Raw genomic sequence first — 43,525 nt, 5'->3', positions numbered from 1 at the left:
CGGGATGGCCGGCGTGCTCGGGATGGCCGGCATGCTCGGGATGGCCGGCATGCTCGGGATGGCCGGCATGCTCGGGATGGCCGGCATGCTCGGGGCGGCGGGGGTGGCCGGCGTGGCCGAGGTGCTCAGGATGGCGGGCGTGTTCGGGGCGGCGCGGGCGCAGCGGGGCCACCAGCGCCTCGCCGGCGGCGGCCGCGGCCGTGTGCCGGGCGGAATGGTGGGCGGAATGGTGGGCGTACTCGCGGGCCATCACCCGGATCCAGTGCCGGAATCGAGCCCGTTCGCAGCGGGCCGGGCGGCGCATCCGGGGGTAGGCGACGCTGCCCACCTCGGTTACCCGCAGGCCCCGGGCCTCGGGACGCACCGCCAGCAGCGGGCCTATCTCGGGACCGTCGCCCCAGGCGGCCGCGTACCGGCCGGACGGGTCGGGCAGGTCGAGGCGGTCCAGGGCGTCGCGCCAGAACGCGGCGTAGCCGAAACCGGGGTCGGTGCGGCGGCTGCCGAACAGCGTGTTCACCAGCCAGATCAGGGCCAGGTCGAACCAGCGGCGGAACCGGCCGCCGGTCAGGTCGCGGCCGCCGTCGCGGTAGCGGGAGCCCAGGGCCACGTCGGCGCCGCCGGTCAGGGCCGCTATGTACCGCGGGATCTCGCCGGGGTCGGTGGAGCCGTCGCCGTTCAGCGTCACCACCACGTCGCCGCTGCTCGCGGCCAGGCCGCTGGCCAGGGCGTTGCCCGCACCGGGGCGGCCGGAGCGGATCACCCGGGCGTCGGGGCGGGTGGCGGCTACGGCGGCGGCCGTGTCGCCCGCGGCGCCGTCGGTGACCACGATGACCTCGTCGACGGCGGGCAGGCCGCGCAGCATCAGGGGCAGGCCGCCGGGATCGCGGCAGGGGATCACCACGCTCACCGACGGTGATGGACGGCGGGGGCGGCTCGTCGCTGGGTTGAGCGGCGAAGGAGGCATGGCGGTGCTCCTTACGGTGACTGCTGATCTTCGAAGCTACCGGTCGGCAACCAAATGGCAACTCAGCGGAACGGGGGAGCGAGATCCTCTGGGCGGACCGAACCGGACTCGGAGGCTTAGTCACGCGCGGCTACCGTCCGTACATGTAAAGGGGCCGGGGGTAGGGTTTGCCTGTGAAACTTGGCTTGCACATCGCAAACTTCACCTGGCCCGAGGGGGCGCCGCGACTCGGTGCCGTGCTCGCCGACGTCGCCGCCACGGCCGACGAGGTGGGCTTCGAGCGGATCAGCGTGATGGACCACGTGTGGCAGATCGGGGTGATGGGCCCGCCGGAGCACGAGATGCTCGAGGCGTACACGGCTCTGGGCTTCCTCGCCGCCCACACCAAGACCGCCAAGCTGCTGACCCTGGTCACCGGCGTGACCTACCGCGACCCCGGCCTGCTGGCCAAGGCGATCACCACCCTCGACGTGCTCTCCGGCGGCCGGGCGATCATGGGCATCGGCGCTGCCTGGAACGAGGAGGAGTCGCGCGGCCTCGGCCTGCTGTTCCCGTCCACCAAGGAACGGTTCGAGCGGCTCGAGGAGGCGCTGCTCATCCTGCGGCAGATGTTCGCGGGCGACGAGACGGCGTTTGAGGGCAAGCACTACCGGCTCGGCCGGCTGCTCAACTCGCCGCTGCCGCTGAGCCGGCCGCATCCGCCGATCCTGATCGGCGGCGGCGGGGAGAAAAAGACGCTGCTGCTGGTCGCGAAATACGCCGACGAGTGCAACCTGTTCCCCACCCCCGAGGTGCAGCACAAGCTGGACGTGCTGAAGCGGCACTGCGACACGGTCGGCCGCAATTACGACGAGATTCGCAAGACGGTGCTGTACCGCTTCGATCTGGCCGAGAAGTCGCCGAAGGAGATCATCGAGGACCTGGGCCGGCTGTCGGCCCTCGGGTTCGACGTGGCGCACGGCGGGCTGACGAAGGCGTACGACACCTCGCAGTTCGAGATCTTCCAGAAGGAGATCCTGCCCGCCGCCGAGGCCCTGTGAGCACGATCGAGGCGGTGGTCTTCGACCTGGACGGCGTCATCATCGACACCGAGGAGGTCTGGGAGGACGTCCGCCGCGGTTACGTCGCCGAGTTCGGCCGCGAGTTCCTGCCGGACAGCCAGGACCGGATGATGGGCATGAGCACCGGCGAGTGGTCGGCGCACCTGGCCGTCGACGTGGGCGTGCCGCGCACCCCGGAGCAGGTCGCGGCCGACGTGCTCGACCGGATGGCCGAGCGGTACCGCAGCGCGCTGCCGCTCATCCCGGGCTCGGTCGAGACCGTGCGCCGGCTCGGCGAGCGGTACACGCTGGCGCTGGCCAGTTCGTCGGCGCGGGTGCTGATCGACCAGGTGCTGGCCACCGCGGGACTGACCGGTGAGTTCCAGGTGACCCTCTCCACCGAGGAGGTCCCGCGCGGCAAGCCGTACCCGGATGTCTATCTGGCCGCGACCGACAAACTCGGGCTCTCCCCGGCGGTGTGCGCCGCGATCGAGGATTCGAGCAACGGCCTGCGGTCGGCGGGCGCGGCCGGCCTCGCGGTGATCGCGGTGCCGCACGGTGTATACCCACCCGCACCGGACGCGCTCGAGATGGCAAGCCTTGTGGTGTCGGATTTACGCGAGCTCACCGTGGAAGCGATCGATAGGCTTCGCTGATGGGGGAGTTTCGCTCGGCCGCGAGCACCGGACTGCACTACGAGCTGCGCGGAAACGGGCCGCTTCTGGTCTGCCAGCCCGGCGGGCCGGGGCGGCCCGCGTCGTACCTGGACGATCTGGGCGGCGTCGCCCGCACCCTGGTGCTCCTCGATCCGCGGGGCAGCGGTGGTTCGGCGCCGGCCGCCGGGCACTCCTTCGCCGAGCTGGCCGACGACCTCGAGGAGCTGCGCCGGCACCTCGGGGTGGAGCGGCTCGACCTGCTGGGTCACTCGGCCGGCTGCTGGCCAGTGCTCGCGTACGCGGCCCGGCACCCGGACCGGGTGGCGCATCTGGTGCTGCTGACGCCGTCCCGCCGGCCGATCCCGCGCGGCGGTGACGAGCCGACCCAGGACGAGCTGGTGAAGCGCTGGTTCTCCGCCGAGCCGTGGTATCCGAAGGCGAAAGCGGCCTGGGACGCGGACGACATGGTGGGTTTCAGTCCGCTGGTCTACGCGGCCGACACCCCGGCCGTCCGCGCGCACGCGGCCCGCGACGAGCGCAGCGTCGACTATCCCGGCTTCTGGTCGTCCGTGCTCGACCCGGCCGACCTGGCCGCGGTCTCGGTGCCGGTCAGCATCGTGGCGGCCGACCGGGATGTGGTGACCGGCCTGGTCGCCCCGCACATCCTGGCGTCCTGGCTGCCGACCGCCGCGGTCACCTGGCTGCCGGACGCCGGCCACTTCCCGTGGGTGACCCATCCGGTGATCACCCGCGACGCCATCGATCTGGCGCTCAGCGAACCACTGGTGTGAATGTTCCTCGCAACGGGTAGACGGTGGCCGACTTCCCCCTGGAGGTGACCATGCGGGTGCTCGCGGCGAGCGAACTGCGGCTCGATCTCGACGTCTTCGACTACCTGATCCTCGCGCTCTACTTCATCACCGTCCTGGGCATCGGCTTCGCGGCCCGTGCCGCGATCAAGACCAGTGCCGACTTCTTCCTGTCCGGCCGGTCGATGCCGGCCTGGGTCACCGGTCTCGCGTTCGTCTCGGCCAACCTGGGCGCTCTCGAGATCCTCGGGATGGCTGCGAACGGGGCCCAGTACGGCCTCATGACGCTGCACTACTACTGGATCGGCGCGGTGCCGGCCATGGTCTTCCTCGGCATCGTGATGATGCCGTTCTACTACGGCTCCAAGGTGCGAAGCGTCCCCGAGTTCCTGCGCCGCCGGTTCAACAACAGCACCCACCTGTTCAACGCGCTCAGCTTCGCGGTGGCCCAGGTGCTGATCGCCGGCGTCAACCTCTACGCCCTGGCGCTGATCCTGCAGACGCTGCTCGGCTGGCCGTTGTGGATCTCGATCTGTCTCGGCGCCGTCATCGTGCTGGTCTACATCACGGTGGGCGGCCTGTCCTCGGCGATCTACAACGAGGTGCTCCAGTTCTTCGTGATCCTGGCCGGCCTCATCCCGATCACGGTGATCGGCCTGGTCAAGGTCGGCGGCATCGACGGCCTGTTCGACAAGGTGCGGCAGACCCCGCTCGGCGAGCCCGGCCTGCACACCTGGCAGGACACCGCGACCACCGACAACCCGCTGGGCGCCTCGTGGATCGGCATCCTGTTCGGCCTTGGCTTCGTGCTGTCGTTCGGCTACTGGACGACGAACTTCGCCGAGGTGCAGCGGGCGCTGTCGGCCAAGGACATGAGCGCGGCCCGGCGCACCCCGATCATCGCGGCGTTCCCCAAGCTGCTGATCCCGGCGGTCACCGTGATCCCCGGCCTGATCGCCATCGTCACGGTGAAGGGGCTGGGCACCGGCGGCGGCAACCTGGAATACAACTACGCGATTCCGGCGCTGATGCGCGACCTGCTGCCCAACGGCGTGCTCGGGGTGGCGGTGACCGGCCTGCTGGCCTCGTTCATGGCGGGCATGGCGGCCAACGTCTCCGGGTTCAACACCGTTTTCACGTACGACCTCTGGCAGGCCTACGTTCGCAAGGACCGCAGCGACGAGTACTACCTCCGAGTGGGCCGGATCGCCACCGTCGGCGGCGTGCTGGTCGGCATCGGCGCCGCGTTCATCGCGGCCGGCTACGACAACATCATGAACTACATCCAGGCGCTGTTCTCGCTGTTCAACGCCCCGCTGTTCGCCACCTTCATCGTGGGCATGTTCTGGAAGCGGATGACCGCCTGGGCCGGCTTCTGGTCGCTGCTGCTCGGCTTCCTGGCCTCGCTCACGATCTACCTGCTCCATCTGGCCGACGTCCTAAAGTTCAAGACCGACCTGGACGAGAGCTTCTGGGGTGCCGGCGTCGCGTTCGTGGTGGCCGTGGTGGTGGCGATCATCGTGACCCAGTTCACTCCGTCGAAGCCGGAAGAGGAACTCCGCGGCCTGGTCTACGGCCTGGCGGGGCCGACCGCCTCGGGTGAGGTGATCATGTCCGGCGACAAGGTCTGGTGGCGCAACCCGCTGCTGCTCGGCGGGATCGCCGTCGCGCTGGCACTCCTGCTCTACATCCCGGTCTGGTGAGGAGACAACCATGACGAACGAGGAACAGAGGGCGGCCCGGCTCTTCGACGTGCGCCGGGTGATCGGCGGCCTGTTCGTGATCTACGGCGTGATCGTCGGGCTGATCGGCCTGTTCGACTCGCCCGGCGAGCTGGACAAGGCGCAGGGCGTCCGGATCAACCTCTGGATGGGTCTCGCCATGCTGGTGTTCGGCCTGCTGATGCTGCTGTGGCTGCGGCTGAACCCGCCGTCCGGACCGGCCCGGCCCGATGAGGAGGGACCGACCGGACCGGCCGCCCCGGACGAGGACCGGACCGCATGATGGCCGGGGAGGTGCGCCACCGGTGCGATCCGGTTGCACACCTCCCCGAAACCTTCGACTGAGCCGTCTGACCTTCCGATACACGGGGCATGGAACCAGTCGCTTCGATCAGCCTCGCCAGGTACGGAGGGAGCCGCCCCGCCGGCTGGCAGGCACAAGTCAGAATCGATTACGTCGTCAACAAGGTCGCGCAGAGCCATCGGGGTCAGGCCGAGGATCAGGTCGAGAAGGCCATTCACGAGCAACTCCGGGCGGTCGGGGTGGTCCCCAACAACCGCCAGATCAAGCAGTACGCGACCGCGATCTCGGCCCTGTCGCAGCTGCCGCGGCACGGTTGAAACTCGTGGCCCGGTCCAGCGGCGGACCGGGCCACGAAACTTTTGACACCTATCCAGCCGGCGGGAACCGCAGGATCCGGTCGTCGCCGTCGCGCACGTCGCCGCGGCCGTCCCGGTTCGAGGTGGTGACCCACAGCGCGCCGTCCGGCGCCACCTCGACCGTGCGCAGCCGGCCGTACTTCCCGGTGAACTCGGCCTTGGGCTCGCCACCGCCGAGCGGCACCGTCCACAGCCGCTCGCCGCGCAGGCCGGCCACGTAGAGGGTGTCGCCCGCGATCGCCGCCCCGGACGGCGACGCCTCGTCGGTGCCCCACTGCACGATCGGGTCCACGTACCGCGGGGCGCCGCCCTTGCCCTCGGCCGCCGGCCAGCCGTAGTTCTTGCCGGGCTCGATCACGTTGACCTCGTCCCAGGTGTTCTGGCCGAACTCGGTGGCGTACATCGTGCCGTCCTGCGCCCAGGCCAGCCCCTGCACGTTGCGGTGACCCACCGACCAGATCGGCGAGCCCCCGGTCGGGTTGCCGGGCGCCGCCGCGCCGTCCCGGGTGATCCGCAGAATCTTGCCGTTCACGTTTTTCGGGTCCTGCGAGATGTCCCGCTCGGCGGCGTCGCCGGTGCCGACGTAGAGGAAACCGTCGGGGCCGAACACGATCCGGCCGCCGTTGTGGTTGCCGGCCTTGTCGATGCCGTCGAAGATCACCTTGGGGTTGCGCTCGCCGAGCTTGAACCGCACGATCCGGTTGTCGTCCGACGCGGTGTAGTAGGCGTAGACGTACTCGTTCGACGCGTACTCCGGGTCGACCGCGAGGCCCAGCAGGCCGCCCTCGCCGCCCGGGTCGACGCCCGGCACCTCGAGCACCTCGCGCGGGTTGCCGCCGCCCACCGGGATCTGCAGGATGCGGGCCCGGTCGCGCTCGGCCACCAGCGCGCTCCCGTCCGGCAGGAAGGCCAGTCCCCACGGCACGTCGAGGCCGGTCGCGACGGTCTGCGGCGCCGAGAGGTCGGGCTCGGCGGCGGGCTTCGCGGGGCCGGAGGCGCTGGCGGCGGGCGAGGGCAGCGTCGGCACCGGGGTGGCACCCTGCGGCTCGGCGCCACCCGAGTCGGACGAGCAGGCGGTCAGCAGCGCGGCGCCGGCGGCGGCAACCAGCAGGCGGAGTCGGGAACCGGGGGACGTCATGCGATCAACGGTGCCACGCCCCGGCGAACTTCAACCATTCGCCTGACTGGCGATCATGGTTCGTCCGAAGATGGGGCCGCGCGGTGCGGCTGCCGTGCAGGGCGGAGAGACATCGCGGTGCGAGCTTTGGCGCGACCCTTGCGGACCGCGGTGGTCACGGTCTCTTTCCTGCTCGCGTACGCGGTGACGGCCGCGCACGCAGGCACCGGCGAGACCCCGGCCATCGCGTGGGCGCCGTGCCCGGAGGACAAGGTCGTGCAGTGCGGGACCATGACGGTGCCGGCCGACTGGGCCGACCCGTTCGGCCCCACCACGACGCTCACCGTCGCCCGCCGCCCGGCCACCGACCCGGACCGGCGGATCGGCGCCTTACTGGTCAACCCGGGCGGCCCGGGCGGGTCCGCGGTGGACTTCACGTTCGGCGCCGGCACGTTCTTCGGCGCCGAACTGCGCAAGCGCTTCGACATCGTCGGGATGGACCCGCGCGGGGTGGGCCGCAGTTCGCCGGTGCTCTGCTCGCGCGACCTGGTGGACGCCAAGCCGAACCCGCTGATCGCGTCGGAGCAGGCGTACATCGACATGATCGCCTACAACCGGCGGCTGGCGGCGGACTGCGCCCGGCGCACCGGGCCGGTCTTCGGGCACGTCGACACCGCCAGCGTGGTGCGCGACATGGACGCGGTGCGGAAGGCGCTCGGCGAGGAGAAGATCAGCTTCTACGGCGCCTCGTACGGGTCGCTGATGGGCCAGCAGTACGCCGAGATGTTCCCGGACCGGCTGCGCGCCCTGGTCCTGGACGGCGTGATGGATCACAGCGCCAACCTGGCCAGCTTCCTGATCCACGAGACCGACGCGGCGCAGGACTCGTTCCGCGAGTTCGTGGCCTGGTGCGCCCGGGACACCAAGTGCGTGCTGCGCGGCCGGGACATCACCGCGCTGTGGGCCACCCTGATGACCCGGGCCCGGGCCGGCACCCTGGAGCACCCGTACGACCGGCCGGCCAAGCTGACCCCGGCCGACCTGATCGGGGCCGCGTTCGCCGCGTTCTACGACCCGCAGTGGTACTCGTTCGCCTACTACCTGCGCGACGCGGCCGGCATCGCCCCGGCCGGCCGCAGTGCGCCACCGATCCCGGTGGACATCATCGACCACAGCTTCCCCGCGGTGATCTGCGCCGACTGGTACCTGCCCATCGTGGGCTTCGCCGACCTGCGCCGGCGGCTGCGCATCCTGGCCGCCCGGGCGCCGCAGATGCTGGTCTCGCCGCTCGCCCTGAACGCGCTGACCGGCTGCCTCGGCTGGCCGGCCGCCCCGGCCAACCCGCAGCGCCCCACGGTGCCGCCGCCCGGCCTGCCGCCGGTGGTGCTGATCGGCGCGGAGCACGACCCGGCCACCGCGTACGTCTGGGCCCAGCAGGTCGCCAAGCGGTTCGGCGCGGGCGGCGCGCTGATCACCTACCAGGGCTGGGGCCACGTGGTCTATAACCAGAGCCCGTGCGTCGCCGCGCTGGCCGACAAGTACCTGATCACGCTGATCCCGCCGGCCGCCGGCAGCAGTTGCCCGGCGATCGAACCGGAGCCGTTCGGCGTGGGCTGAGGCCTGCGTCACTCTGGGGCCCGCGTCACTCTGGCGCTTCCGGACGGATGGAGTATCGTTAGCCAGGCTAACTACCGGTACCGGGGAGGCGCCGTTGAGCCGCCGCGCGCCCAAGGCGTCCATCGATCCGGACGCCGGCAAGGGCTGGCTGCGCCGCGCGCTGCCGCTCGTCAAGGCCCACCGCGGGCTGCTGATCACGTCGCTGGCGCTGTCCTTCGTCGGGCTCATCGTCCAGGTGCAGATTCCCAACCTGGTCCGGCTCGGCATCGACGAGGCCATCGTGGAACGGTCAGCCCAGCTCTCCCCGTACGTCTGGGGAATTGTGGGGTTGGCTCTTCTCCAGGGGTTGATCAATTACCTGGCCCGGCTCTACCTGCTGCGGACCGCGTACGAACTCGAGTACGACCTGCGCAACATCCTCTACACCCACATGATGCGGATGCCGTTCGCCTTCTACGACCGGGTGCAGTCGGGCGAGTTGATGTCCCGCTCCGGTTCGGACATCCGGGCCGTGCAGATGTACCTGTCGTTCGGGCCGTCGATCCTGGTGCAGTGCCTGATCGCGGTGGTCGCGTTCGGGCTGATGCTCTCGATCAACGTGCCGCTGGCGATCGTGGCCATGGTGACCATGCCGGTGATCGGGGTGCTCGGGGTGAGCATGCGCAAGGCGATCTTCCCGGTCTCCTGGCTGATCCAGGCCCGGCTGGCCCGTCTGGCCACCGTCGTGGACGAGAACATTCAGGGGGTACGCATCGTCAAGGCGTTCGCGGCCGAGGGGCGTCAGCTGCGGACGCTGGCCGAGAGCGCCGACCGGATCCGCTGGGCCTACCGCCAGGACGCGCGCATCCGCAGCCGGTGGAACCCGGTGCTGGACAACCTGCCCCGGCTCGGCCTCGCGCTGGTGCTGCTGATCGGCGGGATCATGGTGATCGAGGGCAACACCACGGTGGGCACGATCGTCGCGTTCAACTCGTACGTACTCATGCTCCAGCCGCCGTTCCGCCTGCTCGGCATGATGATCATGATGGGCCAGCGGGCGTCGGCGTCGGCGCGCCGGATCTACGAGATCCTGGACACCCCGAGCGACGTGGTGGACGGCCCGGACCCGCAGGTGCCGCCGGCGCGCGGCGATCTCGAGTTTGTGAACGTCGGTTTCGCGTACCCGAATGGGACCCTGGCTCTTGATCGTCTGAACCTGACCGTGCGGGCCGGCGAAACCGTGGCGGTGGTGGGCGGGACCGGCTCCGGCAAGTCGACGCTGGGCCGGCTCGCGGCCCGGTTCTACGACGTCACCTCGGGGCGGGTGACGGTCGACGGGGTGGACGTGCGCGACTTCCGGCTGTCCGCGCTGCGCGAGCGGGTGGGCATCGTGCCGGACGAGCCGTTCCTGTTCTCGCTGTCGATCCACGACAACATCGCCTACGGGCGGCCGGACGCGTCGCGGGACGAGGTGCAGGCGGCCGCCGTGGCCGCGGGCGCCGACGACTTCGTGCGCGAGCTCCCGGAGGGTTACGACTCCGTGGTGGGCGAGCGCGGCTACACGCTCTCCGGCGGACAGCGGCAGCGCATCGCGATCGCCCGGGCGCTGCTGGTCAACCCGCCGATCCTGGTGCTCGACGACGCCACCAGCGCGGTCGACGTGACGGTCGAGCAGCGCATCCACGAGTCGCTGCGGGAGCAGATGCGCGGCCGCACCACGCTGATCGTGGCGCACCGGCTGTCCACCATCAGCCTGGCCGACCGGGTGGTGCTGATGGCCGGCGGCCGGGTGATCGCCGACGGCACGCATGCGTCGCTGCTGGCCGGCGAGCCGCGCTACGCCGAGGTGCTCGCCTCGCAGGAGGTGACCACAGCATGAGAGGCGGCACAGCATGAGCCTCTACGGCGGTGGGTTCGGCGGGTTCCGGGCCGGTGGGCACTCGGTGGTCGGGGCCGCCGGCAAGGGACACGCGCAGCCGTTCGCCGAACTCGCCGACGGCATCGCCCGGCTGGAGGCCCTGGAGCCGGATCACGGCGATCCGGAGGCGCCGTTCGAGCCGGTCGCCGACACCGGCGGCCGGGTGTCGTTGCGCCGGCTGCTGGCCGGCCGGCCCGGGCTGCTGGCCGCCGCCACGGCCGCGATCCTGGTCGAGACGCTGCTGCTGCAGGCCGGTCCCTATCTCGTGCAGGTCGGCATCGACCACGGCATCGCCGGCCGGGACCTGAGCGTGCTGGTCTGGACCACCGCCGGTTTCGTGGCCGCCGTGCTGCTCACCGGCCTGGCCACCGCGGTGCGGATGCGCAAGAGCGGCATGCTGGCCGCCTCCGCCACCCGTGACCTGCGGATCCGCATCTTCGCCCACCTCCAGCGCCAGTCCCTCGACTACTACACCCGGGAGAAGGCCGGGGTCACCATGACCCGGATGACGTCCGACGTGGAGGCACTGCAAAATCTGCTCCAGGACGGCTTCGCCCAGTTCCTCATCCAGGGGCTGACCATGGTGGTGGTCACCGGCGTCCTGTTCCACTACGACGCGGACCTGGCGATCATCACGTTGGTCCTGGTGGTGCCGCCGCTCGCGCTCGCGTCATTGTGGTTCCGGTACGCGGCGGACCGCGGCTACAGCCGGCAGCGGGACACCATCGCGGCCATGTTCGCCGACCTGTCCGAAAGCCTCAACGGGGTACGCGTCGTGACCGCGCACAACCGGCAGGAGCGCAACGTGGTGGCGCACCGCTCGGTGGTCGGCGCCTACCGGGACGCCAACGACTGGACCGGGCGGATCAACGCGATCTACGGGCCCGGCACGTCGGTGATCGGGCTGATCGCCATGGCGGTGGTGCTGCTGATCGGCGGCCGGATGGTGCTGCGCGGCGAACTCACCATCGGCGAGCTGACCGCGTTCGTGCTCTACGTCAACGCGTTCTTCCAGCCGGTGCAGCAGCTGGTCCAGCTCTACACGCAGTACCAGCAGGGCAAGGCGGCGATCGCCAAGATCCGCGGGCTGCTGTCCACCGGGCCCACGGTGCGCGAGTCGCCGGCCGCGGTCGTCCTGCCGCCCGTCTCGGGCCTGATCGAATTCGACGACGTAACTTTTGAATATCTGCCGTCTCGTCCGGTTCTGTCCGGGCTTTCCCTCCGGATTGAGCCGGGGGAGACGGTGGCCTGCGTCGGCCCCACCGGCGCGGGAAAGTCGACACTCGCCAAGCTGGTGACCCGCTTCTACGACCCGTCTTCCGGAGGTATCCGCATCGACGGGTATGACCTGCGGGAGGTGACCCTCGCGTCGCTGCGCCGGCAGATCGGGGTGGTGCCGCAGGAGCCGTTCCTGTTCGCCGGTTCGCTGCGGGACAACATCGCGTTCGCCCGGCCGGAGGCCACCGACGAGGAGGTGTGGGCCGCGGTCGACGCGGTCGGCCTGCGCGAACTCGTCGAGCGGTCGCCCGAGGGCCTGTCCACGCCGCTGCACGAGCGCGGCCAGTCGGTCTCGTCCGGCGAGCGGCAGCTGCTGGCGCTCGCCCGGGCGTTCCTGGCCGAGCCCCGGGTGGTGGTGCTCGACGAGGCGACCTCGAACCTCGACCTGCGCTCCGAGCTGCGGGTCGAGGCCGCGCTCGACGTGCTGCTGGCCGGCCGGACCGCGATTCTGGTGGCGCACCGGCTCTCCACCGCGATGCGCGCCGACCGCATCATCGTGGTCGACGACCTGGGCATCGTCGAGTCCGGCTCGCACGCCGAGCTGATCCGGTCCGGCGGCCGGTACGCGGCCATGTTCGAGCAGTGGACCGCATCTTCTGGTAGGCAGTGTTAGACCCCTACATTGGAGGATCGATGCGGATTCTGCCGGTGCTCGCAGCAGCTTCCCTGACCACAGTCTTCCTCGCGGCGCCGGCCACGGCCGCGCCACCGGCGCTGGGCCCGACCGCCACCGGATACGGCGGTGCGGTCTCGACGGTCGACCCGACCGCGACCGCCGTCGGCATCGACGTCCTGCGCCGCGGCGGCAACGCGGTGGACGCGGCCATCGCCGCGGCCGCCACCCTGGGCGTGACCGAGCCGTTCTCGGCCGGCATCGGCGGCGGCGGCTTCTTCGTCTACTACGACGCGAAGCGGCGCTCCGTCTCGACCATCGACGGCCGGGAGACCGGCCCGGCGACGATGCGGGAAGATCACTTCGTCGACCCGGCCGACGGCCTGCCGTACGACTTCCCCGAGGCCCGCGTCTCCGGCCTGTCCGTCGGCACCCCCGGCACGCTGGCCACCTGGCAGTCCGCGGCCCGCAAGTGGGGCACCCGGTCGCTGGCGTCGCTGCTCCAGCCGGCCGCCCGGGTCGCCGACCGCGGCTTCCCGGTGGACGCCACGTTCCGCCAGCAGGTCGCCGACAACGCGGCCGCGTTCGGCCAGTTCGACGCGACCGCCGAGCTCTACCTGCCGGGCGGCGCCCCGCCCGCGGTCGGCTCGGTGCAGCGCAACCCCGACCTCGCCGACACCTACCGGCTGATCGCCCGCCAGGGCATCGACGTCTTCTACCGGGGCCTGGTCGGCCGCGACATCGTGCGGACCGTGCAGCATCCGCCGGTCTCCGACACCCCGGTCGGCACCTGGACCTTCCCGATCCGGCCCGGCACGCTGACCACGGCCGACCTGGCCGGCTACGAGTTGCGGCACCCGGCGCCGACGAAATCGCAGTTCCGCGACCTGACCGTCTACGGCATGTCCACCCCGTCCAGCGGCGGCGTCGCGGTCGGCGAGGCGCTCAACATCCTCGAGCGGGCCCGGGTCGACGGCCGGGACGTGACGAAGGCGCTGCACTACTACCTCGAGGCGTCCGCGCTGGCCTTCGCCGACCGGAACCGCTACGTCGGCGCGTACACGTCTCCCTCGGTCCTGAAGAAGTTGATCTCGGACTCCTGGGCCGCCCAGCGCGAGTGCCAGATCTCCCCGACCCGGGCGCTGACCAAGCCGGTGCCGCCCGGTGACATCACCGCGACCGGCTGCACCCCGGCGCCGGTGGGCGGACCGGTCGAGCAGGGCGTCAGCACCACCAACCTGACCGTGGCCGACCGCTGGGGCAACGTGGTGGAGTACACCTTCACCATCGAGCAGACCGGCGGCAACGCGATGGTCGTGCCGGGTCGCGGCTTCCTGCTCAACAACGAGCTGACCGACTTCAACTTCACCGGTACGCAGGGCACCGCGCCCGACCCCAACCTGCCCGGCCCGAACAAGCGGCCGCGCAGTTCGATGTCGCCCACGATCGTGCTGAAGGACGGCAAGCCGTTCCTGGCCCTCGGCTCGCCGGGCGGCGCCACCATCATCACTACCGTGCTCCAGGTGCTGCTCAACCGGGTGGTGCTGGGCATGAGCCTGCCCGACGCGATGGCCGCGCCGCGGGCCTCGCAGCGCAACTCGGCCGGCATCCAGGCCGAGGCCGCGTTCCGCACCACCTACGGGCCGCAGCTGACCCCGCTGGGCCATGCCTTCACCACCGTCGACGCACCCGAGTTGGGCGCGGCCACCGCCATCGAGTTCACCGGCCGCGGCGGCATGATCGCCTCGGCCGAACCGGTCCGGCGCGGCGGTGGTGCGGCCGCCGTGGTCCACCCGCGCTGACCCGCCTCAGGTTGCGGGGATAGCCGTTCGCGGCTGTCCCCGCAATTTCTTTTGGGGATTTCCTTAGGTGCAGAACGGTTGCGGACGATCCTCTCGGTGTAAGCGGCAGCACGCGTCGGGGGGCGTTGCGTTATGTACGGTATGAACCTTTTTGGAAGCCTTACGGTGGCCGGTGCCCTGCTGGGGACTTTTCTTCAGCCCGCGGTGGCGCAGGCTGCGACTCCCACCACCCGCAGTCTGGTCGCGTACATGCGCGGCGGCGACATCTACGTGAGCAAGGGCGCCACCGAGCAGCGGCTCACCACCGGTGGCACCAACACCCGGCCGCGCTGGTCGCCGGACGGTAAGCGGATCGCGTACCTGGCCGGCGCCCAGCTGTGGACCATGCTGGCGGACGGCAGCGGCAAGCGCCGGCTCACCACCCGCGCCGCGGCCGGGCCGTCCTGGTCGCCGGACGGCAAGTGGCTCGCATTCGCCTCGCTCTCGTGCAGCGGCGGCCCGGGCGTCTACCGGATCTCGGCGACCGCGCCGAAGCCGGCCGCCGAGGTGCTGTTCCCGCGCGACTGCCGGGGCGAGGACCTGCCGGACGAGCCGGCGCTCCCGGCGCCGCGGACCGGATCGCTGACCGAGCGGCTGCGCACCGACGACGCGGTGGCCTGGTCGCCGGACGGCAAGCGGATCGCGTTCCGCGGCGGCGACTGCGAGTCGATCTACGACGCCTGCCTGTCGGTCGGCACGGTGGCCGGCGGCGGCGAGCAGACCGTGGCCGCGTACGGCGGTGGCAGCTACCAGACCCGCGGCTTCGCGGTGGTGCCCGGCTGGCGGGCGGACGGCGCCAAGCTGACCTGGACCGCCTACCAGGAAGGCGAGACCAAGGCCGACAACCAGCCGGTGCACCTGGTCGAGTACGACCCGGCGACGCGGGCCAAGCGGACCGTCGGCGGCGTGCTGGACCGCGAGATGGCCTACCTCGACACCGCCCGCGGGGTGGCGACCGCGCAGTACCGCGGCGGCTCCTGGGTGATGATCGTCGGCCTGGCCGACGGTTCCCGGGTGCCGTTCCGGTCCGGTTCGCAGCCGAGCGTGCAGCCCGTCCGCTAAGCCGGTCCGCTAAGCGATGGCCGGAAACCTTCCGAATAGAGAATCAGACCGCCTGATGGGGGATTTGCGATGACCGTCTCCGGCCTGGGTTCCGCGCGCACGCCGCACCCGCCTGTCACCACGCCCGCCCGGCCGCCGCGGCCCGAGCGGCTGGCCGAGCGCTCTCCCTTCGACCAGCTCACCGGCGCCGACCGGGAGCTGATCTTCAGGGCCACCGGCCAGCGGATCGCACCCGGTTTCGACCCGGCCCGGGAGACGCCGACCGCCTTCGCCGCCGCGCTCGCCGCCGAGCGGGCCGGCGGCCGGCTGGCGCCCGGGCAGCCGGTCACCGCGGTCTACCTCAAGGACCTGCACCACCGGTACCAGCGGGTGGCCGGGCCCAACCCGGTCACCCCGTACCTGGACAAGGCACTGGCCTACCTCAACGCCAGCGGCAACCGCCGGATCGACGTCACCGCCTGACTGGCTATCGTGGGGAGGTCATGACGCACCCCCCGATTCGTACCTTCCACCCCCGCCGCGGGCGGATGAGCGGCCGGCATACGGACGCATACACCGAACTCTGGCCGCGCCTCGGGTTCACCGTGATCGACGGCGACCGCACACCGCTCGATGTGGGCACGCTGTTCGGGCGTACGGCTCCCGTGGTTGTGGAAATTGGGTTTGGCATGGGCGACACCACCGCGGCGATGGCGGCGGCCGACCCGGACCGCGACTACCTGGGCGTCGAGGTGCACACCCCGGGCATCGGCAACCTGCTCGCGCTGGTGGGGGAGCAGGGCCTGGACAACGTACGGGTGGCCCGCGGCGACGCCATGCAGCTGGTGCACCGGATCGCCCCGGGCGCGCTGGACGCCGTACACGTCTTCTTCCCGGACCCGTGGCCGAAGGCCCGGCACCACAAACGCCGGCTGATCCGCCCGGACAACGTGGCCCTGCTGCGCGACCGGCTGCGCCCCGGCGGCCTGCTGCACTGCGCCACCGACTGGCCGGACTACGCCGAGGCGATGGCCGCGACGCTGGACGCCGACCCCGGACTGGAGCGCTGCGGCGACGACCGGGCGGGCCGTCCCGAGACCAAGTTCGAGCGCCGCGGCACGGCCGCCGGACGGCCCATCGCCGACCTGCGCTACCTGGCTGTTCGCCGGTTTTAACCGTATTGCACGCCTTAGGCTGGAGGCCGGAGGTACGGATGCGGCGAGAGGACCCCGGCCTGAATGCCGGACGGGCGTGGGGCGCCGCGACGGCGACAATCGCGGGCGGCGAGTGGCGTCCCGGCGTGCTCGAGGAGGGTCTGCTGCACAACCACCCGGAGATGCGTCGTGGCGTGCTGACCAGCGGCGCCGCCGACCAGCTGGCCGCGCTGGCGGCCCGGGCCGCGAACGCGCCGGTCGGTCTCATCCACTTCGTGCAGGGTGGCCGGCTGCGGCTCTACGGCGGCTGGGGCCTGGCCGGGTCCTGGGACGCGGTGGCCGACGCGCCGGTCGAGCAGTCGCTGGCCGGGGTGGTGCTGCGCACCGACGGCCCGCTGCTGATCAGCGACCTGAGCACCGACGAGCGGGTGCCGCCGGGCGCGGTGCTGCCCGCCGGCACCGGCGCCTACCTGGGTCATCCCGTACGCGACCAGCACGGTGACGTGCTCGGCATCTGCTGCGCCTGCGACGACGAACCCCGCGAGTGGACCGCCGACGAGGTGGCCGCGGTCGCCGAGGCGGCGCAGGTGTGCACCCTGCTGATCACCGAGCAACTGGCCCGGTACGAGATCGACCAGCAGCGCCGGTTCCTCGACGCGGTGCTGGACAGCCTGCACGACGGGGTGGCCGCCTGCGACGCGGACGGCCGGGTCGTGTTCGTCAACGAGCGGATGCGCAAGCTCTGGGGCGACGGCCTCGCCGACGGCGTGCTGCCGGACGGCCTGGCCGACGCGGCCGGCAACCCGCTCGGGCGCGAGGACCTCGGCCTGTTCCGGGCGCTGCGCGGCGAGCACCTGCGCGACGACGAGGTGGTGCTGCGTACGCCGCACGGGCGCACCCGGCACTACCTGGTCGACGCGCACCCGATCGCCGGGCCGGACGGCGAGACGGTCGGCGCGGTCCAGGCCGTCCAGGACGTCACCCGGCGCAAACGGGTCGAGCGGTTCCGCACCTGCGAACTGGCGGTGACCACGGCGCTGGCCGAGGCCACCAGCATCGAGGCGGCCGGTCCGCTGGTGCTCGAGGCGGTGGTCAGCACGCTGGACTGGGCGCACGCCGAACTGTGGCTGGTCGACGACGCGGCCGGGGTGGTCCGCTCGGCGGCACAGTGGAGCGCGCCCGGGTGGCAGGCCGACATCGACGTGCCGGTGGACCTGCCGTACGGACAGGGCCTGGCCGGCCGCGCGTGGCAGGTCGGCAAGCCACTGTGGATCCGGGACGTGGGCCGGCCGCAGAGCCTGATCTCGGAGGAGACGGCGAAGTCGTCGCGACTGCACGCCGCGCTGGCCGTGCCGGTCCGGGAGGGCTTCGAGACGCTCGGCGTGCTGACCGTGTTCGCCGACTCGGTCGAGGGGCCGGAGGACGAACTGCTGGCGCTGATCTCGGGGATCGCGGCGCACATCGGACAGTTCGTGGAGCGGCGCCTGGTCGACGACCTCCAGCGGCAACTCACCCGCAGCAAGAACGAGTATCTGGCGCTCATCGGGCACGAGCTGCGCACCCCGCTCACGTCGATCAGCGCGTACACCGAACTGCTGCGCGAGGCGGACGACAAGACCCTGGTGACCGAGGGTCCCCGGCTGCTCGAGGTGATCGAGCGGAACACCAACCAGCTGCGGCACATCATCAACGAGCTGATGGAACTGTCCGCGCTGGACGCCGGCCACGCCGACGTCCAGCTGGCCCCGATGGACCTGGCCGAGGTGGTACGCGACTCGCTGGCCAAGGCCCGGGCCGCGGTGGTCGACGCGCCGCTCCAGATCTCCGACGAACTGCCCGGCGAACTGGTGCTGCCCGGCGACCGCAAGCGGCTGCGCCAGGTGGTCGACAACCTGCTCGGCAACGCGGTCAAATACAGCCCCGACGGCGGGCAGATCCGGGTGACGCTCAAGGTCGCCGGCCGGGCCGCCGAGCTGGCCGTGTCGGACACCGGGCTGGGGGTGCCGACCGACGAGCGGGAAAAGATGTTCACCGGCCTGTACCGCACCAGCCGGGCCCGGGACAAGGCGATCCCCGGCACCGGACTGGGCCTCACGCTGAGCCGCGCGGTGGTGGGCCGGCACCACGGCAGCATCGAACTGGTCGAGCACGGCGGCGCCGGTACCACCGTCCTGGTGCGCCTGCCCATGGACACGCGTTGACAGGTCGTTGACAGTTGTAACCCTGGTCAACCAGGCCCGGCAGGGTGAGGATGACCTGCATGACCCGGTGGACTCCTGACCCGACGTTCTATCCCTCACCGCGCGACGCGGCGGGCGCACCGGCTGAACAGCTGGCGTACGTGGCCGCCTTCGACCGTGCCGCGGAACAACCCGACGCCATCGCGGTGATCGACACCGATCCCGCCTCCGACACCTACGGCCGCGTGGTCGGCTGGACCGACTTGCCGAACACCGGCGACGAGCTGCACCACTTCGGGTGGAACGCGTGCAGTAGCGCGCTGTGCCCGACCGCGCCCCATCCGCACGTCGAGCGCCGCTACCTGATCGTGCCCGGCCTGCGCTCCTCGCGGATCTACGTGCTGGACACCAAGGACGACCCGCGCAACCCGCGGGTCGTCAAGGAGATACCGGCCGAGGAACTCGCGGCCAAGGCCAACTACTCCCGGCCGCACACGATCCACTGCGGCCCCGACGGCATCTACGTCTCGGCCCTGGGCGCCGGCAGCGGGGGCAGCGGCCCCGGCGGCATCGCGGTGCTCGACCACACCACGTTCGACGTGCGCGGCCAGTGGGAGGCCGACCGCGGCGACCAGTTCCTGGCGTACGACTTCTGGTGGCACCTCACCCGGGACGTGCTGGTCAGCTCCGAGTGGGGCACCCCCGAGATGATCGAGGACGGGATCAACCCCGAACTCCTGCTCGGCCGCAAGTACGGCCACCGGGTGCACTTCTGGGACCTGGCGAAACGCACCCTGGTCCAGTCCGTGGACCTGGGCGACCAATACCAGATGCCGCTCGAGCTGCGCCCCGCCCACGACCCCACCAAGGAGTACGGCTTCGTCGGCGTGGTGATCAGCGTGGAGGACCTGTCCGCGTCGGTCTGGCTGTGGCACCGCGAGGCCGGCGAGTTCACGATCAGCAAGGTCATCGACATCCCCGCCGAGCCGGCCGACCCGGCCGACCTGCCGCCGGCCCTCAAGCCGTTCGGCGCGGTGCCGCCCCTGGTGTCCGACATCGACCTGTCGGTCGACGACAAATACCTGTACGTGTCCTGCTGGGGGACCGGCGAGCTGAAGCAGTACGACGTGAGCGACCCGTTCCAGCCGGTGGCCACGGGCTCGATCCGGCTGGGCGGCATCGTCGGCCGCGCGGCGCACCCGTCGTTCCCCGACGAGCGGCTGGCGGGCGGCCCCCAGATGGTCGAGGTGTCCCGAGACGGCAAGCGGGTGTACGTCACAAACTCGCTGTACGGCTCGTGGGACGACCAGTTCTACCCCGACGGCGTCGGCGCCTGGCTGGCCAAGATAGACGTCGACGCGGAGAACGGCGGCATGGACCTGGACCCGCGCTTCTTCCCGCACGGCGACGAGTTCCGCGGCCGCCGTGTCCACCAGACCCGACTGCAGGGCGGCGACGCCAGCTCCGACTCGTACTGCTTCCCGTGACCGTTGGCTCCTGGGCCGCGCTGATCGCGCTGGGCGCGTTCCACGGCCTGAACCCGGCGATGGGCTGGCTGTTCGCGGTGGCCCGCGGCATGCAGGAACGCTCCCGGCGCACGCTGCTAACCTCCCTGCCCCCGATCGCGGCCGGCCACCTGGCTTCGGTCGCGATCGTGGCGGCGGTGGTCTCCGCGACGCAGTCGGTGGTGGCGGCGAACGTGGTCGGCATCGCCGGCGGGGTGCTGCTGGTGGGGTTCGGTCTGTGGCGGTTGCTGTCCGAGCGGCATTTCCGGTGGGCAGGCATGCGCCTGTCGAGCATGCAACTGGCCGGCTGGTCGTTCCTGATGTCCTCGGCGCACGGGGCGGGCCTGATGCTGCTGCCGGTCCTGGCCACGGCGCCGATGCCCACCCACGGCAACCACGCCCTGCCCGCGGCCGGTTCGGCGCTGCCCGGGCTGGCCGCGGCCGGCGTCCACACGGTGGCGATGCTGGCCGCGATGGCGTTGTGTGCCCTGCTGGTCTACGAATTCGTCGGCGTCAACATCCTGCGCCGAGCGTGGTTCAACATGGACAAACTCTGGGCCGGCGTCCTGGTGGCGGCCGGCGCCTTGACGATCGCCATGACGGCCTGACCCCCGCGCCACCCAGGCCCCGCGCCGCCCCGGCCCCGCACCGGGGTCTGACGAAGTCGCTCCATCGACGACAGTGCGAGTCCGCCACGCGATCGGTGGTTTGACACCAGCAAGCCCCGGATCCACGCAGAGTTCGGTGGTGTTGGTGCCAAAGGGTCGCCGCCGATGTTGGCAGTTCCGCTACCGGTTCCGGTGGTGGGGGAGTCAAGATCCGGCGTTGGCCACCCTGGCGATGCCGATTGCGCTGCGCCCGACTTTTGCCAATCCGCTTCTGCCCGCCAGGGCCGGTGATCGACACCGGGTGGCGCCGACGTCGGCCACTCCAAGGGCTGTTGTCCGGCCCTTGCGCTGGCCGGCCCCGTCCCACTTTCAGAGATCTTGTGGACTGCGTGTTCCGGTGAAACGGTGATTCGACAAGATCCATCGACCCGTCCGCTAAATGCCCGATATGCGGCCTTCGTGCGACGGTCCAATGCCAGGTCAGGGAATGATCGTCCACTTGTCAGGATGGTGGCCACGGTGCGGCAGCCGATGATGACGCCAGGGTGCCTCGCTGACTCCGAAACCACGGGCCGGTTCCCGCCGGGCAATGCTGCTCAGGTCTCCTCGACGCCGAGTTCGTGCAGGGCGTCCAGCGGATCCACGCCAGCGGCGACCAGCAGCAGGATGTCGGCGTGGCACGGTTCGTCGGGCGGGCACCAGCAGGCCAGGTCGCGGCCCACCAGGTCGCGGCGGACCGCTGACATCAGGTCGGGGTCGGCTGCCAGGTCGCGGGTGAAGGCGGCCACCGAACTCGCGCGGTCGTGGCCGGCCTGGCAGGTGCGGCAGCCGCGGAGCGGGTGGCGGTTCTGGAACGGGCTGCCCTGCAGGTAGGGCGCCGGCCGCCCGACGTAGACCAGGTCGCCGGGAAGGTATTTGCCGCCGAAGCGGCCGCCGGGGACCTGGACGCGTCGCGGGGTCATGCGCCTATTGTGCGGCCGCGTTGGTGGCTCGGCGGTCGGCGGCCGTCCGGGTGGCGCGGCGCAGGGAGGCCGGGGTGCCGGCGGCGGCGAGACCGAAGGTGGGCATGTTGCCGTAGAGCGCCTCGAACGTCCCCTCGCGGACCACGAAAGTTTCGTGCCAGATGCCCACGTCGCCGCTGTTGCCGATGCGCTGGTTCCAGCGCTTCCAGGCCGGGCGATGGGTCAAATTCGGGTCTTTGGCGAACGCCTCCAGCTGCTCGACGCTGCGCCAGTACTGCACGATCATCGGGCCGCCGGGGCCGATCCACGAGGTGAAGTGCAGCAGGCCCAGGTCGGGCTGTTTGCTCAGTTCGCGCAGCATCGGCCCCATCGCGGCCGCCACCGGCAGCCATTTGTGCAGCTTCCACCACTTGTTGACGCGCATGCCGATCAGGAAGACCACGAAGTCCCCTTCCAGCTCGGCGGTGAAGTAGCCCGGAACGACCTTCGCCATCGGAACCCTCCTACGGTTTGGATAGCGGTGCTATCCGCTTCAGATAGTTACACTATCCATCGGAAGGGCGGTGATCGCAAGGTGCGAGTGGGAGAACTGAGCCGGCGCAGCGGGGTGCCGATCCCGACGATCAAGTACTACCTGCGCGAGGGCCTGCTGGCGCCGGGTGTCGCGACCGCCGCAAACCAGGCCGACTACACCGAGGAGCACGTACGCCGCCTGAAGCTGATCCGCGCCCTGATCGACGTGGGCCGGGTGTCGGTGGCCGGCGCGCGCGAGGTGATCGACGCCCTGTCCGCGGACGGCAGGGACCCGCTCGACCTGCTCGGCGAAGCCCAGTACGCGATCGCCCCCCGCCACCGCCCCGGCCGCGAGTCTCCCGAGTGGCCGGCCGCCCGCGAGCGCGTCGTTGCCCTGGTCGAGGCCCGAGGCTGGCTGGTGCACCCCGACTCCGACGTGATCGACCTGGTCGCCGACGCTCTCTCCGCCGGCGACCGCCTGGGTGTCGCCGAGTTCTTTCACAACCTTGAGGGGTACGCGGACGCAGCCGTGCAGGTGGCGGCCATGGAGGTGCGCTCGGTCCTGGCCCGCCCCGACCCCGCCGCCCAGATGGAGCTGGTGGTGCTGGGCACGGTCCTGGGCGAAGCCCTGTTCAGCGCCCTGCGCATGCTGGCCCACCAACACGAGAGCGCCCGTCAGTTGGGCTTCTCGCCGCCCACCCCAGCCGATCATGGCGTGAACCCGGCACCCTGACCCGCCGCTGGTGCGGCCCGACCACGGCAGCTACCCGGCGGTCCGGCCCGCCGGGGCGGCGGTGCAGGCCGCTGGGCAGCGGATCTGCCTGCCGGACGGTGGTGCAGGGTGCCGGACGGTGGTGCAGGGTGCCGGGCGGTGGTGCAGGGTGCCGGGCGGCGGTGCAGGGTGCCGGGCGGTGGTGCAAGGGGTAGGCGCGGCCGCCCCGGGGTGACGCGGGCGGCGGACCGGGGCGGCCGCGGGTCAGGTGGCGATCGCGGTCAGGTGGCGATCACGGTCAGGCGGTTGCGGTGGTGGCCCACATCGCGGTGAAGGCGGCTGCCTCGCCCGCGAGCCAGGCCTCGATGTCGGCGGGTTTGACGGACGGATCTATCTGGTGTGTGGTGCCCCGGCGCAGGTCGACCAGGACCGGGGTGGCGTTGGGCAGGATCTGGTCGATGTGGGCGGCCATCAGGTGGAGCGTGGCGGTGACGGCCTCGGGGGTCGGCGGGGCCTCGTCGAAGTGCAACCGCACGGCTTCGCGACGGCCATCCTCGTACCGCAGTCCGAAGTGGGGGTTGATCTTCAAGGCGAGCGGGCCCACGGTGACCAGCGCGTCGTGGGTCTGGGCGAGGCTGAGCTGGTCGGGATCGCCGAGGGAGGCCAGGTAGGTCAGGGCGCCGGCGCTGACGGCGTCGTAAAGCGGCTTCCAGCGATCCTTGACCAGATCGGTCACCGAGGCCAGGTAGCTCCCGCCGGTGCGGAAGGCGATGTCGGCCTTCAGTGCCTTGACCAGCTGGCCATGGGGGTTGAAACCGGACCGGCGCTCACGGGCGCGGCGCAGGCCACCGACGAACGTCGCCTTGGCCGGGCCGGTGCGGGTCACGTAGCGGGTGAAGCCGAGCATGGTCGCATACGGCGGGATCACGGGCACGGGCGAGTTGGAAACCGGCACAGTGGACAAAACAGGCGCGTTCACGTTGATCTCCTCGCAGGTCACGGGCCTTTTTAGTACACACATTCTAATCGACGGGTACGACATTCCCCAACCTCGGAGGCTCACTCGCCAGTGTCCCGTCCGCGCGAACCTTGCGAGTGTCCGGGTTACCTTGCGAGTGATCTTGCGAGCCGTCCGGGTTACCTTGCGAGTTCACTCTTACGTGCCGAGTTGGTAGCGCATGATCGGCGTCGATGAAGCGGAAGATGCCGTGGCATGACTGTCGATTCGTCGATGGATGTGGAAGCGGTGCGGCCGGTCGCCCGGAACCGGCCGCGTACGTCTGGTCGGCCGTACCGGGTGCACGTGCGGTTGACGAGCGAAGAGTGGAACGACATCAGGGCGGCTGCCGCGCGTGCCGGGTTGAAACCGACCGCGTACGCCGGGGTCGCAGCGGTCTCGGCGGCCAGGGCCGTCGTGGCCGATAGCAGTGCTGGTGCGACGCGGGCGGAGCTGGCGGCGGTTCAGCGTGAGGTGTTCGCCGCCCGGTCGGCCCTGATCCAAGCGGTGCAGGTGCCGCCCGGCGGGCAGGACCTGGGCTTGGGCGGTGCCGGCGTGGTGCTGGTCGGGCGCCTTGACGCGATCGCTGAGCGGCTGCACGCGCTGTTGAAACGGGCATCATCGTGATCCCCCGCGTGCGGCCTCGCAGCGCGAACGTCGGTGACGCGCTGCGTTACCTGTTCGGGCCTGGTGACGACGGCGAGCACCACGATCAACGGCTGGTCGGGGCGTGGGAGGCAGCAACGGTACGAGGTATATGTGACCTCCAGCCGCAGAAAAGCAACGGCGTGTGGTCGGTCGCGCAGCTGGCTGGCCTGCTGGAGCAGCCCGTCCTTGCCGGCAACAATCCGCCGCGCAAGCCGGTGTGGCATTGCTCGCTGCACAACCACGCCGAGGATCCGGTGTTGACGGATGCGCAGTGGGGGCAGGTCGCGGCCGACTTCCTGGACGGTGTCGGGCTGGCTCCGGTGGGGGATCCGGCTGCTGTCCGCTGGGTCGCAGTCCGCCACGCCGCCGACCACGTGCACTTGGTGGTGACCCTGGTACGCCAGGACGGCCGGAACCGCTGGATACGCTACGACTTTCGCCGCAGCCAGACAGCGGCCCGCGCGATCGAGAGCCGGCTTGGCCTGCGGGCGGGTGGCCCCGCACGAACTCCTGCTGGGACCGGGCATGGCTGAGCCGGGCGGGTTGCGGTTGCTTCCCGGCGGCGCAGTAGGCGGCCCCGAGGGCGGGTTCGAGGTGGGCTATATCGCCGAGGACGGCACCGATCGCCGGATCGCATTGCGCGATGCTGGACAGACCCGGTTCGAGTGGAGCCGGCCAGCGCGACGGTTTCCCCAGTACAAGGGGCAGAAGCACATGCCGGGGCGTTGGTGGACCGCGACGATGGGCTGCCATGTCGGCTACGAGTCGTGGCTGGAACGCGATCACCTGATGCTGCTGGATTTCGATCCGGCCGTGGTCGCGGTGGCGTCCCAGCCGTTCTGGCTCTTCTGGACCAACGATCAGGGCAAGGTCCGGTCGCACGCACCGGACTACTTCGCTCGGCTCGCCGCCGGCGGCGCTGTCGTGGTCGACTGCCGGCCGGCCGAGCGGATCATGCCGCGAGACGCGGCAGCGTTCGCTGCCACCCGTCTGGCCTGTGAGCAACTCGGCTGGGGATACCGCGTGTCTGGGGCGCCGGAGCCGACCAGCACCCGCAATATCCGCTGGCTTTCCGGCTACCGGCATCCGCGACACGACCTTCCGGCCGTCGCAGCCGTGTTGCGTCAGGTGTTCAACCAGCCCGGCGGCCTGATGGCCGGGGCAGAGGCAGCAGGTGACCCGATCTCGGTGCTTCCGGTGCTGTTCCACCTGCTCTGGCGACATGAATTACGTGCTGACCTGTCCATGCCGCTGCACCCAGACACGGTCGTGATGACCGAGGAGGTGACCGGCTGATGGCGGGCTGGCCGGTACTGCGCCCGGGAGACCGGGTGAGTTTCGACAATGACGAGCACCAGGTGGTGGGCCTGTCCGGCACGGCGGTCCGGTTGCGGTCCGGCTCCGGCGCCGAACAACTCGTGCTGGCGGGACACTTGATCGCCTCGCCGGACTTCGCGGTCCTCGACGCGGCGCCCGCACCCTTGATCGACCAGTTCGGGCTGTTGGACGCGTTGCCCGAGGACGTGCTCGCCGCCGCAAAGCGGTGGGAACATCACGTCGTGGAGGTCGAGACCGGCCTGCCAACAGGGGCACCAGAAGGCACAACACCGAAGCCCGAATACGACCCGGCCCTGACCACGCTCAACGAGCGGGACGCGACGAAGGCCGCTGAGCTGGGCATCAGCGTCCGCAACATCCAGGGCCGGCGAGCCCGCTACGCCACGCAAGGGCTGTGGGGCCTGGTCGACCAGCGCGCGGCGCGAGCGTTCGACGGAACCGGCCGCGCCGACGCCCGGCTGGTCGAGGCGGCTCGGGAGATCATCGCCGAGCAGACGGACGCGTCGACCGGCACCCGGTCGCGGTTGATCCGCCGGGTGGTCAAGCGGGTCGAGCAGATCCACGGGCCCGGAGTCGTGCCGCTGCCGGGACGGACCGCGTTCTACGAGCTGGTGGACCGGCTGTCGCAGGGCAAGCACACCTTCGGCTCCGCGGTGACGCGCCGGCAGATGGCCAACCGGCCGTCCGGCGTGTTCACGCCGACGTTCGCGTCCCGGCCGGGTGAGCAGGTCCAGATCGACTCCACCCCGATCGACGTGATGGTGATCCTCGACGACGGCCTCCCAGTCCGCGCGGATATGACGATCGCCGTCGATGTCGCCACGCGCACGATCTGCGCCGGGGTGCTGCGCCCGGTCGGCACTAAGGCCGTCGACGCCGCGTTGCTGCTGGCCAAGATGCTCGTCCCGGAGCCGATGCGGCCGGGGTGGGCCGATGCGCTGCGGCTGTCCGCGTCGCGGATGCCTTATGCACGGCTGGTCGACATCGACACCCGGATGCGGGAGGCCGCGGCCCGGCCGGTCATCGTCCCGGACCAGATCGTCATCGACCACGGCCGGGTCTTCGTGTCGGAGACCTTCATTCGGGCCTGCGACCGGCTCGGCATCTCGGTGCAAGCTTGCCGGCCGGGAACCCCGACGGACAAGGGTGTCGTCGAGGCCACCAACGCCTCAGTAAAGACCTTGTTCGCGCAGCACGTCGCCGGTTACACCGGCGGGAACCCGACCATGCGCGGCCGTGACGTGACCGGGGAGTGGACCATCGGCGAGTTGCAGGACCTGCTCGACGAGTGGCTGATCTGCTGGCAGCACCGACCGCACGACGATTTGCGGGATCCGTATCAGCCCCGGCGGGTGCTGACGCCGAATGAGAAGTACGCCGCGCTGGTCGCCGCGGCCGGCTATCTGCCGCTGACCCTGTCCGGCGAGGACTATCTGGAGCTACTGCCGGTGGAGTGGCGGCGGATCACCGACGCGGGCATCACGATCAACAACCGCACCTACAACGACGCCGCGCTCGGCCCCTACCGGAATGATCGCTCCGGGATCGTTGCCAAAGGCAACCGCTGGGAGGTGCACGTCGATCCCTACGACGTCTCCCAGGTCCACCTGCGCACTCGGGACGGCTGGATCACCGTCCCGTGGATCTACCTGCCGATGGTGTCCGCGCCGTTCGCCGACTTCACCTGGCGCCACGCCCGCCGTCTGGCCGGCGCCGGAGCGACCGAGGCCGAAATCGCCCGAGTCCTCGACGAACTGCTCACCCGCGCCGAACACGGGCCGGACAAGGCCGGCGCCCGGATCACCGCCCGCACACGGGCCAGCCAGGCCGCCCACCGGCCGCCGCTGCCCGAGCCCGACCCCGGTCCGGTCGCCGAGGAGGTCACCGAGCCGGACGCCGAAGTCATCCCCTTCGGGATCTTCGACGCCGACGCCGAGGCAGAAAGGTGGATATGAACGCCGTTCCCAACGATGCGATCACGCCGGACGACCCGCCGACGACCAAGGAAGGCTGGCGCCGGTTCGTCGACTACCAGCCCGAACCACCCACCATGCTCACCGCCAAGCAACTCCTCGCGCTTGATCAGCGGCAGCGGGCCGCGCACGACGAAGCCCGCCGCGATTACCACGCCGAACTGCCGCTGGTGCATACACCGACCATCCGGCAACTGCTCGGCACCGGCCGGCTGCTGGTCCAGCTCAACCGGCGGCAGGTCTCCGCCAGGCGCGGCCTGATCCTTTCCGGAGCTTCGGGCACCGGCAAGACCACCGCGCTAATGCAGCTCGGCCGCACCCACGAACGCGCCGTCCGCCGACGGCACCCCGGCAGCCAGCACCGGCTCCCGGTCGCCTACGTCACCGTCCCGCCGGCCGCGACCGCGAAGATGCTCGCCGTCGAGTTCGCCCGCTTCTACGGCCTGGATTTCTCCGCCCGGGCCAACATGCCCGACATCGTCAACGCGGTCTGCGCGACCGCCGCCAACACGGCCGTCGAGCTGGTGCTGGTGGACGAGATTCACAACCTGAATCTGGCCACCCGGGCTGGTGCTGAGGTGTCTGACCAGCTGAAATATTTCGCGGAGCGGTTGCCGGCCACGTTTGTCTACTCGGGCATCGACGTCGAAGGCGAAGGGTTGTTCGCCGGGGTCCGCGGCCGGCAGATCGCCGGCCGGTTCACTGTGATCGTGTCCACCCCGTTCGCCTACGGCACCATCGAGCAGCGCACCGCCTGGCGGTCCCTGATCGCCACCCTCGAAGCCACGCTACGCCTGCACCAGCACGTCTCCGGCTCCCTGGGCGCGCTGGACGAATATCTCTACCGCCGCAGCAGCGGCATGATCGGCAGCCTGTCCCAGCTCATCCGCGGCGCGGCGATCCTGGCCATCGAGGACGGCACCGAACAGATCACCCGCGACCTGCTCGACCTGGTCCCCGTCGACTTCGCCGCCGAGAGAGCCGCCCGGCCAACCGCATCTCGCCAACGCAAACGCCCGACCGCCAAAACCGCCGCCGCGACGGCCTGATGCACGCTCGCTTGCCGATCGTGGTCGCGCCCGCCCACCACGAAACCGCCACCTCCTACATCGCGAGGCTCGCCAACCTGCATGGCATCCCATTCTCCGAGCTCTGGCGACAGGTCAGCCGCCCCCGCCAACCGGCCAGCACCACCATGGTGATCGCCGCCGACCGGCTCGCCGCCGTCACCGGCATCCCGCACACCCGGCTGGCTCGCGCCCTTATCGAGATCCGCCACCCCGAACCCGACTGGCTCGCCTTCCGCCACGAACCCCAACACGGATGCCCCCGCTGCACCGGACGCCACCCCGGCGGCACCGTCCGGCAGCTCTTTCCGCATCACCGCTACGTCTGCACCCGCCATCGCATCTGGATCGGTCCACCCGACCTGACCGACCAGCCCTACCCGATCCTCGACCAGCTACCCGAGATCGTCGCCGCGCAACGCGCCCACCTGCGCCTGCTGAACCGCCTCGGCCCCGCCGCCACCTACGACGCCGTCCTCACCGGTTTCCTCATCTGCGGCCACCGCTGGGACCAACAACCCGACCCGATCACGGACCTCGACGCCCGGCACGCCTGGCGGATCCGAGTCGACGCGCTCATCCCACCCGGCACCGAACAGACCACGTTCAGCACCTCACGACTGTTCGCCGCGACCTACCCCGAAGCCGTCAAGATCGCCGCGCTCGTCGGCTCACTGCACTGGCGCCGACAAGCCGCCGGCGACCCCGACGGGCAACGCCGCTTCGCCGCCGAAATCGGCCGCCGTCTCGGCCAACCCGACTACCGGCCCAAAGTCACCAAGGACTCGATCGCCCACTGGATCGACGACGACTGCTGGCGACCACCCACCCTGCCGCCAACCACCTACCGCACCCTGCCCGGCTTCGGCAACCCGACCATCACCAAACCCAACCAGCACAGCCTCGACCGCCACCACCGCAGCGCACGCTGGTTCGCCCGCAACCGCCGCGGCGGACGCGTCATCCTCTACCACCGCCACGTCGGCTCCGTCCTCGCCCGCGACTGGTCACGCAAAATGGAAGAGTTTGTCGGCACCGTCGAAGCCAGCGCCGAAACCCGCACCTTCAACGACATCGACAGGCAGGAAATGACCCTGGATGCAGCCGTCTACGTCAGACCGACGGCCAGGAAATCCGACTACCTCGACGCCGCCGCGAAAAATTCCGCCGGTCGGGACACCTTTCTCAGGAAGCTGATCGAGACGCATCCGTCGATCAGGACGGATCCAGCCATTACCTGATTGATGCCACGATCGACAGTGACCTGCTGCTACTTCGATCCCAGCGGACTGCAAGATGAGACGATCGTCGATCGGCTGCGGTTGCCTGTTGAGCTGGGGCATCGGAACACTTGTGCGAACCACGCCGAAACATCGACGCAAGATGTCGGTACGTTCCGTTACGATGTCCACTGCAAACAGAAGGACCCCGGGCGCCTCGCGCGCGGGCGACGGCATCCGGGGTCAACTCCTTGATGTGGTGTCAGGACCATACCCCGAACTCACGCCTTGGCGTCAGCTACTCCGCTAAGGTGTGATCTTTGCCTGCCCAGCTCCAGCGCTCGTGGGTCTCTCCCTATGGATGGAGATCCATTGAAGTTCATCAAGGCAAAGGTGACCTACTATCGCTCGATCGCGGACTCCGAGGAGTTCCGTGTCGAGGAGGACGTCACATGCCTGGTTGGCAAGAACGAGTCCGGCAAGACCAACATCCTGCAGGCCCTTTTCCGCCTGAAGCCGATCGAGAAGAAGCCGCTCGACAAGGTCGTCGATTTCCCGGCGAACATGGGCCGCAAGCGCCGGGAGCTGGGTGACTCCCGCATCCCGGTCGTCGAGGCGACGTTCCGCTACGACGACAACGAGGTCAAGCAGATCGAGGACGACCTCGGCCGCGGGGCGCTGGCCAGCCGAGAGTTCGTTCTCAGCATCCCCTACAAGGGAGACCGCTACTACACCCACCAGGTCAACGAGGTGGCGATTGCCAACCACCTCCGTTCGGGGTTTGACCTGCCGGTCTCCGTCGGCGGTGGAGTCGCCAAGGCCAAGACGCTCGCGCAGCTGTTGACCGCAGTCGAGGAGCTCGAGGAGCCGACCTCGGGCGCAACAGCGGCGGCAGAACGCATCCGCGGATGGCGCGACCGGAACGTCAGGCTTTACTTGATCGACGAGTATGCGGCACCGCTCATGCCGCACTTCGTCTACTTCGGTGACTACGACATCATGCCCGGCAAGGTGTCGATCCCCGACCTCATCGCCCGCGAGAAGAACGACACCCTCCAGCGCGGCGAGAAGGCGCTGATCAGCCTCCTCGACCTGGCAGGCGTCAGCCTGGAAGAGTTCAACGTCGCTGACAACCACGAGCGACTTATCCGTGAGCTGGAGAACGCCAGCAACGCCATCACCGAGGAGGTTTTCGAGTACTGGTCGCAGAACACCGACCTGGAGGTCGACCTCAAGGTCCTGCAGCCCGAGGTCGGCGCGCTCGCCCCGCTGAACGTCGGCCCGATCCTGCAGGTCCGCGTCCGCAACCGACGGCACGGCGTCACGGTCCCGTTCGACGACCGCTCGCGAGGCTTCGTCTGGTTCTTCAGCTTCCTCGCCTATTTCAACAAGGTCGAGGAGAACACCGACGGCGACCTCATCCTGCTGCTCGACGAGCCGGGCCTGTCCCTGCACGGCCGCGCACAGGAAGACCTCCTCACGCTCATCGACGAACGGCTGGCCACAAAGCACCAGGTCATCTACACGACGCACTCGCCGTTCATGGTCTCGCCCAAGCACTTCGAGCGGGTCCGCACGGTCATCGACCACCTCGACGGCGGCACCAAGGTCTCCGAGGAGATCTTCAAGGCCGACACCGACACGGCCTTCCCGCTGCTGGCCGCCATGGGCATCGAAATGACCCAGACCTTGTTCGTCGCCGACGACACCCTGCTCGTCGAAGGCCCCAGCGACATGATCTACCTGGACATCTTCAACGACGCGGCCGAAGCCGCCCGCCGGACCGGCCTCGACCAGCGCTGGGTAGTCACTCCTATCGGCGGAGCCGGCAAGCTCTCAACGTTCGCCGCCTTGCTCGGCGCCAACAAGATCAACGTCGCGGTCCTGGTCGACTCCAGCACCAAGGACGTCCAGGCCGTCCAGCAGCTTCGCGCCAACGACCAGCTCGCCAAGAACGGCCTGATCGAGATCAAGGAGTTCACCGGCACCGCGGACGCCGACATCGAGGACCTCTTCGACCGCGACTTCTACATCGAGCTCGTCAACCGCGCTTACGCCAGCGAGCTGCCCACGCCGATCACCGCCGCCGACCTCAACGCACGGGATCCGCGCATCGTCCGCCAGATCGAGGCTTACTTCCAGAAGAAGAAGATCGCCGGCGGCAAGTTCAACCACTACAAGCCCGCCCGCACCTACCTGCGCGAACAAGCGTCCCTGCCCGATCTCGACGCCGCCACCCTCGACCGCATCGAGAAGCTCTTCCAGCGGCTCAACGGCCTGATCCGCAAGACCAAGAAGAAGTAGCACGATGGCGATCCGGCGTCGACTGCTGACCCAGCGTCGGCGCCGGACACGGCCAAACCAAGCGGCTGCAGTTCCGGACTCGCCGTCCGGTCTCGCGCCCGATGTCGGTCGTTCGCCCACTGGATCCGCTTCTGACCGATATAGAGGTAGGAGCGGCGTTCAAACAGTTGAAGCCGCATGTCGAAGGGCAGCACGATGTCGATCATCGGAAGCATGGACGACCAGTTCCACGTCGAGACGACACGCAACAAGGATGAGACCGCTGTCGTCCTGGAGTGCTGGGAGCGCGTTGACGTCAACCGCTGGTCGACCGGCCGGGAAGACAAGATCAAGCTGGCGATTTTGAGCGACCAAGACGCGCATGACAAGGTCGTCCTCGCGGCGGCGGAGCATCTGATCTCAGCAGCGCGGCACCGCGCCGAAGCACGGTCGAACGGCGCATAGTCCCCGACCTGGCGTCGGAAATTCGCAGAGTAGGTCCGGACGGCAGGGGCCGAAGCCACTCGGATCTACTTTGCGAGCCGCTGGTCGGCGCCTTGATCATTCGCAGGCTTCATCCGGACGCGACAGCCAGTTCCGCGCCGGAAGGCGCGGCTCCCACCGGTGGCGACACCACCCAGGTCGTCACCTTCCGGCGCACCGCGGCCGGAACAGGCGCGGGCGACCGGACCACATTCGTCCCGCCCCGGCCCGAAGTCATCACCTGCTATGCCGACGGTGCGAACAACCCCGAGTTGCGGAGGCTCGCTGGCTTGGGGGTGGTCACCTACGACGGCATGGGCTGGTGCACCTCACCGATCACGCGGATCGATGTCACGGTGAAGCTGTTCCGGGACGACGTGCGAACCGGCGGAATCGGCTTCGACTCCAGGCGGACCACCGTGTCGGTCAGCGCCCAGGCCGCGGACCGCTGCGTGCCGGGGACGTACCACGGCGTCGTCGACGCGACGTTCATCATCCCGCCCGGGTACGGCAAGGCGTCGATGAACCTCGTGGGCCGGTCCAACCTGGCCTTTACTCCTGCGACTGACCAACGTCAGGGAGTGTCGTGTGCCGGGCCGGTCGGTGTGTTGGCGCCTGGCCCGGTGGGCGTGGACAACGGTCATTTCGGCCGCTCTGAAACACTGGTCGGGTGGCGGACGAACGCAGGATGCGAGTTCAAGATGTGCGCAGCCGGCTTGCCAAGGACGGCCCGGTGTGGACGCGCGGGCCCGACCTCGACTTTCCGACCGTGACCCTGCCCGAACGCGACTGCGATCTCGTTCGTGATCTCCTGATTGCCGAAAAGGTGCAGACGGTCGTGGAGATCGGGCTCGCCTACGGGAGTTCCGCCCTCGCCATCGGCGAGGCTCTGCTGGCCGTCGGCGCACCGGATGCCCGCCACCTGGTGATCGACCCGTTCCAGCAGCAGGCGTACAACAACGTCGGGTGGGACCTGCTGTGTTCCGCCGGGCTGGACTCCATTGTCGATCTCGTCACCGCTCCGTCGTCGCTGGCGCTCGCCCAACTCGTCATGGACGGGGTGGTGGCCGATGCGGCCTTCGTCGACGGCAGCCACCGGTTCCACGAGGTCTTCGTCGATCTGTACTTCCTTCGCAAGATCGTCAAGCCGGGCGGTCTGATCCTTCTTGACGACGACTACCATCCCTCGGTCCGAGCCGCGGTGCGATATTACGAGCGGAACATGGGGTTCACGGAGGTCCCGGAGGCCTTCGCGACCGGATCGCTCAAGAACCTCGGAGGGGACGACGCGGCCGAGGTGGTCCGCCGATGCCGAGCCGTCCGGCTCCCGGACCCGTCGTTCGAGCCGGCGTTCGAGGATTTCCGGCCGTTCTAATGTGGTCCTTCGAGCCCCGTTTCGCAGCACCAGAGAGGACTTCATGGCCGACACCGATCTGATCGTTGCGGTGCAACCCGGCGACGGCGATGACCTCCGCGAGCGGCAGCGCCTGACCGAGCAGTTGCGGGCCGCCCTGCTCGACCTGGACATCGACGCCGCCGACCGGGTTTCCGGCGGCACCGCACCTGCGGGCAGCAAGGGCGCGGGGCTGATCGAGTCGCTGGTCGTCAAGCTGGGTGTGGTGGCCGTGACCACCGCGGTCGTGAAGATCAGGGAGTGGGCCGGCCGCAGCAACCGCAGCGTCAAGATCAGCATCGACGGCGACAGCATCGAGCTCACCTGTGTCACCGCGGCGCAGCAGCAGGAACTGCTCGACATCTGGCTGGCGCGGCATGCTGCTCCGCGCTCCTGACCTGCCGGCCGGGCCGCGGGACGCGTTGATCGTGGCCACCACCGGGTACGCCGATCCGGACCTGGCCGACCTGCGTGCACCCGCTCAGGACAGCGCCGACATGGCGGAGGTCCTCGGCGACCCGGGGATCGGCGGGTTCGCCGTCAGCGCGGTGCGGGACAAGCTCCATCACGAGGTCAGGCATGCGATCGGGGAGTTCCTCGCCGACCGCCGGCCGCGCGACACCGTCCTGCTCTACCTGTCCTGCCACGGCCTGCTGAACCCGCGCGGCGACCTGTACTTCGCCACCGCGGACACCATGCGCGGCGGGCTCAGCTACACCGCTGTCGAGGCGTCCTGGCTGCGCGACCGCCTCGAGGAATGCGACGCCGGCCGGCGGATCCTGATCCTGGACTGCTGTCACAGCGGCTCGTTCCCCGGCATCAAGGCCGCCACCGACCTCGACCTGGAACGCCGGCTCATCGGTTCCGGCCGCGGCGTCGACCTGCTGGCCGCCTCCCGCGCCAGCGAATACTCCTACGAGACCGACCTGCCGCCGGACCGGCAGCCGGTGCGCTCCGTGTTCACCGGGGCGCTGGCCGACGGCATCCGCAGCGGTGCCGCCGACACCGACAAGGACGGCCTCATCACGGTCGAGGATGCGTACTTCTACGCCGAGGACGCGCTGCGAGCCGCCGGCGCCAACCAGAGCCCGCAATACTCGCGCAGCCGGGGCGAGGGAAAGATCTTTCTGGCCCGCGCTCCGCGGAACGTCACCGTGACGTCCGACCACCTCCCCGAGGACCTGCGAGTCAGCCTCGGCAGCCGCTATCCCGAGGTCCGCGCCGGTGCGGTCAAGGTGCTCGGCTCCTGGCTCCGGTCGGCGGATCCCGCCGAGGTCCTCGCGGCGCAGACCCGGCTCGCATGGTTCGCCCGCAACGACACTGCGGACGTCGCCGAGGTCGCCCGCACCCTGCTGGCCGCGCCGGACGATCTGATCACCTCCTACCCCAGCGCCCGTCCCGGTCCGGCCGGTGCCCAGCACGGCGTCGGCATCACCGTGCTGGTCACCGATCTGGCCCGCTCGATCACCTTCTACCGTGACCTGCTCGGCTTCGTCTCCATCACCGCCGGGGACAGCAGCGCGGTGCTGGCCTCCGGCGACACGCGCCTGGTGCTGCGCCAGGTTCCCGACGTGGCCGGCCGTCCCGGGCGCCAGATCTACCTGAACCTCGAGGTGGGCGACGTGGAGGCGGTGTATCAGCAGCTGACGTCGGCGGGAATCCGGTTCGTGCACGCGCCGCGCGCCGTCAACCGCGGCGACAAACTCGAGCTCTGGGCCGCCACCTTCAGTGATCCGGACGGCCATTCCATTGCCATCACCCAGTGGCAGGCCATCCGGCGACCGGCGTAAAAATAGAAAATCATGGATGCGTACGCCCTAGACTGCGGGCGTGGGGACGACGCCTGAGGTGGTTTGGGAGTTCGCCGGTGAGCTGCGCGGGCTGGGCTGGGTCACCGATCTGATGGTGGCCGGGTCGCTCGCGACCGGTGACTACGTGCCGGGGGTCAGCGACCTCGACCTGGTCGCACTCACCGACGGGCCGGTCAGCGCCGGACGCCAGGCGGCGCTTGTGGCGATCCACGACAAGCTGGACACCGGCCTCAACCTCGGCTGTGTCTACGTCGACGCCGCGACCGTCTCCGACACCGGACGGCAGCATCCGACGTGGACGCACGGGCAGTTGGTGCAGCGCATCCTCTCCGGCATCACTCGGGCCGAGCTGGCCCGGCACGGCTACGAGGTCTTCGGCCGCCCGCCGCGCGCCGTGTTCCCGCGGGTCTCGGACGACGACATCCGCGCGGCAGCCCGGGCCGAGCTCACCGGCTACTGGTCGTGGGCCGCGCGACGGCCGTGGATCTGGATCGGCCCGGTGATCGCCGACCTGGGCCTCACCTCGATGGCCCGCGGCCGGCACGCGCTGCGCACCGGCGAACTGCTCACCAAGTCCGAGGCCGTCGAACAGGCCGACGCCCCGGCCTGGCTGATCGCCCAGCTCGCCGCCCGCCGGCAGGGCCGGACCGGCGTCACGTCGCCCCGGCTGCGAACCGCCTGGATCGCCTGGCGTGACGCCCGCCGGACGGTCGCCGAGGCCCGCCGCCGGTAAATCGGAGACGCACTGCGACGGCAACTGGGACTACACACCCTGCTGAGGTGGCGGGGTAACTACTCGTCGCGGGTCTGTTCGGCCAGGAAGCGTTCCAGCTCGGCACCCAGCTCGTCGGCCGTCGGCAGCGACTCGCTGCGGTCGGCCAGCAGGTTGGCCTCGCGACCGCGGATGAAGGCGTCGTACTGCGCCTCCAGGGACGCCACCAGGCGGCCGGCCTGCTCGTCCTCGGCGATCTGCTTGTCGACGTCCTCGCGGACCAGCCTTGCCTGCTGGCGGAGTTCGCCGGTGGGCAGGGCCAGGCCGGTGCCGGCCGAGACCGAATCGATCAGCAGCTCGGTGGCCGCCGGGTAGTTGGTCTGCGCCAGGTAGTGCGGGACGTGTGCCGCGTACCCCATTGCGGCGTGACCTTTCTCACCCAGCCGGAACTCCAGCAGATTGCCCACACTCGCCGGGACCTGGACCCGCTGCAACCAGCTCTCGTGCTCGCCCAGCAGGCTCTGGTCGGTGGCGTGTGCGGTGACGCTGACCGGGCGGGTGTGCGGAACGGCCATCGGGATCGCGTTGAGGCCGATCGTGAGTTTGACCCCGAACCGCTCGATGAGGGCCGTGAGGGCCGCGATGAACCGTTCCCACTGCAGGTCGGGCTCGGGGCCGGCGAGCATCAGGAACTCCGCGCCGAGCTGGTCCTTGACCAGGTGCAGGGCCAGGCTGGGCGCCTCGTAGCTCTCCCAGTGGTCCTCGACGAATATCATCGGGGGACGGCGGGAACGGTAGTCCAGGAGCTGGTCGAGATCGAAGGTCGCGACCACCCGGCTGTCGAGGTGTTCCAGGACGTTCTCGCGGAACAGCTGGATGGCGCTGCCGGCGTCGACAAACCCGGTGAGCGCCTGGACGAGCACCGGCTGGTCCAGGGCCGGCAGGTCGTCGGCCAGCTCGTAGAGCTCGGTGGGGTCGAGCACGTCCAGGACCTCCTGTGCAGAAGAGCGGGTAACCGCTTGTAACAAGGTATTGCCGGCGTTCATTCCGGCCTGGAGATCTCAGCACAGAAACAAACGATCATCGACCCTCGCGTGCACGTGCATGTGCACGGCACAATGGCGGCAGGATCTTTCCCTTCCCCCCGCGGAGCGATCTGGTGACTGACTCATTGGAAGAGATCGCCGAAACCGACGCGCCACCCAGCACGCTGTGGTCGCGCATGCGGGCCGACCCGCAGTACGCGCCCGAGCACCTCGCGCTCGAAGCCGTACGCCGGCTCGGCCCGGAAGCGGCTGCCTGGGCCGAACAGGCCCGCGCCGAGCGGCCGGACGCGACACCGGAGGCGCTGGCCGACCTGGTCGTCAAGCGCTTCACCACGCTGGCCCGGATATCCGGAGCGGTCGCCGGTGCCACCGGCCTGCCCGGCGCCGTGCTGGACGTGGGCGTGCTGGCGTGGACCCAGAGCCGGATGGTGCTGCATGTGGCGGCCGCGTACGGCACCGACCCGACCGTCCCGGAGCGGGCCACCGAAATGCTCGTGCTCCAGCGGGTGCACAAGGTGGCCGAAACCGCCCGGGTCGCCCTTGGGGTGGCCGCCGGACGGGAACGCGCGAGCCGCCTGTTCGCCGACTCGACCGGCCGCCCGATCGCCGGGATGGTCAAGCTCGGCGTCAAGCTGGCCCAGATGGCCGGCGTGCACGCGGCCCGGCGGATGTTCGCCAAGATCGTGCCCGGCGCCTCCATCGTCCTGGGCTCCTGGGTCAACTCGGCGGCCACCAAAGACCTGGCCCGCCGCACCCGTGAGCTGTACCGCCAAAGCTGAGGGCTAAGCGACTCACCGGCCCGGCCGATCTGATCCGGAGAACGAGCGGATCGACATCGGGGAGGCGGGCCGTGCGCCGTCAATGGCTGGCAACATTGCTGCTCACGCCGCTGCTGCTGAGCGGCTGCGGCAAGGACGGCGGTGCGCCGGGCGCCGACGAGGCCGATGAGGCCACGGGCGACTCGTGGGTGCTGGTGGACCAGGGGAAGGCCACCGCCGCGCCGGGCGATGCCAGCAACTTCAAGCCGCGCGCCGGGTATCCCACCGGCTACCTGCCGCTGCCCACCACCTCGCCGGCGCCCACGCCGACCGGAACCGGTGGCTGCCCGCCGGTGGGCGAGATCGTGATGAACGCGGCCTCGGTCGAGCCGGGCACCACGAGCGCCGCGGTGACCTTCTACAACCCCGGCGGCACCGGCCTGGTCCAGTACCGGATCACCGCCATCTCCCAGGATCTCCAGCTGGGCGATCAGCGCGACGTCGGCTGGACCGTGCTCACCCCGGGCACCGGCTGCGGCTACCTGACCGGCACGGTGACCGGGCTCGACCCCGCGACCGACTACGTCTTCTCGGTGGACGCCGTCTTCACCCAGCACGACCGGGACGGGACCCGCTCGAGCACGGTGGCCCGCTCCGGCGTGGTCAGAACCAACTGAGCGTCCGCTCCGGCCGCCAGCCCTGCTCGCGGGCCTTGGCGATGTCGAGCACCATGCCGTCGGTGACCTGGTCGATCCCGTACCGCGTGAGTGCGGGCCCGGCCACCACGGCCGCGGCCCGCGCCAGCGCGATCGGCACGTGCCGCACCGGCACGCCCAGCACCGCGGAGATCGCCGCGTCCCGCCGGTAGGTCACGCCGTCGGCGATGTTGTAGGCGCCGGCCGGCCAGCCGACCGCGGCGAGACAGGCGGAGGCGAGGTTGTCCACGGCGGTCAGGCTCAGCGGCACGTCCGGTCCGGGCAACCAGGCCCGGCCACCACGGACGGTCCGGCGCAGCCGTGGCAGCAGGTGCGGGTCGCCGTCGCCGTAGACCGCCCGCGGCCGCAGCACGACCGCGCCGGCGGCGAGAGCCAGTCGCTCACCTTCCGCTTTTGTTCTGCCGTACGCGTTCCGCTGTCCCGACGCGGGGTGGTCCTCCCGCAATGGGTGGGCATAGGGCCCCGGCTCGTAGACGCTCGCGCTGCTCACCCACACCACGGGCCGTCCGGCCGCGGCCGCCAGCAGCCGCCAGGTCCCGTCCACGTTCACCCGCCGGAACGCGGCCTCGACGGCCCGGCCCGGTCCCGGATCGCCGACCGCTGCGGCGAGGTGCAGCACGGCGTCGGCGCCGGCCAGATCTGGTACGTCGCGGGTGGCGTCCCAGGGCACGTGCCGCCCGACCGGACCGGGTCGCCGGCCCACGCAGATCACGTCGGCACCGCGTACGGCCGCCAATCGGGCGACCGCACCGCCGCAGAACCCGCTGGCCCCGGTGACGGCGATCTTCATCGGGCGGCCACCACCAGTTCGCGCCAGCCCGGCAGCGCCGACCGGCGGTCCACCCGCGCCCGGAGCACGGCCGGCCGATGCGGTGCCAGCGCCGCGAGCAGGTCACCGAGCTGGGCCCGGGCCAGCCGCGCACCCGGGCAGAAGTGCGGCCCCGCCCCGAAGACAAGATTCGCTACCTGCGCCGGGGCCGGACACTCCGGATTGGGGGCTGCGCGGTGGGCATCGGCCGCGTGTCGCGCGATCAGCATCATCCGGTCGCCGGCGCGCACCGGGCAGCCACCCAGGTCACCCGGGCCGGCGGCGACGCGAGGCAGGAGCGGCGTGGGCGCGGTGACGCGCAACAGCTCATCGACCAGCCCGGGATCTTTCCCGTACGCCCACAGCCCGTCGCGGCACATCCAGGCCGCGGCCCGCGGCAGCGCGGCCACGGTGGTGTTGACGGCCGCGATGGTCAACATGACGGCGAGCCCGCGGCCGGCACCGCCGGGCGCCACCAGATCGACCAGCCGGGCGGTGGCCGCCGCGGCGTGCCGCTGGTACCGGCGGCGCCCCGGGCCAGGCAGGTGGGCGCGGGCCGCGGCGGCGCCTGCCTCGCGCGCGGCGGTGGCCAGTCTGATCGGGTCGACGTCCAGGTCCAGCAGGGCTGCCGCGGTCCGGCCGGCCATCTCGGCGGCCAGCGGCACCAGGTCGACCGGCCGGCCGTCGACGAGCGCGGCAACCTGCCGGTCGACCACGGTCGTCCAGATCGGACGGAGGCTCTCGACGCCGGCCGCGCCGAGCCGGGCGGCGGTGTCCCGGCGGGTGCGGCGATGCTCGTCGCCCTGCTGGTCGAACAGCGCCCCCGGCCCGGCCAGCTCCCCGGCCGCGCCGCCGGTGGTACCGGGCGCCGTGCGATCGAGCGGGATCCGGGTGAGCGCTTCCGTGTAGGCATCCCGCCCATGCACCAGCAGCGTCCCGCCGATCCGCCGGACGGCCCGCCCGCGGGTAGCCGCCAGCACCGCGAACAGCACCGGGTGGCTGCCCAGATATACACGCCGGTCGAGCCGCCGCGCCGCCCCGCTCACGACCCGGCCGCCAATCGGGCGGTGGCGGCTCGGTCGGGTTTGCGGGAGCGGCCGGACAGCGGGATCTGGGCGAAGACGACCCGGTCCGGGCGGGCGGCGCCCATCCGGGTCAGTGGGGCGTCCAGGGCGGCGCGAAGCGTGGACTCCGGCGTGCCGGTGGCCGGCTGGATGACGGCCACCACCTGTTCGTCGCCGTCGGCGGCCGGGACGCCTACCAGCAGGGCCAGCTCGACGCCGGGGACGTGCAGGGACGGCTCGTACAGGCCCGGGTAGATGTTCTCGGCGCGGCGCAGGATCATGTCCTTCAGCCGGCCGCCCAGGACCACCCGGCGGTTGTCCAGGCGGGCCAGGTCGCCCGTCGGCACCCCGTCGAACGGGGGCTCGCCCAGGTAGCGATCGGCCGCCGTGGGGCCGCCCAGCAGCAGCTGGCCGTCGTCGTCGATCCGCGCGGTGACGCCGGGCAGCAGGTCGCCCACCAGGTCGCCGTCGCCGGTCCAGGCGGACTTCGCGGTTGACTCGACCGCCGCGGCCGGGAACACCTCGGTCAGCGCGTACACGCCCCAGGCCTCGCGGGCGCCGGCCTGCCGCACCGCGGACAGCAACTCGGCGCTGACCGGAGCCGAACCGCTGTAGACCCGGCCGGTGAAACGGGTGCCCGCCGCCAGCGCCTGCCGCAGCGCCGGTGGGGTCAGGTAGGTGGCCTGCGGTTGCCGGCTGCGGATCTGTCTCGGCAGGTGGTGCCGGGACGGCAGGGCCACCGGTGCGCCGGCGGCCAGCGACGGCAGCAGCACGAAGAACGTGCCGCCCAGCACCGGACGGCCCGGTTCGGGGCGCACCAGGTCGGCCACCGCACGCATCCCGGCGGACAGCGAGCGGCGGGTGTGCACCACCGCGCGCGGGCGGCTGGTCGTACCGGACGTGAACACGATCACCGCGTCGCCGTCTCCGGCGTACGGCCGCGGAATTTGACCTTGGTGGGGTCGCAGAGCCGGCGCCGAGCCGGGAAGCCGGTGGCCCACCGTGCGTACCGGCGCGATCGCGCCGAGATCGGGCAGCGCGAGATGGGCCCGGCGGGCGATCGGCGCCAGCCAGCCGGACACCGCCTGCGCGGTCGCGTCGGCGAGGACCAGGCGTGGCTCGGCCAGCGCCAAGCGGGCCAGGAGCACGTCGGGCCCGGCGGTCGGGTCCAGCACGGCGATGCGCAAGCCCATCCGGTACGCGGCCAGCAGTGTCGCCAGTGCCCGGGCGCCGGGCCGCACCGCGAGGCCGACCGTGTCACCGGGGGTGAGGCCCTCCTCGCGCAGCGCCCGGTGGTAGCCGCCGACCAGGCGGGCCAGGTCGCCCCTCGTCGCCACGCCGGCCAGCGCCGGACGGTCGTCGTCCTCGCGCAGGGAGTCGAGCAGTTCGGCGAGCATCAGCGCGGGTCCGCCGTCCGGCCGCCGCTGCCCCGGTCGAGATACCACTTCGCGGTGCCGACCACGCCGTATGCCTTGATCCGCCGGGTCGAGTTGGCCACCACCATGTGCCGGCTGTGCACGATCGCGGGGCTGGTGCGGCGCACCCGGTTGAGGAACGTGCGGTCGGTGGGCGAGGGGCGCCGGGGCATGCCGCCGCACGCCTCGTAGAGCTCCGCGGTGATCGCCATGTTGTTGCCGGCGTGCATCCGGTACGGCGCCAGGTATTCGCCGTTGTGGTGCGCCGGGCGGAGGCGCCCGAACAGGGCCGCGGTGCCGACCAGCGCGCGGAAGACGGCCCGGCCGGCCGGGCCGTGCTCGTCCCGGCGCGCCACGATCCGGCCGCAGGCCAGTCCCCGGCCCTCGACCAGCGCCCGGCGGGCCGCCGCCACCCAGCCCGGCTCCGGCAGGCAGTCGGCATCGGTCCGGGCCAGGTGGATCGCACCCTGCGCGATGGCGTGCCGGAAGCCGGTGTCCACCGCGCAGCCGACACCCTTCTCCGGTTCGATCAGCACGTGCACCGGGAACGGGCCGCGGAACTGCCGGGCCACCTCGGCGGTCGCGTCGGTCGAGCCGTTGTCGACCACCAGCAGGGTGAAGTCGGTGTCGGTCTGCGCGGCCAGCGCGCGCAGCGTGTCGCCGAGGCGCCCGGCCTCGTTGTAGGCCGGCACGACGACCCAGAGCGGGACGGTCACGACACCTCCCAGACCATGGTCATCAGGCTGACGCCGCCGCCCAGGCCGACCAGCAGCACCCGGTCGCCGGGCCCGAGGTGCGGGCGCACCCGGGCCAGCTGGACGCCGAGGGTGGCCGAGGCGAGGTTGCCCAACTCGCCGACGGTGATTTCGAGCTTGTCCCGCGGCACGCCGATGATCTCGGCGAAC

Annotated in this window: 43 protein-coding genes (1 of these 43 only partly in view); 32 read left to right on the top strand and 11 right to left on the bottom strand. The window is 70.8% G+C overall.

The window, feature by feature from the left end:
* The coding region (locus Ari01nite_RS01520) for a glycosyltransferase family 2 protein (protein ID WP_203778634.1) at positions 1-901 on the bottom strand (901 nt) is incomplete at its 3' end.
* Between the two features lie 236 nt (positions 902-1,137).
* Between Ari01nite_RS01520 and Ari01nite_RS01515 the strand changes: the two genes are divergently transcribed.
* The 6 genes from Ari01nite_RS01515 (at position 1,138) to Ari01nite_RS01490 (ending at position 5,811) form a co-directional block, all read left to right on the top strand.
* Positions 1,138-2,004: an LLM class F420-dependent oxidoreductase gene (locus Ari01nite_RS01515; RefSeq protein ID WP_203778632.1), complete on the top strand. Its 867-nt coding sequence runs from the start codon at positions 1,138-1,140 to the stop codon at positions 2,002-2,004.
* Complete coding sequence (locus Ari01nite_RS01510) at positions 2,001-2,660, top strand: HAD family hydrolase (protein WP_203778630.1); 660 nt, start codon at positions 2,001-2,003, stop codon at positions 2,658-2,660. The genes Ari01nite_RS01515 and Ari01nite_RS01510 overlap by 4 nt, the downstream gene beginning before the upstream one ends.
* Positions 2,660-3,451: an alpha/beta fold hydrolase gene (locus tag Ari01nite_RS01505; protein ID WP_203778628.1), complete on the top strand. Its 792-nt coding sequence runs from the start codon at positions 2,660-2,662 to the stop codon at positions 3,449-3,451. The genes Ari01nite_RS01510 and Ari01nite_RS01505 overlap by 1 nt, the downstream gene beginning before the upstream one ends.
* A 50-nt stretch (positions 3,452-3,501) precedes the next feature.
* On the top strand, positions 3,502-5,172 hold the full coding sequence (locus tag Ari01nite_RS01500; protein WP_203778695.1) for a sodium:solute symporter family protein: 1,671 nt from the start codon (positions 3,502-3,504) through the stop codon (positions 5,170-5,172).
* 10 nt (positions 5,173-5,182) lie between these two features.
* Positions 5,183-5,473, top strand: coding sequence for a hypothetical protein (locus tag Ari01nite_RS01495; RefSeq protein ID WP_203778626.1), 291 nt, complete (start codon positions 5,183-5,185; stop codon positions 5,471-5,473).
* Positions 5,474-5,562: 89 nt separating this feature from the next.
* Positions 5,563-5,811, top strand: a complete 249-nt coding sequence (locus Ari01nite_RS01490; protein WP_203778624.1) for a hypothetical protein — start codon at positions 5,563-5,565, stop codon at positions 5,809-5,811.
* 49 nt (positions 5,812-5,860) lie between these two features.
* Here the strand turns inward: Ari01nite_RS01490 and Ari01nite_RS01485 are convergent, their stop codons facing one another.
* Positions 5,861-6,988, bottom strand: a complete 1,128-nt coding sequence (locus Ari01nite_RS01485) for a PQQ-dependent sugar dehydrogenase (RefSeq protein ID WP_203778622.1) — start codon at positions 6,986-6,988, stop codon at positions 5,861-5,863.
* A gap of 117 nt (positions 6,989-7,105) precedes the next feature.
* Between Ari01nite_RS01485 and Ari01nite_RS01480 the strand changes: the two genes are divergently transcribed.
* The 10 genes from Ari01nite_RS01480 to Ari01nite_RS01435 all read left to right on the top strand — a co-directional run bounded on the left by Ari01nite_RS01480 (position 7,106) and on the right by Ari01nite_RS01435 (position 20,701).
* Positions 7,106-8,584: an alpha/beta fold hydrolase gene (locus tag Ari01nite_RS01480; RefSeq protein ID WP_239162394.1), complete on the top strand. Its 1,479-nt coding sequence runs from the start codon at positions 7,106-7,108 to the stop codon at positions 8,582-8,584.
* Between the two features lie 94 nt (positions 8,585-8,678).
* Positions 8,679-10,442 (top strand): ABC transporter ATP-binding protein, encoded by a 1,764-nt coding sequence (locus Ari01nite_RS01475; protein ID WP_203778620.1) that lies wholly within the window; start codon positions 8,679-8,681, stop codon positions 10,440-10,442.
* Positions 10,443-10,455: 13 nt separating this feature from the next.
* Entirely contained in the window at positions 10,456-12,372 is a 1,917-nt protein-coding gene (locus Ari01nite_RS01470; RefSeq protein ID WP_203778619.1) for an ABC transporter ATP-binding protein, read from the top strand.
* Positions 12,373-12,392: 20 nt separating this feature from the next.
* Positions 12,393-14,174, top strand: coding sequence for a gamma-glutamyltransferase (gene ggt / locus Ari01nite_RS01465; RefSeq protein WP_203778617.1), 1,782 nt, complete (start codon positions 12,393-12,395; stop codon positions 14,172-14,174).
* Between the two features lie 141 nt (positions 14,175-14,315).
* The gene (locus Ari01nite_RS01460; RefSeq protein WP_239162393.1) at positions 14,316-15,275 is read left to right on the top strand and encodes a TolB family protein; all 960 of its coding nucleotides are present in this window, start codon (positions 14,316-14,318) and stop codon (positions 15,273-15,275) included.
* A gap of 69 nt (positions 15,276-15,344) precedes the next feature.
* The gene (locus tag Ari01nite_RS01455; protein WP_203778613.1) at positions 15,345-15,737 is read left to right on the top strand and encodes a hypothetical protein; all 393 of its coding nucleotides are present in this window, start codon (positions 15,345-15,347) and stop codon (positions 15,735-15,737) included.
* Between the two features lie 20 nt (positions 15,738-15,757).
* Positions 15,758-16,429: a tRNA (guanosine(46)-N7)-methyltransferase TrmB gene (gene trmB / locus Ari01nite_RS01450; RefSeq protein ID WP_203778611.1), complete on the top strand. Its 672-nt coding sequence runs from the start codon at positions 15,758-15,760 to the stop codon at positions 16,427-16,429.
* 38 nt (positions 16,430-16,467) lie between these two features.
* Entirely contained in the window at positions 16,468-18,609 is a 2,142-nt protein-coding gene (locus Ari01nite_RS01445) for an ATP-binding protein (RefSeq protein ID WP_203778609.1), read from the top strand.
* A gap of 59 nt (positions 18,610-18,668) precedes the next feature.
* Positions 18,669-20,075: a selenium-binding protein SBP56-related protein gene (locus Ari01nite_RS01440; RefSeq protein ID WP_203778607.1), complete on the top strand. Its 1,407-nt coding sequence runs from the start codon at positions 18,669-18,671 to the stop codon at positions 20,073-20,075.
* On the top strand, positions 20,072-20,701 hold the full coding sequence (locus tag Ari01nite_RS01435; RefSeq protein WP_203778605.1) for a hypothetical protein: 630 nt from the start codon (positions 20,072-20,074) through the stop codon (positions 20,699-20,701). The genes Ari01nite_RS01440 and Ari01nite_RS01435 overlap by 4 nt, the downstream gene beginning before the upstream one ends.
* A 596-nt stretch (positions 20,702-21,297) precedes the next feature.
* Here Ari01nite_RS01435 and Ari01nite_RS01430 read toward each other — a convergent pair.
* Both Ari01nite_RS01430 and Ari01nite_RS01425 read right to left on the bottom strand, forming a co-directional pair.
* Positions 21,298-21,663, bottom strand: a complete 366-nt coding sequence (locus tag Ari01nite_RS01430) for a DUF4326 domain-containing protein (RefSeq protein ID WP_203778603.1) — start codon at positions 21,661-21,663, stop codon at positions 21,298-21,300.
* A 4-nt stretch (positions 21,664-21,667) separates the two neighbouring features.
* Positions 21,668-22,156, bottom strand: coding sequence for a DUF4188 domain-containing protein (locus Ari01nite_RS01425; protein WP_203778601.1), 489 nt, complete (start codon positions 22,154-22,156; stop codon positions 21,668-21,670).
* An 87-nt stretch (positions 22,157-22,243) separates the two neighbouring features.
* Here Ari01nite_RS01425 and Ari01nite_RS01420 point away from each other — a divergent pair, with 87 nt between their 5' ends.
* A complete protein-coding gene (locus Ari01nite_RS01420; protein ID WP_203778599.1) occupies positions 22,244-22,909 on the top strand; it encodes a MerR family transcriptional regulator in 666 nt (221 codons plus the stop codon).
* A gap of 277 nt (positions 22,910-23,186) precedes the next feature.
* On the opposite strand, the gene Ari01nite_RS01415 is transcribed toward Ari01nite_RS01420, so the two are convergent.
* Positions 23,187-23,843 (bottom strand): hypothetical protein, encoded by a 657-nt coding sequence (locus Ari01nite_RS01415; RefSeq protein ID WP_203778693.1) that lies wholly within the window; start codon positions 23,841-23,843, stop codon positions 23,187-23,189.
* A 276-nt stretch (positions 23,844-24,119) separates the two neighbouring features.
* On the opposite strand from Ari01nite_RS01415, the gene Ari01nite_RS01410 reads away from it, so the two are divergent.
* The 13 genes from Ari01nite_RS01410 to Ari01nite_RS01350 all read left to right on the top strand — a co-directional run bounded on the left by Ari01nite_RS01410 (position 24,120) and on the right by Ari01nite_RS01350 (position 36,834).
* Positions 24,120-24,512 carry a hypothetical protein gene (locus Ari01nite_RS01410; protein WP_203778598.1) on the top strand — a complete coding sequence of 131 codons (393 nt, stop codon included), beginning with the start codon at positions 24,120-24,122 and terminating at the stop codon, positions 24,510-24,512.
* Complete coding sequence (locus Ari01nite_RS01405; RefSeq protein ID WP_203778596.1) at positions 24,509-25,066, top strand: relaxase/mobilization nuclease domain-containing protein; 558 nt, start codon at positions 24,509-24,511, stop codon at positions 25,064-25,066. Before Ari01nite_RS01410 ends, Ari01nite_RS01405 begins: the two co-directional genes overlap by 4 nt.
* On the top strand, positions 25,059-25,829 hold the full coding sequence (locus Ari01nite_RS01400) for a TnsA-like heteromeric transposase endonuclease subunit (RefSeq protein WP_239162392.1): 771 nt from the start codon (positions 25,059-25,061) through the stop codon (positions 25,827-25,829). Before Ari01nite_RS01405 ends, Ari01nite_RS01400 begins: the two co-directional genes overlap by 8 nt.
* Before the next feature lie 35 nt (positions 25,830-25,864).
* The gene (locus Ari01nite_RS01395; RefSeq protein WP_239162391.1) at positions 25,865-27,826 is read left to right on the top strand and encodes a TnsB C-terminal domain-containing protein; all 1,962 of its coding nucleotides are present in this window, start codon (positions 25,865-25,867) and stop codon (positions 27,824-27,826) included.
* Positions 27,823-28,893, top strand: coding sequence for a TniB family NTP-binding protein (locus tag Ari01nite_RS01390; RefSeq protein WP_203778591.1), 1,071 nt, complete (start codon positions 27,823-27,825; stop codon positions 28,891-28,893). Before Ari01nite_RS01395 ends, Ari01nite_RS01390 begins: the two co-directional genes overlap by 4 nt.
* A gap of 20 nt (positions 28,894-28,913) precedes the next feature.
* On the top strand, positions 28,914-30,152 hold the full coding sequence (locus Ari01nite_RS01385) for a TniQ family protein (RefSeq protein ID WP_239162401.1): 1,239 nt from the start codon (positions 28,914-28,916) through the stop codon (positions 30,150-30,152).
* A gap of 351 nt (positions 30,153-30,503) precedes the next feature.
* The gene (locus Ari01nite_RS01380; RefSeq protein ID WP_203778583.1) at positions 30,504-32,435 is read left to right on the top strand and encodes an AAA family ATPase; all 1,932 of its coding nucleotides are present in this window, start codon (positions 30,504-30,506) and stop codon (positions 32,433-32,435) included.
* Between the two features lie 213 nt (positions 32,436-32,648).
* Entirely contained in the window at positions 32,649-32,879 is a 231-nt protein-coding gene (locus tag Ari01nite_RS01375; RefSeq protein ID WP_203778576.1) for a hypothetical protein, read from the top strand.
* Positions 32,880-32,971: 92 nt separating this feature from the next.
* On the top strand, positions 32,972-33,670 hold the full coding sequence (locus Ari01nite_RS01370; RefSeq protein ID WP_203778574.1) for a hypothetical protein: 699 nt from the start codon (positions 32,972-32,974) through the stop codon (positions 33,668-33,670).
* Positions 33,631-34,272 (top strand): class I SAM-dependent methyltransferase, encoded by a 642-nt coding sequence (locus Ari01nite_RS01365; protein WP_203778573.1) that lies wholly within the window; start codon positions 33,631-33,633, stop codon positions 34,270-34,272. The genes Ari01nite_RS01370 and Ari01nite_RS01365 overlap by 40 nt, the downstream gene beginning before the upstream one ends.
* A 43-nt stretch (positions 34,273-34,315) precedes the next feature.
* Entirely contained in the window at positions 34,316-34,687 is a 372-nt protein-coding gene (locus Ari01nite_RS01360) for a hypothetical protein (RefSeq protein WP_203778571.1), read from the top strand.
* Positions 34,668-36,080, top strand: a complete 1,413-nt coding sequence (locus Ari01nite_RS01355; protein WP_203778569.1) for a caspase, EACC1-associated type — start codon at positions 34,668-34,670, stop codon at positions 36,078-36,080. Before Ari01nite_RS01360 ends, Ari01nite_RS01355 begins: the two co-directional genes overlap by 20 nt.
* A gap of 40 nt (positions 36,081-36,120) precedes the next feature.
* On the top strand, positions 36,121-36,834 hold the full coding sequence (locus tag Ari01nite_RS01350; protein WP_275410814.1) for a nucleotidyltransferase domain-containing protein: 714 nt from the start codon (positions 36,121-36,123) through the stop codon (positions 36,832-36,834).
* Positions 36,835-36,893: 59 nt separating this feature from the next.
* On the opposite strand, the gene Ari01nite_RS01345 is transcribed toward Ari01nite_RS01350, so the two are convergent.
* Complete coding sequence (locus tag Ari01nite_RS01345) at positions 36,894-37,796, bottom strand: proteasome assembly chaperone family protein (RefSeq protein ID WP_203778561.1); 903 nt, start codon at positions 37,794-37,796, stop codon at positions 36,894-36,896.
* A 176-nt stretch (positions 37,797-37,972) separates the two neighbouring features.
* Here Ari01nite_RS01345 and Ari01nite_RS01340 point away from each other — a divergent pair, with 176 nt between their 5' ends.
* Entirely contained in the window at positions 37,973-38,638 is a 666-nt protein-coding gene (locus Ari01nite_RS01340; protein WP_239162390.1) for an EcsC family protein, read from the top strand.
* 71 nt (positions 38,639-38,709) lie between these two features.
* Positions 38,710-39,294 (top strand): hypothetical protein, encoded by a 585-nt coding sequence (locus Ari01nite_RS01335; RefSeq protein WP_203778559.1) that lies wholly within the window; start codon positions 38,710-38,712, stop codon positions 39,292-39,294.
* Here the strand turns inward: Ari01nite_RS01335 and Ari01nite_RS01330 are convergent.
* The 5 genes in view from Ari01nite_RS01330 to Ari01nite_RS01310 are tightly spaced (each overlapping or abutting the next) and all read right to left on the bottom strand, a layout consistent with a single transcriptional unit that may run on beyond the window.
* Positions 39,281-40,123 (bottom strand): NAD-dependent epimerase/dehydratase family protein, encoded by an 843-nt coding sequence (locus Ari01nite_RS01330; protein ID WP_203778557.1) that lies wholly within the window; start codon positions 40,121-40,123, stop codon positions 39,281-39,283. The genes Ari01nite_RS01335 and Ari01nite_RS01330 overlap by 14 nt on opposite strands.
* Positions 40,120-41,187, bottom strand: coding sequence for a cytochrome P450 (locus Ari01nite_RS01325; RefSeq protein WP_203778555.1), 1,068 nt, complete (start codon positions 41,185-41,187; stop codon positions 40,120-40,122). Before Ari01nite_RS01325 ends, Ari01nite_RS01330 begins: the two co-directional genes overlap by 4 nt.
* Positions 41,184-42,602 (bottom strand): class I adenylate-forming enzyme family protein, encoded by a 1,419-nt coding sequence (locus Ari01nite_RS01320; RefSeq protein ID WP_203778553.1) that lies wholly within the window; start codon positions 42,600-42,602, stop codon positions 41,184-41,186. The genes Ari01nite_RS01325 and Ari01nite_RS01320 overlap by 4 nt, the downstream gene beginning before the upstream one ends.
* Positions 42,602-43,336, bottom strand: coding sequence for a glycosyltransferase family 2 protein (locus Ari01nite_RS01315; RefSeq protein ID WP_203778551.1), 735 nt, complete (start codon positions 43,334-43,336; stop codon positions 42,602-42,604). The genes Ari01nite_RS01320 and Ari01nite_RS01315 overlap by 1 nt, the downstream gene beginning before the upstream one ends.
* Positions 43,333-43,525, bottom strand: the 3' end of a protein-coding gene (locus Ari01nite_RS01310; protein WP_203778549.1) for a 3-oxoacyl-ACP synthase III family protein. The gene runs 803 nt beyond the window's last position; 193 of the gene's 996 nt are visible here — the last part of the coding sequence; its start codon lies off the right edge, out of view; the stop codon is at positions 43,333-43,335. The genes Ari01nite_RS01315 and Ari01nite_RS01310 overlap by 4 nt, the downstream gene beginning before the upstream one ends.

Origin of the sequence: Paractinoplanes rishiriensis (assembly GCF_016862375.1) — a bacterium.
In the GTDB taxonomy this organism is placed as follows: domain Bacteria; phylum Actinomycetota; class Actinomycetes; order Mycobacteriales; family Micromonosporaceae; genus Actinoplanes; species Actinoplanes rishiriensis.
This window is presented reverse-complemented; position numbering and strand designations above follow the sequence as displayed.

Excerpts from the sequence above, each read along its gene's own strand:
- Ari01nite_RS01485 (WP_203778622.1), bottom strand. The coding sequence starts at position 6,988 with ATGACGTCCCCCGGTTCCCGACTCCGCCTGCTGGTTGCCGCCGCCGGC.
- Ari01nite_RS01400 (WP_239162392.1), top strand. The coding sequence starts at position 25,059 with ATGGCTGAGCCGGGCGGGTTGCGGTTGCTTCCCGGCGGCGCAGTAGGC.
- Ari01nite_RS01320 (WP_203778553.1), bottom strand. The coding sequence starts at position 42,602 with ATGCTCGCCGAACTGCTCGACTCCCTGCGCGAGGACGACGACCGTCCG.
- Ari01nite_RS01490 (WP_203778624.1), top strand. The coding sequence starts at position 5,563 with ATGGAACCAGTCGCTTCGATCAGCCTCGCCAGGTACGGAGGGAGCCGC.
- ggt (WP_203778617.1), top strand. The coding sequence starts at position 12,393 with ATGCGGATTCTGCCGGTGCTCGCAGCAGCTTCCCTGACCACAGTCTTC.
- Ari01nite_RS01455 (WP_203778613.1), top strand. The coding sequence starts at position 15,345 with ATGACCGTCTCCGGCCTGGGTTCCGCGCGCACGCCGCACCCGCCTGTC.
- Ari01nite_RS01360 (WP_203778571.1), top strand. The coding sequence starts at position 34,316 with ATGGCCGACACCGATCTGATCGTTGCGGTGCAACCCGGCGACGGCGAT.
- trmB (WP_203778611.1), top strand. The coding sequence starts at position 15,758 with ATGACGCACCCCCCGATTCGTACCTTCCACCCCCGCCGCGGGCGGATG.
- Ari01nite_RS01500 (WP_203778695.1), top strand. The coding sequence starts at position 3,502 with ATGCGGGTGCTCGCGGCGAGCGAACTGCGGCTCGATCTCGACGTCTTC.
- Ari01nite_RS01505 (WP_203778628.1), top strand. The coding sequence starts at position 2,660 with ATGGGGGAGTTTCGCTCGGCCGCGAGCACCGGACTGCACTACGAGCTG.
- Ari01nite_RS01460 (WP_239162393.1), top strand. The coding sequence starts at position 14,316 with ATGAACCTTTTTGGAAGCCTTACGGTGGCCGGTGCCCTGCTGGGGACT.
- Ari01nite_RS01330 (WP_203778557.1), bottom strand. The coding sequence starts at position 40,123 with ATGAAGATCGCCGTCACCGGGGCCAGCGGGTTCTGCGGCGGTGCGGTC.
- Ari01nite_RS01375 (WP_203778576.1), top strand. The coding sequence starts at position 32,649 with ATGGACGACCAGTTCCACGTCGAGACGACACGCAACAAGGATGAGACC.
- Ari01nite_RS01470 (WP_203778619.1), top strand. The coding sequence starts at position 10,456 with ATGAGCCTCTACGGCGGTGGGTTCGGCGGGTTCCGGGCCGGTGGGCAC.
- Ari01nite_RS01425 (WP_203778601.1), bottom strand. The coding sequence starts at position 22,156 with ATGGCGAAGGTCGTTCCGGGCTACTTCACCGCCGAGCTGGAAGGGGAC.
- Ari01nite_RS01430 (WP_203778603.1), bottom strand. The coding sequence starts at position 21,663 with ATGACCCCGCGACGCGTCCAGGTCCCCGGCGGCCGCTTCGGCGGCAAA.
- Ari01nite_RS01390 (WP_203778591.1), top strand. The coding sequence starts at position 27,823 with ATGAACGCCGTTCCCAACGATGCGATCACGCCGGACGACCCGCCGACG.
- Ari01nite_RS01495 (WP_203778626.1), top strand. The coding sequence starts at position 5,183 with ATGACGAACGAGGAACAGAGGGCGGCCCGGCTCTTCGACGTGCGCCGG.
- Ari01nite_RS01440 (WP_203778607.1), top strand. The coding sequence starts at position 18,669 with ATGACCCGGTGGACTCCTGACCCGACGTTCTATCCCTCACCGCGCGAC.
- Ari01nite_RS01355 (WP_203778569.1), top strand. The coding sequence starts at position 34,668 with ATGCTGCTCCGCGCTCCTGACCTGCCGGCCGGGCCGCGGGACGCGTTG.
- Ari01nite_RS01445 (WP_203778609.1), top strand. The coding sequence starts at position 16,468 with ATGCGGCGAGAGGACCCCGGCCTGAATGCCGGACGGGCGTGGGGCGCC.
- Ari01nite_RS01410 (WP_203778598.1), top strand. The coding sequence starts at position 24,120 with ATGGATGTGGAAGCGGTGCGGCCGGTCGCCCGGAACCGGCCGCGTACG.